Source organism: Solwaraspora sp. WMMA2056 (assembly GCF_030345095.1).
Lineage (GTDB): Bacteria > Actinomycetota > Actinomycetes > Mycobacteriales > Micromonosporaceae > Micromonospora_E.
Genome location: NZ_CP128360.1, coordinates 1,093,064 through 1,148,491, shown reverse-complemented (window position 1 = coordinate 1,148,491; position 55,428 = coordinate 1,093,064). Strand labels below are relative to the sequence as shown.

At 72.4% G+C, this 55,428-nt stretch carries 58 protein-coding genes and 1 pseudogene (2 of these 59 only partly in view); 36 read left to right on the top strand and 23 right to left on the bottom strand.

Features of this window, described 5'->3' with window-relative positions; all coding sequences use genetic code 11:
* Positions 1-524, top strand: the 3' portion of a protein-coding gene (locus O7608_RS05345; protein ID WP_289208910.1) for a DUF5926 family protein. Its footprint begins 358 nt before the window's first position; the window shows 524 of its 882 coding nt (coding positions 359-882); the start codon falls outside the window, past its left edge; it ends in the stop codon at positions 522-524.
* A 72-nt stretch (positions 525-596) separates the two neighbouring features.
* Here O7608_RS05345 and O7608_RS05340 read toward each other — a convergent pair whose 3' ends face one another.
* On the bottom strand, positions 597-1,805 hold the full coding sequence (locus tag O7608_RS05340; RefSeq protein ID WP_289208909.1) for an arginine deiminase: 1,209 nt from the start codon (positions 1,803-1,805) through the stop codon (positions 597-599).
* Positions 1,806-1,972: 167 nt separating this feature from the next.
* Between O7608_RS05340 and O7608_RS05335 the strand changes: the two genes are divergently transcribed.
* The 4 genes from O7608_RS05335 (at position 1,973) to pheA (ending at position 5,093) form a co-directional block, all read left to right on the top strand.
* Positions 1,973-2,725 carry a hypothetical protein gene (locus O7608_RS05335; RefSeq protein ID WP_289208908.1) on the top strand — a complete coding sequence of 251 codons (753 nt, stop codon included), beginning with the start codon at positions 1,973-1,975 and terminating at the stop codon, positions 2,723-2,725.
* Between the two features lie 176 nt (positions 2,726-2,901).
* A complete protein-coding gene (locus tag O7608_RS05330) occupies positions 2,902-3,384 on the top strand; it encodes a hypothetical protein (RefSeq protein ID WP_289208907.1) in 483 nt (160 codons plus the stop codon).
* A gap of 142 nt (positions 3,385-3,526) precedes the next feature.
* Positions 3,527-4,126 carry a hypothetical protein gene (locus O7608_RS05325; protein WP_289208906.1) on the top strand — a complete coding sequence of 200 codons (600 nt, stop codon included), beginning with the start codon at positions 3,527-3,529 and terminating at the stop codon, positions 4,124-4,126.
* Positions 4,127-4,136: 10 nt separating this feature from the next.
* Positions 4,137-5,093: a prephenate dehydratase gene (gene pheA, locus O7608_RS05320; RefSeq protein ID WP_289208905.1), complete on the top strand. Its 957-nt coding sequence runs from the start codon at positions 4,137-4,139 to the stop codon at positions 5,091-5,093.
* A gap of 41 nt (positions 5,094-5,134) precedes the next feature.
* Here pheA and O7608_RS05315 read toward each other — a convergent pair whose 3' ends face one another.
* From O7608_RS05315 to O7608_RS05305, 3 genes are all read right to left on the bottom strand, one after another.
* Complete coding sequence (locus tag O7608_RS05315; RefSeq protein WP_282224483.1) at positions 5,135-5,827, bottom strand: AIM24 family protein; 693 nt, start codon at positions 5,825-5,827, stop codon at positions 5,135-5,137.
* A gap of 128 nt (positions 5,828-5,955) precedes the next feature.
* A complete protein-coding gene (locus tag O7608_RS05310; RefSeq protein WP_282224484.1) occupies positions 5,956-6,309 on the bottom strand; it encodes a metallopeptidase family protein in 354 nt (117 codons plus the stop codon).
* Between the two features lie 78 nt (positions 6,310-6,387).
* Positions 6,388-6,819 (bottom strand): OsmC family protein, encoded by a 432-nt coding sequence (locus O7608_RS05305; RefSeq protein WP_289208904.1) that lies wholly within the window; start codon positions 6,817-6,819, stop codon positions 6,388-6,390.
* A gap of 135 nt (positions 6,820-6,954) precedes the next feature.
* Here O7608_RS05305 and serS point away from each other — a divergent pair, with 135 nt between their 5' ends.
* Both serS and O7608_RS05295 read left to right on the top strand, forming a co-directional pair.
* The gene (gene serS, locus O7608_RS05300) at positions 6,955-8,220 is read left to right on the top strand and encodes a serine--tRNA ligase (protein WP_289208903.1); all 1,266 of its coding nucleotides are present in this window, start codon (positions 6,955-6,957) and stop codon (positions 8,218-8,220) included.
* 38 nt (positions 8,221-8,258) lie between these two features.
* A complete protein-coding gene (locus O7608_RS05295) occupies positions 8,259-9,185 on the top strand; it encodes an alpha/beta hydrolase (protein WP_289210789.1) in 927 nt (308 codons plus the stop codon).
* 96 nt (positions 9,186-9,281) lie between these two features.
* Here the strand turns inward: O7608_RS05295 and O7608_RS05290 are convergent, their stop codons facing one another.
* A complete protein-coding gene (locus tag O7608_RS05290) occupies positions 9,282-9,500 on the bottom strand; it encodes a winged helix-turn-helix domain-containing protein (RefSeq protein WP_289208902.1) in 219 nt (72 codons plus the stop codon).
* A 408-nt stretch (positions 9,501-9,908) separates the two neighbouring features.
* Here O7608_RS05290 and O7608_RS05285 point away from each other — a divergent pair, with 408 nt between their 5' ends.
* The 3 genes and pseudogenes from O7608_RS05285 (at position 9,909) to O7608_RS05275 (ending at position 12,351) form a co-directional block, all read left to right on the top strand.
* On the top strand, positions 9,909-10,271 hold the full coding sequence (locus tag O7608_RS05285) for a DivIVA domain-containing protein (protein WP_289208901.1): 363 nt from the start codon (positions 9,909-9,911) through the stop codon (positions 10,269-10,271).
* A gap of 429 nt (positions 10,272-10,700) precedes the next feature.
* Positions 10,701-11,516: pseudogene (locus O7608_RS05280) on the top strand (HAD family hydrolase); the annotation flags it as partial.
* A 4-nt stretch (positions 11,517-11,520) separates the two neighbouring features.
* Positions 11,521-12,351: an HAD family hydrolase gene (locus O7608_RS05275; RefSeq protein WP_289208900.1), complete on the top strand. Its 831-nt coding sequence runs from the start codon at positions 11,521-11,523 to the stop codon at positions 12,349-12,351.
* A 38-nt stretch (positions 12,352-12,389) separates the two neighbouring features.
* On the opposite strand, the gene O7608_RS05270 is transcribed toward O7608_RS05275, so the two are convergent.
* On the bottom strand, positions 12,390-13,019 hold the full coding sequence (locus tag O7608_RS05270; RefSeq protein WP_289208899.1) for a bacterial proteasome activator family protein: 630 nt from the start codon (positions 13,017-13,019) through the stop codon (positions 12,390-12,392).
* 244 nt (positions 13,020-13,263) lie between these two features.
* On the opposite strand from O7608_RS05270, the gene O7608_RS05265 reads away from it, so the two are divergent.
* Positions 13,264-14,469, top strand: coding sequence for an ABC transporter substrate-binding protein (locus O7608_RS05265; RefSeq protein WP_289208898.1), 1,206 nt, complete (start codon positions 13,264-13,266; stop codon positions 14,467-14,469).
* 70 nt (positions 14,470-14,539) lie between these two features.
* Here the strand turns inward: O7608_RS05265 and ddaH are convergent, their stop codons facing one another.
* Complete coding sequence (gene ddaH / locus O7608_RS05260; protein ID WP_353850499.1) at positions 14,540-15,370, bottom strand: dimethylargininase; 831 nt, start codon at positions 15,368-15,370, stop codon at positions 14,540-14,542.
* 68 nt (positions 15,371-15,438) lie between these two features.
* On the opposite strand from ddaH, the gene O7608_RS05255 reads away from it, so the two are divergent.
* Positions 15,439-15,906: an Lrp/AsnC family transcriptional regulator gene (locus O7608_RS05255; protein WP_289210787.1), complete on the top strand. Its 468-nt coding sequence runs from the start codon at positions 15,439-15,441 to the stop codon at positions 15,904-15,906.
* Between the two features lie 69 nt (positions 15,907-15,975).
* Here O7608_RS05255 and O7608_RS05250 read toward each other — a convergent pair whose 3' ends face one another.
* The gene (locus O7608_RS05250) at positions 15,976-17,094 is read right to left on the bottom strand and encodes a T3SS (YopN, CesT) and YbjN peptide-binding chaperone 1 (RefSeq protein ID WP_421358602.1); all 1,119 of its coding nucleotides are present in this window, start codon (positions 17,092-17,094) and stop codon (positions 15,976-15,978) included.
* A 168-nt stretch (positions 17,095-17,262) separates the two neighbouring features.
* Here O7608_RS05250 and O7608_RS05245 point away from each other — a divergent pair, with 168 nt between their 5' ends.
* Positions 17,263-19,533 carry an FdhF/YdeP family oxidoreductase gene (locus O7608_RS05245; protein WP_289208896.1) on the top strand — a complete coding sequence of 757 codons (2,271 nt, stop codon included), beginning with the start codon at positions 17,263-17,265 and terminating at the stop codon, positions 19,531-19,533.
* On the opposite strand, the gene O7608_RS05240 is transcribed toward O7608_RS05245, so the two are convergent.
* Positions 19,511-19,813, bottom strand: coding sequence for a DUF6457 domain-containing protein (locus tag O7608_RS05240; RefSeq protein ID WP_289208895.1), 303 nt, complete (start codon positions 19,811-19,813; stop codon positions 19,511-19,513). The genes O7608_RS05245 and O7608_RS05240 overlap by 23 nt on opposite strands.
* A gap of 98 nt (positions 19,814-19,911) precedes the next feature.
* On the opposite strand from O7608_RS05240, the gene O7608_RS05235 reads away from it, so the two are divergent.
* Both O7608_RS05235 and O7608_RS05230 read left to right on the top strand, forming a co-directional pair.
* On the top strand, positions 19,912-20,265 hold the full coding sequence (locus O7608_RS05235; protein WP_289208894.1) for a helix-turn-helix transcriptional regulator: 354 nt from the start codon (positions 19,912-19,914) through the stop codon (positions 20,263-20,265).
* Positions 20,266-20,292: 27 nt separating this feature from the next.
* The gene (locus tag O7608_RS05230) at positions 20,293-20,520 is read left to right on the top strand and encodes a winged helix-turn-helix domain-containing protein (protein ID WP_289208893.1); all 228 of its coding nucleotides are present in this window, start codon (positions 20,293-20,295) and stop codon (positions 20,518-20,520) included.
* A gap of 3 nt (positions 20,521-20,523) precedes the next feature.
* Here O7608_RS05230 and mobA read toward each other — a convergent pair whose 3' ends face one another.
* From mobA to O7608_RS05205, 5 genes are all read right to left on the bottom strand, one after another.
* A complete protein-coding gene (mobA, locus tag O7608_RS05225; protein WP_289208892.1) occupies positions 20,524-21,144 on the bottom strand; it encodes a molybdenum cofactor guanylyltransferase in 621 nt (206 codons plus the stop codon).
* A 70-nt stretch (positions 21,145-21,214) separates the two neighbouring features.
* Positions 21,215-22,972, bottom strand: coding sequence for a DUF1996 domain-containing protein (locus O7608_RS05220; protein ID WP_289208891.1), 1,758 nt, complete (start codon positions 22,970-22,972; stop codon positions 21,215-21,217).
* A 127-nt stretch (positions 22,973-23,099) separates the two neighbouring features.
* Positions 23,100-23,765, bottom strand: coding sequence for a class I SAM-dependent methyltransferase (locus tag O7608_RS05215; protein WP_502959174.1), 666 nt, complete (start codon positions 23,763-23,765; stop codon positions 23,100-23,102).
* Positions 23,762-24,463, bottom strand: a complete 702-nt coding sequence (locus O7608_RS05210) for a TIGR04282 family arsenosugar biosynthesis glycosyltransferase (protein WP_289208890.1) — start codon at positions 24,461-24,463, stop codon at positions 23,762-23,764. The genes O7608_RS05215 and O7608_RS05210 overlap by 4 nt, the downstream gene beginning before the upstream one ends.
* Positions 24,460-25,134, bottom strand: a complete 675-nt coding sequence (locus O7608_RS05205; protein WP_289208889.1) for a glycosyltransferase family 2 protein — start codon at positions 25,132-25,134, stop codon at positions 24,460-24,462. Before O7608_RS05205 ends, O7608_RS05210 begins: the two co-directional genes overlap by 4 nt.
* Before the next feature lie 146 nt (positions 25,135-25,280).
* On the opposite strand from O7608_RS05205, the gene O7608_RS05200 reads away from it, so the two are divergent.
* Positions 25,281-26,660 carry a hypothetical protein gene (locus tag O7608_RS05200; protein ID WP_289208888.1) on the top strand — a complete coding sequence of 460 codons (1,380 nt, stop codon included), beginning with the start codon at positions 25,281-25,283 and terminating at the stop codon, positions 26,658-26,660.
* Between the two features lie 15 nt (positions 26,661-26,675).
* On the opposite strand, the gene O7608_RS05195 is transcribed toward O7608_RS05200, so the two are convergent.
* On the bottom strand, positions 26,676-27,740 hold the full coding sequence (locus O7608_RS05195) for an NAD-dependent epimerase/dehydratase family protein (protein WP_289208887.1): 1,065 nt from the start codon (positions 27,738-27,740) through the stop codon (positions 26,676-26,678).
* A 149-nt stretch (positions 27,741-27,889) separates the two neighbouring features.
* On the opposite strand from O7608_RS05195, the gene O7608_RS05190 reads away from it, so the two are divergent.
* From O7608_RS05190 to O7608_RS05170, 5 genes are read left to right on the top strand one after another with little or no spacing between them, the layout of a single operon-like run.
* Entirely contained in the window at positions 27,890-29,194 is a 1,305-nt protein-coding gene (locus O7608_RS05190) for a molybdopterin-dependent oxidoreductase (RefSeq protein ID WP_289208886.1), read from the top strand.
* Positions 29,191-29,664: a hypothetical protein gene (locus O7608_RS05185; protein WP_289208885.1), complete on the top strand. Its 474-nt coding sequence runs from the start codon at positions 29,191-29,193 to the stop codon at positions 29,662-29,664. Before O7608_RS05190 ends, O7608_RS05185 begins: the two co-directional genes overlap by 4 nt.
* Before the next feature lie 51 nt (positions 29,665-29,715).
* Positions 29,716-30,069: a VOC family protein gene (locus tag O7608_RS05180; RefSeq protein WP_289208884.1), complete on the top strand. Its 354-nt coding sequence runs from the start codon at positions 29,716-29,718 to the stop codon at positions 30,067-30,069.
* 39 nt (positions 30,070-30,108) lie between these two features.
* Positions 30,109-30,393 (top strand): hypothetical protein, encoded by a 285-nt coding sequence (locus O7608_RS05175; protein WP_289208883.1) that lies wholly within the window; start codon positions 30,109-30,111, stop codon positions 30,391-30,393.
* Positions 30,393-30,809, top strand: coding sequence for a hypothetical protein (locus O7608_RS05170; RefSeq protein WP_289208882.1), 417 nt, complete (start codon positions 30,393-30,395; stop codon positions 30,807-30,809). The genes O7608_RS05175 and O7608_RS05170 overlap by 1 nt, the downstream gene beginning before the upstream one ends.
* 30 nt (positions 30,810-30,839) lie before the next feature.
* On the opposite strand, the gene O7608_RS05165 is transcribed toward O7608_RS05170, so the two are convergent.
* Together O7608_RS05165 and O7608_RS05160 are read right to left on the bottom strand one after the other, a co-directional pair.
* Positions 30,840-31,091: a hypothetical protein gene (locus O7608_RS05165; protein WP_289208881.1), complete on the bottom strand. Its 252-nt coding sequence runs from the start codon at positions 31,089-31,091 to the stop codon at positions 30,840-30,842.
* A gap of 54 nt (positions 31,092-31,145) precedes the next feature.
* Positions 31,146-31,502 carry a hypothetical protein gene (locus tag O7608_RS05160; protein WP_289208880.1) on the bottom strand — a complete coding sequence of 119 codons (357 nt, stop codon included), beginning with the start codon at positions 31,500-31,502 and terminating at the stop codon, positions 31,146-31,148.
* A 271-nt stretch (positions 31,503-31,773) separates the two neighbouring features.
* Here O7608_RS05160 and fdhD point away from each other — a divergent pair, with 271 nt between their 5' ends.
* Together fdhD and O7608_RS05150 are read left to right on the top strand one after the other, a co-directional pair.
* Positions 31,774-32,655, top strand: coding sequence for a formate dehydrogenase accessory sulfurtransferase FdhD (fdhD, locus tag O7608_RS05155; RefSeq protein WP_289208879.1), 882 nt, complete (start codon positions 31,774-31,776; stop codon positions 32,653-32,655).
* A 106-nt stretch (positions 32,656-32,761) separates the two neighbouring features.
* The gene (locus O7608_RS05150) at positions 32,762-33,280 is read left to right on the top strand and encodes a hypothetical protein (protein WP_289208878.1); all 519 of its coding nucleotides are present in this window, start codon (positions 32,762-32,764) and stop codon (positions 33,278-33,280) included.
* A 136-nt stretch (positions 33,281-33,416) separates the two neighbouring features.
* Here O7608_RS05150 and O7608_RS05145 read toward each other — a convergent pair whose 3' ends face one another.
* A complete protein-coding gene (locus O7608_RS05145) occupies positions 33,417-34,526 on the bottom strand; it encodes a DUF4192 domain-containing protein (protein ID WP_289208877.1) in 1,110 nt (369 codons plus the stop codon).
* A gap of 213 nt (positions 34,527-34,739) precedes the next feature.
* On the opposite strand from O7608_RS05145, the gene O7608_RS05140 reads away from it, so the two are divergent.
* From O7608_RS05140 to O7608_RS05115, 6 genes are all read left to right on the top strand, one after another.
* Positions 34,740-35,633, top strand: a complete 894-nt coding sequence (locus O7608_RS05140) for a fructosamine kinase family protein (protein ID WP_289208876.1) — start codon at positions 34,740-34,742, stop codon at positions 35,631-35,633.
* A gap of 100 nt (positions 35,634-35,733) precedes the next feature.
* Positions 35,734-36,768, top strand: coding sequence for a GTP 3',8-cyclase MoaA (moaA, locus tag O7608_RS05135; RefSeq protein WP_289208875.1), 1,035 nt, complete (start codon positions 35,734-35,736; stop codon positions 36,766-36,768).
* Positions 36,769-36,770: 2 nt separating this feature from the next.
* Complete coding sequence (locus O7608_RS05130) at positions 36,771-37,019, top strand: MoaD/ThiS family protein (RefSeq protein WP_289208874.1); 249 nt, start codon at positions 36,771-36,773, stop codon at positions 37,017-37,019.
* A 15-nt stretch (positions 37,020-37,034) separates the two neighbouring features.
* Positions 37,035-38,327, top strand: a complete 1,293-nt coding sequence (locus O7608_RS05125) for a metallophosphoesterase (RefSeq protein WP_289208873.1) — start codon at positions 37,035-37,037, stop codon at positions 38,325-38,327.
* 69 nt (positions 38,328-38,396) lie between these two features.
* Entirely contained in the window at positions 38,397-41,648 is a 3,252-nt protein-coding gene (locus O7608_RS05120; RefSeq protein ID WP_289208872.1) for a UvrD-helicase domain-containing protein, read from the top strand.
* A 79-nt stretch (positions 41,649-41,727) separates the two neighbouring features.
* Positions 41,728-42,795 (top strand): hypothetical protein, encoded by a 1,068-nt coding sequence (locus tag O7608_RS05115; RefSeq protein WP_289208871.1) that lies wholly within the window; start codon positions 41,728-41,730, stop codon positions 42,793-42,795.
* Here the strand turns inward: O7608_RS05115 and O7608_RS05110 are convergent.
* Positions 42,734-43,735, bottom strand: coding sequence for an EamA family transporter (locus tag O7608_RS05110; RefSeq protein ID WP_289208870.1), 1,002 nt, complete (start codon positions 43,733-43,735; stop codon positions 42,734-42,736). The two genes, O7608_RS05115 and O7608_RS05110, sit on opposite strands and share 62 nt — an antisense overlap.
* A 156-nt stretch (positions 43,736-43,891) precedes the next feature.
* On the opposite strand from O7608_RS05110, the gene O7608_RS05105 reads away from it, so the two are divergent.
* The 5 genes from O7608_RS05105 to O7608_RS05085 all read left to right on the top strand — a co-directional run bounded on the left by O7608_RS05105 (position 43,892) and on the right by O7608_RS05085 (position 49,631).
* Positions 43,892-44,854: an LppU/SCO3897 family protein gene (locus O7608_RS05105; protein ID WP_289208869.1), complete on the top strand. Its 963-nt coding sequence runs from the start codon at positions 43,892-43,894 to the stop codon at positions 44,852-44,854.
* Positions 44,855-44,971: 117 nt separating this feature from the next.
* Positions 44,972-45,808, top strand: a complete 837-nt coding sequence (locus tag O7608_RS05100; RefSeq protein WP_289208868.1) for an LppU/SCO3897 family protein — start codon at positions 44,972-44,974, stop codon at positions 45,806-45,808.
* A gap of 134 nt (positions 45,809-45,942) precedes the next feature.
* On the top strand, positions 45,943-47,247 hold the full coding sequence (locus O7608_RS05095; RefSeq protein WP_289208867.1) for an ATP-binding protein: 1,305 nt from the start codon (positions 45,943-45,945) through the stop codon (positions 47,245-47,247).
* Between the two features lie 78 nt (positions 47,248-47,325).
* Positions 47,326-47,874 carry a DoxX family membrane protein gene (locus O7608_RS05090; RefSeq protein ID WP_289208866.1) on the top strand — a complete coding sequence of 183 codons (549 nt, stop codon included), beginning with the start codon at positions 47,326-47,328 and terminating at the stop codon, positions 47,872-47,874.
* 263 nt (positions 47,875-48,137) lie between these two features.
* Complete coding sequence (locus O7608_RS05085) at positions 48,138-49,631, top strand: glycosyltransferase 87 family protein (protein WP_289208865.1); 1,494 nt, start codon at positions 48,138-48,140, stop codon at positions 49,629-49,631.
* A gap of 45 nt (positions 49,632-49,676) precedes the next feature.
* On the opposite strand, the gene O7608_RS05080 is transcribed toward O7608_RS05085, so the two are convergent.
* From O7608_RS05080 to moaC, 4 genes are read right to left on the bottom strand one after another with little or no spacing between them, the layout of a single operon-like run.
* Positions 49,677-50,108, bottom strand: a complete 432-nt coding sequence (locus O7608_RS05080; RefSeq protein WP_289208864.1) for a molybdenum cofactor biosynthesis protein MoaE — start codon at positions 50,106-50,108, stop codon at positions 49,677-49,679.
* Complete coding sequence (locus O7608_RS05075) at positions 50,105-51,328, bottom strand: molybdopterin molybdotransferase MoeA (protein WP_289210785.1); 1,224 nt, start codon at positions 51,326-51,328, stop codon at positions 50,105-50,107. The genes O7608_RS05080 and O7608_RS05075 overlap by 4 nt, the downstream gene beginning before the upstream one ends.
* A gap of 55 nt (positions 51,329-51,383) precedes the next feature.
* Entirely contained in the window at positions 51,384-51,866 is a 483-nt protein-coding gene (locus O7608_RS05070; protein WP_289208863.1) for a MogA/MoaB family molybdenum cofactor biosynthesis protein, read from the bottom strand.
* The gene (gene moaC / locus O7608_RS05065; protein ID WP_282224523.1) at positions 51,863-52,354 is read right to left on the bottom strand and encodes a cyclic pyranopterin monophosphate synthase MoaC; all 492 of its coding nucleotides are present in this window, start codon (positions 52,352-52,354) and stop codon (positions 51,863-51,865) included. The genes O7608_RS05070 and moaC overlap by 4 nt, the downstream gene beginning before the upstream one ends.
* Before the next feature lie 471 nt (positions 52,355-52,825).
* On the opposite strand from moaC, the gene O7608_RS05060 reads away from it, so the two are divergent.
* Together O7608_RS05060 and O7608_RS05055 are read left to right on the top strand one after the other, a co-directional pair.
* Positions 52,826-55,360 (top strand): putative bifunctional diguanylate cyclase/phosphodiesterase, encoded by a 2,535-nt coding sequence (locus O7608_RS05060; protein WP_289208862.1) that lies wholly within the window; start codon positions 52,826-52,828, stop codon positions 55,358-55,360.
* 21 nt (positions 55,361-55,381) lie between these two features.
* Positions 55,382-55,428 carry the beginning of a glycosyltransferase 87 family protein gene (locus tag O7608_RS05055; protein WP_289208861.1) on the top strand. Its footprint extends 1,375 nt past the window's final position, so the window shows 47 of its 1,422 coding nt (coding positions 1-47); its start codon is at positions 55,382-55,384; the stop codon falls past the right edge of the window.

Sequence of the window (55,428 nt, the reverse complement as noted above, 5' to 3'; positions counted from 1 at the left end):
TGGTGCCGCCGTTGCCCGGGCCGGGCCCTCGACTGCAGGACGTGCTGGCCGACGGGGCGCTGTCGGTGACCGTGCACGACGGTTTCAGCTTCTGGGTGACCCCCGAGGCGGCCGACGATCCGGCGGTGCAGGCGTCGCTGGAGCGCGCCGACGCGTCGGTCTACCCGACCACCCGGATGGCGGCGGCGACCGCCGCGTACTGGTGCCGGGTGGGTGACCGGGCGCACGTGCGCTGGGTGCTGGGCGACGAGGAGGACCGGGCGCTGGACACCCTGGCCCGGCTGAGCGCCGCCGGGGACCTGCCGTTGGGGCCGCAGACCAAGTTCGCCGGCATGTTCCGGGCGCACGGGATGCTGGTGCCGGTCTGGGATCTGCCGGCGGCGCCGTCGGCCGACGAGTGGGAGGGTCCGCTGGCGGAGTTCGCCAAGCGGTACGCCGAGGCGGCCACCGACTCCGGCGCGCTCGACGCGGCCGCCCGGCGGGCCCGACAGGGCCTGCTCGGCCGGCAACTCACGCTGCGCTGACCCGCTCCGCCCCCGCCGAGGGCCGCCGGGGCAGCGGTCCGGCACGGACAGCGGTCCGGCACGGACAGCGGCTCAGCGGGTGAGCGGGTCGCGGACCAACGGGGCCGACATGCACCGGGGGCCGCCCCGCCCGGAGCCGAGTTCGGCACCGGGGATCGTGACCACCTCGATGCCGGCCCGGCGCAGCTGGGCGTTGGTGGCGGTGTTGCGTTCGTAGGCGACGCACACCCCGGGCGACAGGGCCAGGGTGTTGTTGCCGTCGTCCCACTGTTCCCGCTCGGCGGTGACCGGGTCCAGGCCGGTGCCGACCAGACGCAGCCGGTCCAGGTCCATGGCGTCGGCGGCGGCCCGCAGCCACGGTGCCGGGCCGTCTACCTGCAGCTCACCGGCACTGTCGAGGATCACCGTGTACGCGCGGAGGCTGTCGGCCATCGGCGGATACATCAGTACGGCGTCCACGTCGACGAGGGTGCAGACGGTGTCCAGGTGCATGGTGGCCCGCCGTTGGGCGATCGGCACCACCAGGACGGTGTGGGCCAGCCCGGCGCACAGCACCCGGTGGGCCAGTTGCTCCACTCCGGCGGGGGTGGTGCGTTCGCCGACGCCGATCGCGAGGACCCCGGGTGCCAGCAGCAGGACGTCGCCGCCCTCGACGTGGGCGCCGCTGGGGCGGTGCAGCAGTTCGGTGCCGGCGAACCGGGGGTGGTGCCGGTAGATCAGGTCGGTGAGATGGCCCTCCCGTCGTCGGGCCCGCATCGCGAGGCTGGTCACCGCGACCCGGTCGCGGATCCAGACGGATGAATCCCGGGTGAACAACAGGTTCGGCAGCGGCGCGATGACGAAGTCGTGGGGGTCCATCAGGGTGTAGCCCAGACCGGGCGGCTGGTCGGCGCGGATCCGCAGTTCGCCGCGGGCGATGCCGGCGACGAGGACCCGGGCGAGTCCGGCGGGGTCGAGGTAGCCGAGCTGATCGGCGACCCGCTGCCGCAGGCTGACGCCGAGTCGGGCGCCGTCGAGGACGGTCGTCACGGCCTCGGCGCGGGCGTCCGGGTGGGCGACGGTCTCGGCGAGCAACTGTTCCAGGTAGAGCACCTCCACGTCGCGTTCGCGCAGCACCGCCGCGAAGGCGTCGTGTTCGGCCTGGGCGCGGCTGACCCAGGGGATCGCGTCGAAGAGCAGGCTGCCGCTGTTGCGCGGGGTCAGCCGGGCGAGTTCGGCGCCGGGGCGGTGCAGCAGAACGGTCCGAAGGTGGCCGACCTCACTGTCGACGTAGTGCGTCACACTCGCAGCCTAGGGCAGTCGTTTGGCACCATCTGTCGAAAGAGTCGTTGGGTGAATAGGGCATTCATCCCTACTCACTCCGGCTCGGCGTCTTGCTTCAGTACCGGTGTCGCCACGTACGGTAGTGGGTAGTCCATCGTCCAGGGGACCTTTTGCCGGAGGTCGTGATGACTGTGTTCCATGAGCGCCGCGTACTGCCCGCCCAGCGGGCCCTGCCCCGCCAAGCAGAAGCACGGCCCATGGAGGAGTCTCCGCCCGGAACGCTGGAGGCCATCCGGCCCTCGCCGATGGAGTGGGCCCGCCGCCGCCGCGCCGAGCGGGGCGCCCGCCGTATCGAGGCCGCCGGGGCCCGTGCCCTGCACCGCCTCGACCATCTCGGGCCCGCCTGGCACGTGGTCAACTGGCCGCGTACCGACAGCCCGGACCACGTACTCGGTCTGGACACCGTCGGCCGCGGTGAGCGCGCCGGTTTCCTCGCCATCGGCCCGAGCGGGCTGTTCGCGGTCACCGTCGTCGACCATGGACGCAGCCGGGTGCTCGTCGCCGGCGACGTCGTGCAGATCAACGGCAAGCGCCCGCCGTACGTCGCCGAGGCCCGCCGCGACGCCAAGCGGGCCAGCAAGGCGATGTCCGCCGCCATCGGGCACACCATCCCGGTCGCCCCGGTGCTCACCTTCGTCGGCTCGGGCGTGATCAGCGTCTACGGGCTGCCCAAGGAGTGCATGGTCACCACCCACCGGGAGCTGGACCGGCTGCTCATCGCCGGCGGCACCCGGATCAGCGCCGCCACCGCGGAGAAGCTGTCCCAGGTCGCCCGCCATCCGGGCACCTGGGTCAACGCTCCGTACCGCCAGGCCGCCGACTACCGGTGGTACGGGGCCGACCGAACGGCGGCTGACAAGCCTGCCGGCCGGCGGTAGCCTCGGCGCAGGCGCTGACCGCCTCTCTGCGACGTACATCCGCTGAAATCGGACATGTGACGACCGCGCGTGTTTGCCGCTTCCCGTCCCCTTGGTGGCCCTGACCGGCACCAGTCGACGGACGCCGCAGAGACCGGTTAGCGTTGCGGGTGTCCGGCGGAGTCAGGGGAGGCGCGGTGGCGCACGTCGAGCTCTCAATCTCGGAACCGTTGGTGCCGCAGGCCCGCGAGCCGATGGAGCCGATGCGCGCCGACAATTTCCAGCTCTGGGTCGCCACAGCTGCGGTCGCGCTGGAGCCGTGCCTGGTCATCGACCAGGACTACCGGATCGTCGCGGCGTCACGCTCCTGCTGCGAGCTGCTGGGCCTCGGCGATCCCGGCACCGTCGAGGGCAGCCCGTTGCTGGCCGGCCTGCGACTGGTCGACTTCACCGCCGCCCGCAGCGAACTCGACGAGACCGAAATCGACAAGATCCCGCCGTTGCTCGCGCTCACCTCGGGTCGACTCGCCCGGGGGCTGCTGCGCGTCGCCACCGCCATCGTCGACGGCCAGGGCGACGGCACCGTCGACGCCGTCGCCACGCCGGTGTGGAGCGGCAACAAGGTGGCCGGGTCGCTGACCTTCTTCGCCCCCATCTCCACCGCCTTCTCGGCCAGCTGATCCGGCCTGCCCTGATCCGGCCTGCCTCGATCCGGCCGGCCTCGATCCGGCCAGCTGATCCGGCCGGCCCTGATCCGGCCGGCCCTGATCCGGCCGGCTCGCCGGGGCCGACAGGCACCGTCGCAGCACCTACGATGAGCCGGTGACATCCGCGCTCCGGCCACGTCGGGGCAGCGGGCCGCAGCGGTCGCGGCGCAACCTGCCGGCCTGGTTCGGTCTGCTGCTGATCAGCGCCGTCGCCGTCGCCGGCTGCGGCCGGCCACCCGGGCTCGCCGAGCCCGCGCCCGAGATCTCCCTGCCGGCCGGTGTCGGCGACACCGGCACGCCGCCGGACGGGCCGACCCCGACCGCCACACCGACGCGGACGCCGACCCCGACCGCCACCCCGCCACGTGTGCCGACCCCGACCGCCACCGGGTTCCCGGTGGCAATCGCCGTCGACTGTGCCGGCCGGCCCAGCGCCGATCGGGTGATCGCCGTACTGCGCGCCGACGGGCTGCTGCCCGCCGGCGCCCGGACGACCGTACGGGTCGCGCCACGCTGCGCCGGCAGCTGGCAGTACACCGTCGTGCAGATCCCCGCGCGTGAGCCGCTGCAGGTGGTCACCGAAGGATCGCCGGAGTCGATCACGCTGGTCACCGCCGGCACCGACGTCTGTGTCATCCCGGTACGGGTCGGCGCGCCGGCCGGGATCCGTACCCTCGCCTGCGAGTCGGTGCCGATCCCGCCGACCACTCCGTAAGCTGGCCGGCATGTCCGTCGCCACACCGACCCGGTTCGCCTACCTCGGCCCGGAAGGCACCTTCGCCGAACAGGCGCTGCGGAGCATCCCGGCGGCGCAACGCGCGGAGCGGATCCCGGCCCGCAGCGTGCCCGAGGCGCTCGACGCGGTCCGTGCCGGGACCGTCGACGCCGCCCTGGTACCGCTGGAGAACTCGATCGGCGGGGCGGTCGGGGTCACCTTCGACGAGTTGACCGGCGGCGACCCGCTGATGATCACCCAGGAGGTGGTGCTGCCGGTCGAGTTCGTGCTGGCCGCCCGCGACGGGGTGGCGCTGGAGCGGGTCCGCAGCATCGCCGCGCACCCGCAGGCGTCGACCCAGTGCCGTGGTTGGCTGCGCCGGCAGGTGCCGGACGCGACCGTGGTCGACGTACTGTCCAACGGGGCGGCCGCCGCCGGCGTCGCCAACGGCGAGTTCGACGCGGCGATCTGCGCGCCGATCGGTGCCAGCGGGCACGCGCTGACCGTACTGGCCGACAAGATCGCCGACCACGGCGACGCCGTGACCCGCTTCGTGCTGGTCCGCCGGCCCGGCCCGCTGCCGGCGGCCACCGGCGACGACATCACCACGCTGGCCGTCTACATCGCCCACGACCGGGTCGGCGCGCTGCTCGCGGTGCTGATGGAGCTGGCGGTACGCGAGGTCAACCTGACCCGCATCGAGTCCCGCCCCACCGGCGAGGCCCTCGGCCGGTACGCGTTCTTTCTCGACTGCTCCGGGCACGTCGCCGACGACCGGATGGGCGAGGCGCTGCGTGGTCTGCACCGGGTCTGCGCCGACGTCCGGTTCCTCGGGTCCTACCCACGGCACGACTGGCCGCCGGCCGGCAGCGGCCGGGCCGTCGACGGCCCGGCCCTGCGCGGTGACGACGGGTACGCCCGTGCCGCCGAATGGCTGGCCCGGATCCGCTCCGGCCAGCCCGGCTGACGGACGCTGGCTACCGCTACCGGTGCCGGTGCCGGTGCCGGCTACTGCTGCTGGTGGCCGGCGCCGCGCACCGGCGGCTCCTCCGACGGCTGGACGATCACGAAGCCCTGCCCGGCGAAGCTCATCGTGAACGCCTCACCGGTACGGCGGCCCAGCAGCGTACCGATGCCCAACTGCTCGGCCCGGTGGTAGCCGGTCTGCAGACTGGCCGACCAGCAGACCGCCGCCTGCGGGTCGACGTACGTCGGCTGGTCCACGGTCAGCACCACCGGGGTGCCCTTGGTGGTGATGGCGAGCCGGCCCTGACCGGTGAAGACGCAGTTGAACAGCCCGGCGGACGAGGCGAAGCCCATCCCCTGCACCATCCGGATGTCGTACTGCAGGGTCGAGTCGAAGGCCAGCACGCTGGACCCGTTGATCGACAGCGCGTCGCCCGGTTCCAGGTCGATGATGTGCACGTCGCTGGCCTCGTTGGCGAGGAACACGTCACCCTGACCGGTCAACTTCATCAGCGGTACGCCTTCGCCGGTGAGCCGCTGCTTGATGAAGTTGCCGAGCCCGCCCGAACCGAGCGCCTGGAACTGCACGTGGCCCTGGTAGGCGACCATCGACCCGGTCCGGGCCATCGCCTCCCCGTTGAGTTCGATCTTCAGCATCTTGGAGTTCTGCAGCCGCATGCCGGGCTGGGCCGACTCCTTCTCCAGGTGCTCGGCGGAGAACAGGGCACTGCGCATGGGGGGTCCCTCCTGGTCAGGTCGATCGCCCCGAAGGGTAGGTGACCAGCGCAAGGAGGGTCATCGCCGAACCGGCCGGAGGCCGGTTCGAAAGGTCGGAGGCCAGCTCGAAAGGTCGGAGGCGGGGCTCAACCCCAGCCGAGGGCGTGCAGCCGTTCGTCGTCGATGCCGAAGTGGTGGGCGATCTCGTGGACCACCGTGATGGCCACCTCCTCGACCACGTCGGCCTCGGTGTCGCAGATCCGCAGAATCGGATTGCGGTAGATCAGGATCCGGTCCGGCAGCACCCCGGCGTAGTCCCAGCCCCGGCTGGTCAACGCGTGCCCCTCGTAGAGTCCGAGCAGCTCCGGTTCACCGGCCGGGGTGTCGTCCTCGACGAGGATCACCACGTTGCTCATCAACCGGAGCAGCTCCGGAGGCACCTCATCCAGGGCCTCCCCGACGAGCTCCTCGAAGCGTTCGCGGCTCATCTCGACCGGCATCGGTCCATTCTGCCGCACCGCTCGTCGCCGGGGACGACCTTGGACGTGGAATCGGATCGTGCGCTTCGATGTGGTTCGTCAGACGGACAGGCTGGCGTTCAAGGTGATCTCGGCGCCCGGCGACAGCAGCCGGGAGATCGGGCAGTTGGCCTTCGCGGCCTCGGCCAGCTTCTGGAACGTGTCCGGGTCGATGCCCGGGACCTCACCGACCGTCTCCAGGTCGATGCGGGTGACGGTCATCCCGGCGTCGATCTTGTCCAGGTGCACCGACGCGGTGGTCTGCACCGACGTCGGCGTGAAGCCGGCGTCCGCCAGCCCCTTGGAGAACGCCATCGAGAAGCAGCCGGCGTGGGCCGCCCCGATCAGCTCCTCCGGGTTGGTGCCCTCGCCCTCCTCGAAACGGGACTTGAACGAATAGTTCCCCTCGTATCCGCCCTTGCCGGTGCGGATGGTGCCGGAACCCTCGGTCAGATTGCCCTGCCAGCGGGCTGATGCGGTACGGATAGGCATGGCCATGACGCTAGCTCACGGCGATGGCCGCTGCGACGAAGCCCGGTGCAAAGGTGGACCCACCTGGAGTGCGCACACCGGCCTGGCGTAAACCTGCGCGCGAGGTGGCCGGCGCTGCCGGTATCGTTGGCTGCTGTGATCGATCTCCGCCTGCTCCGTGACGACCCGGACCTCTTCCGTGCCAGCCAGCGTGCCCGCGGTGAGTCCGAGTCCCGGGTGGACGATCTGATCGCCACCGACGAGGCCCGACGGACGGCCGTGCAGGCGTTCGAGGCGTTGCGTGCCGAGCAGAAGCAACTCGGCAAGCGCCTGTCCCGGGCCGAACCGGCCGAGAAGCTTGAGCTGCTCGCCCGTACCAAGAAGTTGTCGGCCCAGGTGAAGGCGGCCGAAACGGCCGTGACCGAGGCCGAGCAGGCGCTGCGCCGGGCGCAGTTGGCCTTCCCCAACCTGGTCGAGGACGGGGCGCCGTCCGGCGGCGAGGACGACTACGTCGTGCTGCGCGAGGTCGGTGACCGGCCCGACATCGACAACCCCCGCGATCACCTGGCGATCGGCGAGGCGCTCGGCGCGATCGACGTCGAACGCGGCGCGAAGGTCTCCGGCAGCCGGTTCTACTACCTGACCGGCGTCGGCGCGCTGCTGCAACTTGGCCTGCTGCAGCTGGCCATCGCCCAGGCCGTCGAGTACGGCCTCACCCCGACGATCACCCCGGTGCTGGTCAAGCCGGAGTCGATGGAGGGCACCGGTTTCCTCGGCGAGCACGCCAGCGAGGTCTACCGGCTCGAAGCCGACGACCTGTACCTGGTCGGCACCAGCGAGGTGCCGCTGGCGGCGTACCACTCGAACGAGATCCTGACCCTCGACGGCCCGGTCCGCTACGCCGGCTGGTCGTCGTGCTTCCGGCGCGAAGCCGGGTCGTACGGCCGGGACGTGCGCGGCATCCTGCGGGTGCACCAGTTCGACAAGGTGGAGATGTTCTCCTTCTGCCCGCCGGAGCAGGCCCACGACGAGCATCTGCGGCTGCTCGCCTGGGAGGAGGAGATGCTGGCCAAGGTCGAGATCCCGTACCGGGTGATCGACGTCGCCGCCGGCGACCTGGGCACCAGCGCGGCCCGCAAGTACGACTGCGAGGCGTGGGTGCCGTCGCAGGGCCGCTACCGCGAGGTCACCTCCACGTCGAACTGCACCACCTTCCAGGCCCGCCGGCTGAACATCCGCTACCGCGACGCCGAGGGCCGCACCCAGCCGGTGGCGACCCTCAACGGCACCCTGGCGACGACCCGGTGGCTGATCCCGATCCTGGAGAACCACCAGCAGCCGGACGGTTCGGTACGGGTGCCGAAGGCGCTGCAGCCCTACCTCGGCGGCCGCGACGTCCTGGAACCCCTGGCCACCGCCTGACCGCTACCCGCTCTGCTGGGCGCGACGGAGTGAATCGGCTGCGGGTGGACGTGCCGTACCGGCAGTTGCCGGTCGACCAGTCCGACGTCCGCTACCGGCACGGCCCCGACTCGGTACGCCTACCCGGTGTCCCGGTCGGCCGGACCATCGAGTTCGACTGGGCGGACAGCGCCGTCTACCCGGGTACGGCGCGGAAGTTCTGGGTGCACCTGCCGGCGCAGTACGACCCGTCCCGCCCTGCCGCCCTGTTGGTGTTCCAGGACGGCTGGTGGAACCTGGACCCGGCCGGCGAGGTCCGTGGCGCCGTCGTCCTGGACAACCTGATCCACAACGGCGACCTCCCTCCGATGATCGGTGTGTTCGTCGACCCTGGGTCCATGCCTGACGGCGCTGCCGCTGGTGACGGCCCTGGTGACGGCGGCAGCGGCGCTGGTGACGGTGGCGCTGCTGGCGGCGGCAGGCGTAAGCAGCGCAACGTCGAGTACGACGCTTTCGACGACCGCTGTGCCACCTTCCTGTTGAGCGAGATCATCCCCCAGGTGACAGGGCGTTTTTCGATCACCGATGACCCGGATCAGTGGGGGATCTGCGGGATCAGCAGCGGCGGCAACTGCGCTTTCACTGTCGCCTGGCTGCGCCCGGACAGGTTCCGCCGGGTGCTCTGCTGCCTGTCCAGCTTCGCCCAGATGCCCGGCGGCAACCCTTATCCGGAGCTGATCCGGGACATCCCACGCAAGCCTTTGCGGATCTTCCTGCAGGCCGCGCACCGGGACATCAACTGGAACGAGCCGGAGCGCAACTGGCTCGCCAGCAACCTGCACGTCGCGGCCGCCCTGGCGCAGTCCGGATACGACTTCCGGCTGGTGCTCGGCGACGGTGGGCACAGCCCGAACCACCCCGGCGCGCTGCTGCCGGATGCGCTGCGCTGGCTCTGGCGACCCGCGTTTCAAGATCAGTTGATGTAAAACCAGAGCGGCACCGGCGTGTCGTCCGTATTCACAACAACTGATCTTGGCGGGCCCGGGCGCCAGAAGGCGGCAGGGGTCGCTGACGTAAACGTCCTACTTCGGTTCAGCCACGAACACGCCGACGCCGTGGGCACTCTCGACCAGGCCCTCGGTCCGCAGGGCGTGCATTGCGTAGCGGATCACCGAATCCGAGATCTTGTGTTCAGCCTTGAGCTGGGCAGTTGACGGGAGCTTGTCGCCGGGTCGTAGTTCGCCGCTCTTGATCTGAGCGCGGATGTGATCGGCAAGCTTCTCCCACTTGGTGGCGGGCATGGGCACTCCTTGGTCTCCGCCGACCATGAGAACACGTTCGCAGTACAGGCAGCAAGATGCCGGTACAGCGGACTAGTGCTGGTGACTTAAGCGAACTACTTCGCTTAGGTTCCTGGTGCGAGGTTTCCTCCTTGGTCTCCAACCCGCAGAGGACACCACGCGGCAGGTCGGGGCGGTCGGCGAGTCACGCCGTCGGGCGTCCCGGCCCCGAAGATGTGCCCTGGTCGCCGTACTGCCGAGGAGGGCTGCGGTGATCGGCGGCCGGGGTGGCCCCGCCGGATCGGCAAGCGGCGGGGCCACCCCATCCACCGGCCACCCCATCCACCGGCCACTCCATCCACCGGCCAGGCCGACGAACGCCCGAGACAAGCACGAGCGAGGAAGCCCACCGACAGGAGGTAACACGTGATGCGAGAGCTCTGGCGACGCTGGCGACTAAGGCGGCAACGCCGCACGATGGCCGGCACGCCACCGCGTGACTGGCCGAACGGCAGCGGCGTGTACCGCGTACCGGCCGATCGCAGCCGCAACCAGCGACCGGTTGCGTACCGGCCGATCCGGCCCTGGCAGGTGCGCAGCCACCGCTTCCCGACGGTCCCCCGGCGCGGCGGCGGCCTGGACCCCGGCGAGGTCGCCGCCTTCCTCGAACGGGTCGCCCACGACCTCGGCATCCTGTACGCCGAACTCGACCGCACCTACGAACAGAACGACCGGATCAAGGACGCCCTGCGCCGCTGGCAGTCCAGCCAGGTTGAGGCAGCATCGAGGTGAGGCTCATCCACGTCATCTGTCGAGTTTGACGTGGATGAGCCTCACCTCGACGTCATGCCGAATGGGGACCCAGGCTGGCCCGGCACGGCGACGACGACTACGTGCAGTGGGCCGGGCACGTGGGTTGCGGCATCCGACCGTCCGCGCGGGGGCGTGAGCTGGCCACCTGGGCGCTGAGCCGGATGCTCACGGTGTGGCGGGGTCCTCGAAGGCGTGTGTGATGCCGCGTTCGGGTCGGTCCAGCGGTACTGGATCGTGCTGTGACGGCGGACACCGATGCCTGGTCAGTGTGCACGCGGTCTTCGCGCGGAAGTCATGGTCAGGTCACGGTACGCGAGGTACGGTTGCTGCCCCGCCGACCGAGGAGATCATCGACCAAGGAGAGCGTCGCCTTGGAGATCGTCGACCTTGGGGATCAAGGAGGACAGCATGCCGCGCCCCGGCCTACCCAAGCTGATCGCCACGGACCTTGACGGCACACTGGTCCGCAGCGACGAGACCGTCTCCGCGTACACCCATGAGGTGCTCGACCGGGCCCGGTCGCTCGGCATCCCGGTCGTCGGGGCGACCGGGCGCGGGCCGCGGCTGATCGAGTTGACCCGCAACGACATCCGGGCCGCCGACTACCTGGTGATGGCCGGCGGCGGCCGGGTGGTCGACCAGAGCGACCCGACCGGGGTACGGGTGCTGCGCGACGAACGGCTGCCCGGTGACACCCTGGCCGAGATCGTCACCCACCTGGAGGCGGCGGTCGGCCCGCTCACCGTCATGGTCGAGGCGTCCGACGAGCACGACGCCCCGTTGTGGGGCGACTTCGACCCGCACTGGCGCTACCCGGAGCGGTTCGAGGCCCGCACCCGAGAACAGTGCCTGTCCGGGGAGGTGATCAAGGCGTTCGCGCGGACCCCGTCACATGATGTCGACGCGCTGCTCGCCGCCGCGATCCGGCTGATCCCGCCGACGCTGGCGACGGTCACCCAGGCCGGTCTCGGCTTCATCGAGATCTGCCCACCCGGAGTGGACAAGGCCAGCGGGCTGGCGGTGGTCGCCGAGACCCTCGGCGTCGACCCGGCGGACGTCCTGGTCTTCGGCGACATGCCGAACGACCTGCCGATGTTCGCCTGGGCCGGGTGGGGACGGGTCGCGGTGTCGAACGCCCATCCGACAGTACGCCGAGCCGCCGATGAGATTACACTGCGTAATGACGATGACGGCGTAGCGATTTACCTGGATCGGTTAATGTCCGGTGATGGAAGTGCATCCACGCGTGGTCGCCACCGACCTCGACGGGACACTGCTGCGGCCCGATAAGTCGCTCAGCGCCCGCACCGCGGCTGCGCTCGACGCCTTCCGGGCCAGCGGCGGGCAGATCCTGCTCGTCACCGGCCGTCCGGTGCGCTGGCTGCCCGCCGTGTACGAGCAGCTGCGTGAACCCGTACCGGCGGTCTGCGCAAACGGCGCGGTGGTCTACGACCCGCAGACCGACACGGTGCTGCGCGCCGACCCGCTCGCCCCGGAGATCATGGCCGAGGTCGCCCGCCGGCTGCGGGCCGAGGTGCCCGACGTCGTCTTCGCCGTCGAGGTCGAGGACGGCCGGCTGATGCGCCACGGCGTCGACTGGCCGGAGCACTGGAACAGCGACCATCCGACCGCCCGGGTCGTCACCGACCCGGCGGAACTGCTCGCCGCACCGGCGGTGAAACTGCTGGTCCGCAGCAGTCACGACGACCCGGACCTGTTCGTCCGCATCGTCGCCGGCGCGCTGGCCGGCATCGCCGAGGCCACCCACTCGTCGAAGTCCGGGCTGGTGGAGATCTCGGCGGCCGGCGTGACCAAGGCCGCCGGGCTGGCCTGGCTCTGTGCCCGGCTGGGCGTGCCGGCCGCCGAGGTGGTCGCCTTCGGCGACATGCCCAACGACGTACCGATGCTGACCTGGGCCGGGCGGGCGGTCGCCGTGGCGAACGCCCACCCGACGGTACGGGACCTCGCCGACGCGGTGACCGCGTCCAACGCCGACGACGGCGTCGCCGCCTACCTGGAGGAGCTCATGGCGCAGCGGCAGCAGCGTCGGTCAGCCTGAGGCGCAGCGGCGCAGCGGCAGCAGCAGCGGCGGCCGGCTCAGAGGTACTGGCCGGTGCGGGAACTACCGTCACCGGGCTGCCCGGGCTGCCCCTGCTGACCCGGCATGCCGGGGATCATCCCGCCCGGCCCCATCGGCAGCGCCGGCCGGTTGCCGGTACGCATCTGCTCCAGCTGCAGCCGGGCCGCCATCTGCTGGGCCATCAGCGCCGCCTGGATGCCGTGGAACAGCCCTTCCAACCAGCCGACCAGCTGCGCCTGGGCGACCCGCAGCTCACCCTCGCTCGGCGTCGCGCCGTCCTCGAACGGCAGGGAGATCCGCTCCAGCTCCTCGCGCAGCTCCGGGGCGAGCCCGTCCTCCAGCTCGGTGATCGACCGCTGGTGGATCTCACGCAGCCGTTGCCGACTGGCCTCGTCCAGCGGGGCGGCCCGAACCTCCTCCAACAGCTGCTTGATCATGCTGCCGATCCGCATCACCTTGGCCGGCTGCTCGATCAGCCGCGACGGGTCGTCCGGATCGGCGGCATCGTCGTCCGCACCGCCGGCCGCACCGGTGCCGACCGTGCCGATCGGTCGGCCGTCCGGGCCGACCACCACCACCGCACCGGGCCGGCCACCGGTCGCAGCGGACTCTTCGGTCACTTCCGGGGCCTCTGGTGTATCGGTCATGCCATCCATCTTGACGCAGCATCCGCACCGCCCGCTCGGCGGTCCCCCGATCCCGCCGCCTCGGCTAGCCTTGACCGGTCCGCCCCGGGGAAGCCGGCTAGCCTTGGCCGGGTCCGCCCCGGGCCCCGGCTGTCGGCCGCGCCGCCTGGTCAGTCACATAGCATTGACGCCGCCCGGCCGAGCGGGTAGAACGCCGGATGGGCCGTCGACCAGCCCCGTCGCACCCCTTGCGAGAGGACCCCCCGTGCCCCACATCGACCGCCGGCAAGCTCTGAAGCTGCTGGCCGCGCTCGGCGCCACCGGGCTGGCCAGCGCGTGCAGCATCGGCACGGGCGACGACTCGGCCGACGATGACGGCCTGGTCAGCGACGTTCCGGTACGGATCGGCCTCATCGTCCCGCAGACCGGCGGCTACAAGCCGATCGGCGACGAGATGCTCAACGGCTTCCAGCTGTTCCTGGACAACAACGATCGGCGTTTCGGCGGTCGGCCGGTCGACCTGGTGATCGCCGACGAGGGGGAGACCGCAGAGTCCGGGCTGGCGGCGGTGGAGTCGCTGCTGAGCCAGCAGGTGCTCGCGTTGACCGGGGTGGCCAACTCCGCGGTGATGCTCGCCATCCGGGACCGGGTGGAGGAGGCCCGGGTGCCGCTGATCGGGTCCAACGCCTCCCCACGCAACCTGCAGAGCGTCGTCTACATCTGGCGCACGTCGTACGTGGCCGACGAGGCCGGTCTGGCCCTCGGCGCGTACCTGGCCCGAGAGATCAGCGACGACGGCGAGGTCGCGATCGTCGCTGCCGACCAGCCGGCCGGCCGGGACCTGGTGCAGGGTTTCCGGGAGGGTTTCGGCACCGGTGACGAGCGGATCTCGGCTCCGGTGATCTGGGCGGACTCGACGCCGAACCCGGGCCGGGACACGTTCTCCGAACCGATCGAGGAGGTCGTCGACCGGGATCCGGAGGCGGTGTACTGCTTCTTCACCGGGACCGCCGCTGTCGAGTTCGTCCGGCAGTTGCGCGACGCCGGCTACGACGGGCCGATCTACGGACCGGGCTTCCTGACCGAGGGCAACGTCGTGGATCAGCTCGGCGACGAGGCCAGTGGGATCATCACCGCGCTCAACTACTCCGCCGACCTGGACAACTCGGCCAACCTGCGGTTCGCCAGTGGCTACCGCAAGCGGTACGGGGCGTCGCCGACGACGTACGCGATGGCGTCGTACGACGCGGCGCACGTGCTGGACAAGGCGATCCGTACCGCCGGCGCCGGGGTGACGGCGCAGGAGCTGAACCTGGCGCTCGGGCGGATCGGGCAGATCGACAGCCCGCGCGGACCGTGGCAGTTCAACCAGCCACGTACGCCGCAGCAGAAGTGGTACCTGCGCGAGGTGCTCCGCGACGGCCCGGTGCTGTCGAACGTCCTGATCACCGAGCTGGCCACTCTCGGCTGAGCCGGCCCGGCGACCCGGCCGCAGCGGGGTCGGCGACCCGGCCGCAGCGGGGTCGTGGCAGCGCGACGGCTCAGCCGCGGAGCTCGGCGACGCAGCATTTCACGCTGCCGCCGCCCTTGTGCAGCTCGGTGAACTCCACCGGGACCGGCTGGTAGCCGGCGGCGGCCAGCTTCGCGGTCATCGCGGTCGCCGCGTCGTTGAGCACCACGTGCCGGCCGTCGCTGACCAGGTTCAGCCCGAAGGCGAGCGCGTCGGCACGGCTGGCCAGCAGGGCGTCCGGGAAGAGTTGGCGCAGCACCCGTTGGGAGGCGGGGGAGAAGGCCGCAGGGTAGTAGGCGACGTTCTCGTCGTCGAGGACGGCCAGCGCGGTGTCCAGGTGGTAGAAGAGCGGGTCGACCAGCCGCAGCGACACCACCGGGCGGCCGAGCGTCTCCTGCACCCGTCGGTGCGCGTCGGGGTCGGTGCGGAAGCCGTAGCCGGCGAGGATCGTTCCGCCGTACGCCGTCGGCAGGTAGGCGAAGTCGCCTCCGCCCTCGTTGGTCTCGGTCGGTCGGACGTAGCGCCAGCCGAGGTCCTGGTAGAAGTCGCGGTGTGCGCCCGCTTCGGCGGCCCGCTGGGGATGGGCGAAACGGGCTCCGTACGCGGTGCCGTCGACGGTGAACGCACCGTTGGCGGCGTACACCATGTCGGGCAGGCCGGGTCGCGGCGGCAGTACGTGGACCTCGTGGCCGAGCCCGGTCAACGTCTCCCGCAGACACTGCCACTGCTTGAGGGCAAGCTCGGCGTCGACCGGCTGCTGCGGGTCCATCCAGGGATTGATCACGTACTCGACGCCGAAGTGCTCGGGCGGGCACATCAGGTAGACCCGCGACGGGTCGGTGGCGGCACGCGCGACGGTCACGGGAACCAAGAGTAGGTACGCTGTTACACAATAAGAAGCCACGATCGTTGCGCGTGAAGGGTCGAACGTTGCAGATCGACACCGTGGACCAGCGGATCATTGCGTCGCTGATGGCCGATGCCCGCTCCTCGTACGCCGACATCGGGGCCCGGGTGTCGCTGTCCGCGCCGGCGGTCAAACGCCGCGTGGACCGGCTCCGGGCGGCCGGCGTGATCCGGGGTTTCACCGCCGTGGTCGACCCGGCGGCGGTGGGCTGGACCACCGAGGCGTTCGTCGAGCTGTACTGCACCGGACGGACCACCCCGGCGCAGCTCGCCGCCGCCACCCGCCGCCATCCGGAGGTCGTCGGCGCCTACACGGTCAGCGGCCAGGCCGACGCCCTGGTGCACCTGCGCGCCGCCGACATCGCCCACCTGGAACAGGCCCTCGAACGGCTGCGCGCCGAGCCGTTCGTCACCTCCACGCGCAGCATGATCGTGCTGTCCCGGCTGGTCGACGCCCCGCCGCCGGTGGCCGTCCCCGACCAGCCGGCCTGACCTGTCCGCCAGCGGCGGCAACCGGCCGGCGTCAGAGACACCGGCCGGCGTCAGAGACACACGCCGGCGTCAGAGATACATGCCGGTACGGTGACCGCCGGTGTCGCCGCGCGACGGCTTGTCCCCGTCGCCGAAGAACCGCTTGCCGCCGAACTCGCCATGCAGCCGGTCGTCCAGCTCGTCGGCCAGCCCGGTCATCACCTGGACGGCGAGCATCAGATGGGTCGCCTGGAAGTTGCGGCCGAACACCGGGATCGACGCCCAGACGGTGTCGTTGGTGCAGTACAGCCGCCCGATCGGCATCCGGTTGGTCAACTCGGAGAGCTTCACGTACAGCTGCTCGGTCGGCTCCACCTCGGTCAGTACCGGCGAGAAGACGTCCACCAGCGGCGGATTGTCGCGGATCCGGACGAAGACCATCGCCGAGCCGGCCCGGATGCCGATGTCGCCGTCGGCGTCGACGTGCAGGTGCTCCGGCGTACTGCGCATCATCGTCGCGACGACCGTGCGGACCTGGTCGTCGAGTGGCAGCGCGTCGGCCGGGTCGACGTCGTCGCCGGTGCCGACGAGATCGTCGTCGGTGGGCAGCCCGAAGGTGTCACCGATCGACGACTGCGGCCGGGCGGTACCCAGCGGCTCCACCTCGATCGGCTCGTCGTTGGCGTCGTGCACCGCGTAGACGACGAACGCCGGATGCGGTGCGCCGTACACCTGACGCAGCGTGTGGGTGATCACCGAGGCCAGCCGGCTCACGTCGGCGGTGGTCGTGGTCAGCCCGAAGTTGTCCCCCGACCCGGCCACCACGCCCGGCGGGGACCAGCCCAGCGCGACCAGCTCGGCCACCGCGTCCCGGTTCATCCGGTACTCCGCCGGCAGGGTCGCGTTGCTGACCGCCGAGGCGTTCAGCCGGTCCTGCAGGCCGATCCGTACGCCCACCGAGTAGATCGCGTCCCCGGTGCCGGACGCGGTCGGGTCGAGGGTGAGCTCCACCTGGCCGCCGGCCGGCAGGGTCGGCAGCGTCGCGGCGAGCGCGGCGGCGAAGTCACGCCACGCCTGGGTCACCTTCTCCCGCAGGTCGGCCGTGCTCGGCTCGTCGAGCAGGAGCGGCTCGGGCGCCGCTGGTTGGTCCCCAGTCGTCTGGTCCCCGCTCACCTGGTCTGCTGTCCCCGGCACCTGCTCCCCCACCATGATCAACTCAGTCCCACTGTGCGCACACCCTACCCAGGTGAGCCACCATGCCGGCTAGCCCCAGCGGCGGTCGGATTGCCGCCATCGTCACGACGACCCCGCCGTACCGCCGCTGGCCTGCGCTTTCCGATGTAGCCCGCCGGTCGCCGGCCGTGAGAGGCTGGCAGCATGGCCCGTTCCGCCCCTCGAGACGACGCCGGTGACCGCGACCTGACCGTCGGTGAGCCGGCGACCAGCGCGGCCGGGCTGCCGGGCGTCACCCACGCGCTGCGCGCCGGCGTCGCACAGATGGGGGTACGCCGTACCGCGCTCACCCTGGCCCGGGTCAACCAGCCCGGCGGCTTCGACTGCCCCGGCTGTGCCTGGCCGGAGCCGGCCGCGAAGCACCGCGCCCACGCCGAGTTCTGCGAGAACGGAGCCAAGGCCGTCGCCGAGGAGGCGACCCTGCGCCGGGTCACCCCGGAGTTCTTCGCCGCCCACCCGATCAGCGAACTCGCCACCCGCTCCGACCACTGGCTCGGCCAGCAGGGCCGGCTCACCCACCCGATGGTCCGCCGGCCCGGTGCCGACCACTACACGCCGATCGACTGGGACGAGGCGTTCGGGCTGATCGCCGACCAGCTGCGGGCACTCGACTCTCCGGACCGGGCCGCCTTCTACACCTCCGGCCGCACCTCCAACGAGGCCGCGTTCCTCTACCAGCTGTTCGCCCGGTCACTCGGCACCAACAATCTGCCGGACTGTTCCAACATGTGCCACGAGTCGTCCGGCGTCGCACTGCTGAGCACCATCGGCATCGGCAAAGGCTCGGTGACCCTCGACGACCTGCACCGGGCCAAGCTGATCGTGGTGGTCGGGCAGAACCCCGGCACCAACCACCCCCGGATGCTGTCGGCCCTGGAACGGGCCAAACGCGACGGGGCCACCATCGTCGCGGTCAACCCGCTGCCCGAGGCCGGGCTGATCCGGTTCCGCAACCCGCAACGCCCCGGCGGCCTGGTCGGTGCCGGCACCCCGCTGGCCGACCACTTCCTGCAGATCCGCATCGGCGGCGACCTGGCGCTGTTCCAGGCGATCGGCGCGCTGCTGGTCGCCACCGACGCGGTCGACACCGACTTCGTCGACACCCACACCAGCGGGTATGCCGACTACCGTGCCGCCCGCGCCCAGGTGGACTGGCCGACCGTGACCGCCGCCACCGGGCTGGACCGGGCCCAGATCGTCGAGGTCGCGAAGCTGTTCGCCGACTCCGAGGCGACCATCGTCTGCTGGGCGATGGGGCTGACCCAGCGGCAGGACTCGGTCGACGCGATCCGCGAGATCGTCAACGTGCAGCTGCTGCGCGGCATGATCGGCAAGCCCGGTGCCGGGTTGTGCCCGGTCCGTGGGCACTCGAACGTGCAGGGCGACCGGACCATGGGCATCTGGCACGAGCCGCCGGCCTGGTTGCCGGCGCTGGGCCGGCAACTCGGCGTACCGATGCCGACCGCGACCGGGTTGGACACCGTCGGCGCGATCCGGGCGATGCGCGACGGCGACGTCCGCGTCTTCATGGCCCTCGGCGGCAACTTCGCCGCCGCCAGCCCGGACACCGCCGTGACCGAGGCCGCCCTGGCCTCGTGTGCGCTGACCGTGCACGTGTCGACGAAGCTGAACCGCTCGCACGTGGTGCCCGGTGGGACCTCACTGATCCTGCCCTGCCTGGGCCGCACCGAACGGGACCGGCAGCCCGGTGGCGAGCAGTTCGTCACCGTCGAGGATTCGATGTCGGCGGTGCACGCCTCCCGGGGCCGGCTCGCCCCGGCCAGCGACCACCTGCTCTCCGAGGTGGCGATCGTCGCCCGGCTGGCCCGCGCCACGCTGCCCGACTCGCCGGTGCCGTGGGAGGCGTACCAGGCCGACTACGCGACGATCCGGGCCACCATCGCCGGGGCGGTGCCGGGCTTCGCCGACTTCGAACGCCGGGTCGCCGAGCCGGACGGTTTCGTCCTGCCGCACCCGCCGCGCGACCGGCGCACCTTCGCCACGCCGTCGGGCCGGGCCGCGTTCACGGTGAGCCCGTTGACGGTGATCGAGGTGCCGCCGGGTCGGCTGCTGCTGCAGACGATGCGCAGCCACGACCAGTACAACACCACGATCTACGGGCTCGACGACCGTTACCGGGGCATCCGGGGCGGACGGCGGGTGGTCTTCGTGCACCCGGACGACCTGGCCGCGCTCGGGGTCGCCGACGGTGACGTCGTCGACCTGGTATCGGAGTGGTCCGACCAGGTCGAACGCCGGGCGAAGGCGTTCCGGGCGGTCAGCTACCCGACGGCGCGCGGCTGCGCGGCGGCGTACTTCCCGGAGGCGAACGTGCTGGTGCCGTTGGACTCGACGGCCGCAGGTTCGAACACCCCGACGTCGAAGCAGATCATCATCCGCCTGGAGCGGGCCTGACCTCACCTGGCGCCGGACTGACCTCACCTGGACTCGGCCCGGCCTCGCCGCCGCCGTAGGCGCGGGCCAGCGCGGCCAGCCGGGTGCCGGCTTCGACCGGGTCGGCGCCACGACCAACCGCCAACCCCAGCAGGTACGCGGTGACCGGCGCGCCGGGGCGCAGCACGTTGTGCGCCACGTCGCGGGCCAGGTCCAGCACCACCGGCACCGGCACGTCACCCGGGTCGAGCCCGAGTTCGGCGGTGGCAACCGCCACCCACTCGTCCATCGTGTCACTCATCCCTGACTCCCTGTCACCGGTTCGGCTACGGAGCATCGAGGTGTGGCCCGTCCACGTCATCCGTGCTTCCTCTCGGTGATCATTGCACTCCTCGATCGATGCTCAGACGTCTGGCGTGCGGGCAGTCGGTAGAGCCCACGACGCTGTACGAATATCTCCCGCCGCTCGGCGGCGTTTCCGTCGATGTCGATCGCATAGCCGGTCAGCCAGCACCAGCCCTGATACGTCCACTTCCGGTCTACCGCTACGTTCAGGGCGTGAAGCTCGTCGCCCTGGCAGACATCGCTACGATGCTCGGCGGCGTGTCGCGAACCAGGACGGTGGAGATCGTCCGCCGGCCGGGATTCCCCGAGCCGATCGATGTGGTGGGCAACGGCCGGATGCGCATTTGGAGTCGCGACGAGGTGGCGGCCTGGATCGCTGCCAACCGGCCGAGCCAGCGCGAGGACTGATCCGGCAGGAAACCGACATCCTTACTTGTGCCCGGCCGGCACGAGGGCGCGTGGGAGAAGCTTGCCGACCACATTCGCGCTCAGATCAGGAGCGGCGAGTTGCAGCCAGGCGACAAGCTCCCGTCAACTGCCCAGCTCAAGGCCGAGCACGACATCTCGGACTCGGTGATCCGCTACGCAATGCATGCCCTGCGCACTGAGGGCCTGGTCGAGAGCGCTCACGGCGTCGGCGTGTTCGTCGCCGAACCCAAGTGAGCCCTAGCTAGATCCGGTCCACTCCTGCGCCTGCCGGACGTCGCGGTCGGTGTCGCAATCGAACCACGGTGGCGGGCCGGTGTCGCGCCAGGTCACCTCGGCGACGGCCAGGTCGGCGAACGACGCCCGCATCGACGCCCCAGCAAGTACGCCACCGCGCGCTACGGCGAGCCGGCTGACGGCGTCGCACAGCCGGGCGGTGCGCCACACTCCGCAGAGCAGCTGCCGTCGGCCGGTGTCGTCGACGTACAGCGCCCCGTCGACGTCGCGTTGCCGGACGGCGACGACGAGCAGTTCCACCGCGTGCGGGGTGAGCAGCGGCAGGTCACCGGCGAGCACCGCGACCAGGTCGCCGCTGGTGGTGGCGGTGCTCGGGGCGAGCGCGGCCAGGCCGGCGGCGGTGGCGGCCACCGGACCGGCGCCGGGCGGCTCCTCGCGTACCGCCAGGACACCCGGCGGTGGGTCGGCGAGCGGGCCCACGACGATCCGTGGGTCGGCGGCCGCGACGGCCGCGAGCACCCGGTCCCGCATGGCCACCCCACCCACCGGTACGGCTGGTTTGTCCACGCCGCCCATCCGGCGCGCGGCCCCGCCGGTCAGCACCACCGCCGCGAATCCGGTCATCCCGTCCACCGTAGTCGACCGCCCGCCCCGTCGAGGTTCTGCTGGGCGGGCGGCCGACCGGCGGTACGGGTCACCGACAGCTACGGCCGGTGTTGATGCACTTGGCGATCTTCCGCATCTGCTTCTCGGAGTTCACATTGATGAAGTCGTTGTGGTCCGAGAACGGGTTGTGGTCCTCCTCCGGGAAGGAGTCGAGCCGATACTGGCCGTTGAGCTGGACGTCGCGCGGGATGTCGTACGCGATGGTGATGCGCAGCTGGGGGATCGCCACGAAGCCGCTCGGGCAGGCCCCGGTGGTGGCGTCGGCGAACGACAGGTGCGACCGGTGGTTCTCACTGTCGATGTTCTCGCCGTCCCAGCAGCCCGGGAAGTCGTGCACCCGCAGGACCTGGCTGCCGTCCGGGCAGATCGGGTACTTGCCGGCGAGCCGGTCGGCGAAGCCGGCACAGGTCCAGCTGTTACGGGCGTTCGCCGGGCCCCGGCTGATCGGCTTCGAGTCACCGGTCAGCGCGCGCAGGAACCGGGGCATCGGGGTGACCTTGCTGGTGGGGTTGCCCCGGTACTCGATGCGTACCTCGGCGGGGCGGACGATCTCGCCGGTGTTACCGGGCAGCTCCAGGTTCGGACCGGACGGCACCGGCAGCTCCGCTGGTTCCTCGCCCTGCCCGGGGTTGCCGCCGTTGCTGTTGTTGTTGCCGTTGCCGCCCCCGTTGGGGTTGCCGGCCAGGGTGCAGCCGGCCAGTGGGGTCAGGTTGGTCGGCCGCGCGGCGTTGCGGCCGATCGCGATCTCGATCCGGTCGAGCGTGGCGAACCGCTTGTCCCGCAGCGGCCCCAGGATCGCGTTGTCGATGAAGTTCGGGCCGCCCTGCCCGGCCGTGCTGACCAGACGTGCGTTGGCCTTGGCGATCTGCTGGTCCAGCAGCTGCAGGTTCCGGTCCACCTCGGCGACCGCCTGCGGCGGCACCGCGGGCAGCCGGTCCCGGACCCCGGGGCAGTCCACCGTAGGCGTGGCGAGTGGACTCACCGTCGCCACGCCACCGGAGTATCCGCCGTGCGTCCCGCCGTAGTACACGGCACAGTCGACCATCGACACCATCCCGGTCGGCCGGGCACCGTGCCGGCCGAGTTCGGTGGCGATCCGCTTCAGGGTCTCGGCGCGGCGGACCCGCAGCCAGTCCAGCACCGCGTTGTTGCGGCGCACGTCGATGCCCTCGCTGCCGGCCAGCCGCCGGTTCGCCTCGGCGATCTGCTCGTCGAGCGCGATGAGGCCACGCCGGACCTCGACGACCGCCGGGGACGGCACCGACGGCAGCCGGTCGATGGCCCGTGGGCAGGCGACCGTCGCCGGGCCGGGTTCTGCGGCCTGGTCCCGGACGGACCGGTCGATCCGGACCACCGGCCAGAAGTACGACGACCGGTCGCCGTTGCGGCACGTCGTGTCGGAAGCGGCCAACGCCTCGTCGCTGGTGTCGGCGGTGATCGCCAGGTTGCCGACGAAGTCGTGCAGGTGCTCCGCGCCGTGGCTGATGCCGGGCTGCGCCACCGGGTTGTCGGAGCTGAACTTGCCGTTGGCGTTCACTCCGCAGTCGACGGTGAACACCCCGGTGGACGCGTTGCGGCCGGGCGGGATCGCGACCACGTTCGGTGCGACGTTCTGGATGCGGACGAAGTCGTCCAGGCCGACCTCGGCGGCGGCGGTGTTGCGCCCGCCACCGGAGACGAAGGTGACCGTCGCGACAGCGCCGAGGCTCACCACGGCGATCGACAACGTGACGGCTCGGGCCTTGCCGGTTCCGATCGATCGGAACCGGCCCGGTGATGTTCTCATTCGCGCTTCTCCCTACCTTGCGCCGCATGTCTCCGGCAGCCGCGACGGCTGCCGGTTGCGCTGGTGGGTACGCGGTGGGCAGGTGTGGGGGTCGGTGATCCGGCGGCACGTAAGCACCCGGGAATACCTAGGGCCGCAGCTCCCCGAACCACCGTCCGTCGATGCTGAACAGGTCGCCCACGGTCAGGCCGCTGTCGGCGGCCGTGTCCCGTACCGCCGCGACGTCCAGGCGCGCCCACTGGAAGACCGGCCCCGGCCGGGGCCGGCCCCGCCGGGCCACAGTGGCCACGTACGCCTGCCCACGCCACAACCCCACGCCGGGCGGCTCCAACTCGACCAGCACGGTCCCCTGTGGCTGGATCAGCGCGCGGCAGCGGCGCAGCAGCGCGACCGGGTCGCCACCGATGCCGATGTTGCCGTCGAGCAGGACGGTGTGCGCCCAGCGGCCCTCACCGGGCAGCCGGTCGAACAGGTCCTGACGGACCGCCACGACCCCACGGGACCGGGTAGCGGCGACCGCCTGCGCCGAGACGTCGACCCCGAGGGCGGTCACTCCGGCCCGCGCCAGGGCCGCGGTGACCCGACCCGGACCACAGCCGAGGTCGACCGTCGGCCCGCCGCAGCGGGCCACCACCGCGTCGACCGCCGGCTCGGCCACACCGTGCCACCGCCGTACCGGCAGCCGTGACCGTGTCCCGTCGCCCTGCACCAGCCAGTGCCCACCGGGCACGACGGCGCCGAGCGGGGCCACGAAGCCGCTGTCGCCGGCCCGCTGCCGGACGCCGACGGTCACCGATCGGCCTCGGCGGACATCGCCGGCCGGCACCGCCGCACCGCCGCGACCTGGCGGGCGAACCGGCTGCCGGGGACACCTCGCGCCACCGCCACCGCGTCGGGCCACTCGTCGACGTCGCGCAGCACCGGCAGGCGTACCGGGGCCAGGCCGCGCCCGACCAAGGCGAGCCAGGTGCGTCGTCCGGTCCGGGCAGTGGACATCGGTACGGCCCGCAGCGCGTCAGCGTCGCGTGGATCCCGCAGGCCCAGCGCCCACCAGCCGCCGTCGGCGGCCGGGCCGAGCACCGCACCGGCCTCGGTCAACCGGTCGACGGCCGACGCCAACCGCGCGGGCGTCAGCTGTGGCGTGTCCATCCCGATCTGCAGCACCTGCCGCCCCGGCCAGGCGTCCGCCACGTCGGCGTGCGCGTTCGCCAACCGGTCGGCGAGCCCCGACCCGCGCTGCACCAGCACCCGCCAGCCGGCGGTCGCCGCCGTCAACTCGGCGGCCGTTCCGGCGGTGACGTCGGCGTCGGCGAACCGGCCGGCCAGGGCCAGCACCGGCTCGACCCCGGCGGTGTCCCGTACCGCAGCCATCGTGTCCAGCAGCGCCGCCGCCGCGATCCGGGCCGCTTCGGTCGGCGTCGCCGGTGGGCAGAGCCGGGTCTTCACCAGCCCGGCGACCGGCGACTTCGCCATCACCAGCAGCACGGTCACCGGGAGTTGCCCACCGTACGCAGCACCCCGACGAAGTCGCGGGTCGCGCGGTACGTGCCCCGCACGGAGCCGGAGACCTTCGACCGGGTGCCGGCCGCCCGTGGCGCGTACCGGACATCCAGCTCGACGATCCGCCAGCCGGCACCGGCCGCCCGGACCAGCAGCTCCAACGGGTAGCCGAACGCCCGGTCGGCGACCCCGAGGTCCAGCAGCGCCCGCCGGCGGGCCACCCGGATCGGGCTCAGATCACGCAGCGGTACGCCCCGGTGCCGCAGCAGGGCCGCGACCAGCGCGGTCCCGACGCGGGCATGCCAGGGCCAGGCCGACACCGAGACCGGTCGGCGACGGCCGACGGCCAGCTCCGCCCGGTCGGCCGCCACCGGCTCGACCAGCGCCGGAAGTTGCTGCGGATCGAACGAGCCGTCCGCGTCCAGGACGCAGACGAGCTCGGTCTCGGCGGCCAACAGCCCGGTGTGGACGGCGGCACCGTAACCCCGGCGGGGCTCGTGCACGACCCGGGCCCCGTGCGCCGCCGCCACCTGCGGCGAACCGTCCCGGGAACCGTTGTCGACGACAATCGCCCGGTAGCCGGGCGGCAGGGCGGTGAGCACGCCGGGCAGGGCGGCGGCCTCGTCGAGGCAGGGCAGCACCACGTCGATCGGTGTCGGCATACCGCCGACGCTAGGGCGCGCCACCACCGTACGGTGGCCCGTCAGTGCTTACGGAATCCTTACGCGACGGTCGGTTCTTACGGCTTGCTTACGGCCGCGTCGCCACCCGCCGACGGGCCCACCGCAGGCCGTACGGTGCGCCAATCATGTCCTCGTCTTCCTCGCCGACCGCCGCGCGGCGGCCCGCCCGCGCCGACTGGATCGTGCTCGGTGTCGAACTGGCCCTGATCGCCACCGCCGTGGTCGTCGGGGTGGTCCTCAACCGGCGCGGCGTCGGCCTCTACGCCGAGACCGCCCCGATCTACGCCTTCTGGCGGCCACACGTCGGCTGGGGTACGCCGGTCGCGGTCGCGGTCGCGGCCGTGGTGATCATCTGGGGCGTACGGTGGGCGCGGACCGCCCGCTGGGGTCCGTTGCTCGGGGCCGGCTACCTCGCCGCCGTCGCCTGGACCCTGGCCCTGGCCCTGGTCGACGGCTGGTCCGCCGGAGTCGCCAGGCGGCTCACCAACCAGGCGGAGTACCTGCACGAGGTACACCGGATCACCGACATCCCGGCCATGCTGGCCGGCTTCAGCGGCCGGATCGTCGACTTCCAGCCGGAATCGTGGTCGACGCACACCGCCGGCCATCCCCCCGGCGCGCTGCTGGTCTTCGTCTGGCTGGACCGCATCGGCCTCGGCGGTGGAGCCGCCGCCGGTATGGCCTGCATCCTGATCGGCGCGACCATGGTGGTGTCGATCCCGGCGGCGCTGCGCTGGCTCGGTGCGGCCGACGCCGCCCGCGCCGTACTGCCGTTCCTGGTGCTACTGCCCGGAGCGGTCTGGATCGGTGCCTCCGGCGACGGCGTCTTCACCGGTGTCGTCGCCGCCGGGCTGGCGCTGCTCGCCGCCCGGCATCCGGTCGCGCCGCTCGCCGGTGGCATCCTGCTCGGCTTCGCGCTCTACCTGTCGTACGGGTTCGTCCTGATCGGACTGCTCGCCGTCGCGGTGCTGGTGCTACGGCCGGGCCGGTTCCTGCCGGCGCTGCTCACCGCCGCAGCCGGGGTCGCCGCCGTGGTCGCCGCCTTCACCGCCGCCGGTTTCTGGTGGTGGGACGGCTACCAGCTGGTCGTGGTGCGCTACTACCAGGGGTGGGCCGCCGAACGTCCGTACGCCTACTGGGTGTGGGCGAACCTGGCCGCGATGCTGCTCTCCGCCGGGCTGGTCACCGGCCCGGCGCTGCGCCGCACGATCGTCGCGGCCCGCCACGCCTGGCGCGGCCCGGCCGGCGACGGCACGGTGGCGCGCGGATGGCGGTACGCCGCGACCCGGCCCACGATCCTGCTGCCGCTCACCGCCGCGCTGGCGATCGTCGCGGCCGACCTGTCCGGGCTGAGCAAGGCCGAGGTCGAACGGATCTGGCTGCCGTTCGTCGTCTGGCTGCTGATCGCCACCGCCCACCTGCCGGCACGTACCCACCGCTGGTGGCTGGCCGGGCAGGCGGCGACCGCGCTGGCGGTCAACCACCTGCTGCTCACCTTCTCCTGACCAGCGGGCGGCGGCTCAGCCGACGCCGACCGCCGGTGCCCGCAGCGGATCGGTGGCGAACGCCGCCACCCCGTCGGCGAACCGGACGCTCGCGGTGAAGCCGAGCAGCTCGGTGGCCCGGCGGGGATCAGCCACCACGTGCCGTACGTCGGCCGCCCGCGCGCCGCCGACGACCACCGGTGCGGGTCCGCCCATCGCGGTCGCCAGCGTCCCGGCCAGTTCGCCGACGGTCCGTGGCTCGCCGGAGCAGACGTTCAACGGCACCAGGTCGCCCACCGGCGGCTCGGCGACCAACGCTCGGACGTTGATCCGCGCGACGTCGGCGACGTGGACGAAGTCACGCTGCTGCCGACCGTCCTCCAACACCTGTGGCGGCCGGCCGTCAGCCAGCGCCGACCGGAAGATCGAGGCCACCCCGGCGTACGGGGTGTCGCGCGGCATCCGAGGGCCGTACACGTTGTGGTAGCGCAGCGCCCAGCAGCCGCCGCCGGTCTGACGGGCCCACGCCGCCGCCAGGTGCTCCTGGGCGAGCTTCGTCGCCGCGTACGTGCTGCGCGGCTCCAGCGGGGCGTCCTCCGGGACCGTCGCCCACGACAACGCGTCGCCGCAGTGTGGGCAGCCCGGGTCGTACCGGCCGGCGGCCAGGTCCGCCGGGCGGCGTGGCTGCGGCCGTACGATGCCGTGCCGGGCGCAGGTGTACCGGCCCTCGCCGTACACGACCATCGAACTGGCCAGCACCAGCCGGGTCACCCGGGCCCGGTGCATCGCGGCGAGCAGGACGGCGGTGCCGTAGTCGTTGTGGCCCGCATAGCCCGGCGCGTCCGACGGGTCGAGGCCGTGGCCCACCATCGCCGCCTGGTGGCAGACGGCGTCCACGCCGGTCAGCAGCCGGTCGAGCAGCTCGCCGTCGCGGACGTCGCCCCGCACCAGGTCGTGCCGGCTGGTCCACTCGGGAGGCTCGCCATCGTGGGCCTGCGGCAGCAGCGCGTCCACCGCCAGCACGTCGTGCCCGTCGTCGGCCAGCAGGTCGGCGATGTGCGAGCCGATGAACCCGGCCGCGCCGGTGAGCAGAATCCGCATCCGGTCACCGTATGGCCGGTCGCGGTCGGCGAGCACTGCCAACGGGGCCGCGTAAGGAATCCGTAAGCGCCGGAACGGCCATCGTCGCCGGCTGCGGCGCATAGCCTGCAGGCACCGGTCGGTACCGAGACCGTCCCGAGGAGACCATCGTGCCCGTCGACGAACCCGCACCCGCACCGCCGCCCGTGGGTGCGGCCGGCACCACGGAGGCCACCGGCGGCACGGAGGCCACCGGCGGCACGGAGGCCACCGGCGGCACCGCGCTCGTCCGGTGGCGCAGCCCGCTGCGCGGTGCCTGGCTGACCTCGGTCCTCGGCGCCGTACTGCTGGTCGGTCTGCCGCTGGTCGTCGTCACCGGGCTGCTCGACCACGTCGCCTACGGGCCGCAGGCGATGCCGGCCGACGTGGGCTGGCTGCGGCTGCCGTACGTCGACTGGCCGACCCGACCCTCCTGGCTGTTCCGGGTCAGTCAGGGCCTGCACGTCGCCCTCGGCATCGCACTGATCCCGGTGATCCTGGTCAAACTCTGGTCGGTGATTCCGAAGCTGTTCGCCTGGCCGCCGGTCCGCTCGGCGGCACACGCGCTGGAACGCCTCTCGCTGCTCCTGCTCGTCGGCGGCATCCTGTTCCAGACCGTCACCGGCGTGCTCAACGTGCAGTACGCGTACCTGTTCGGTTTCGACTTCTACACCGCCCACTACTTCGGGGCCTGGGTGTTCACCGCCGCGTTCGTCGTCCACGTCGCACTCAAACTGCCCCGGATGATCGCCGTACTGCGGTCCCGAACCGGCCGGGTCGAGCCCGACGAGCTGGTCGCCCCGCGCCCCGGTCCGGCGACCATCAGCCGGCGCGGGCTGCTCGCCCTGACCGGCGGCGGGTCGCTGCTGCTCGGCGTGACGACGGTCGGGCAGAGCCTCGACGGCCCGTGGCGGCGACTCGCGTTCCTACTGCCCCGGGGGCGGCAACCCGACGACGGACCGAACGGCTTCCCGGTCAACCGGACGGCGGTCGCCGCCGGCATCCGGCCCGCCGACACCGGCCCGGCGTGGCGGCTGGAGCTGCGCGACGCCGCCGGCCGGACGGTACGGCTGGACCGCGACCAGCTGCTCGCCATGCCGCTGCACACCGCCCGGCTGCCGATCGCCTGCGTGGAGGGCTGGTCGACGCTGCAGACCTGGACCGGCGTACGGCTGCGTGACCTCGCCGCCCTCGCCGGGGTGCCGGAGCCGACGGCGGCCCTGGTCCGCTCGATCCAGCGCGGCGGGCTGTTCAACACGGCGATCCTGCAGCGCAACCAGGTCCTCGACGGTGACTCGCTGCTGGCCCTGCGGGTCAACGGGGTCGATCTGTCGGCGGACCACGGCTTCCCGGCCCGGATCATCGTGCCCGCCCTGCCCGGGGTGCGGTGCACCAAGTGGGTGCGCGCCATCGAGTTCCAGGGGTCGCGCCGATGACCCGGCTCGGGTACGGCGCACCGCTCTGGCAGCTGCCGCTGCTGGTCGGCTGCTTCACCGTCACCGGATGGGTCGTCGCGCGCCTGTCCGGTGAGGCCACCGCCGTACGGATGGCGGTCTGGTTCGTGGCCGCGGTCGTCGCCCACGACCTGATCCTCTATCCGCTCGCGGCAGCGGCCGACCGGGTCCTGGTCGCCGTCGCCGGCATCGGCGGCCGGCTCCGACCGGCCGTACGGCGGGCGATAGTGAACCACGTCCGGGTCCCGACGCTCGGCACGGCGCTGCTGTTCCTCGTGTACCTGCCGGGCATCCTGCGGCTCGGCGACGGTGCCTTCACCCGCGCCACGGGCCTGACCCAGGAGCCGTACCTACGCCGCTGGCTGCTGGTCAGCGCGGCGATGTTCGCCGCCAGCGGCCTGCTGGCCGCCGCCCGGCTGACGCTGCACCGGGCTCGGCGGCGGGCCGGGTAGGCCGCGCGTGCTTGCGCAGCGCAGCCCCGGCGGCGGCGGTAGCCTGACCCGATGATCGGACGACTCTCGGCGATCGTGCTCGACTGCCCGGACCCGCAGCGGCTGGCCCGGTTCTACTGTGAGCTGCTCGGGTACGAGATCACCCGGGTCGACGGCAGCTGGATCGACATCTCCGCCGGCGACGGCCCACGGATCAGTTTCCAGCACGCCCCCGACCACCAGCCGCCCCGCTGGCCGGACCCGGCCCGGCCGCAGCAGATCCACCTGGACGTGCGGGTCGACGACATCGACCGTGCGGAGCAGGCCGTGCTCGCGCTCGGTGCCACCAAGCTCTCCGACGTCGAGCCGGGCTTCCGGGTGTACGCCGACCCCGCCGGCCACCCGTTCTGCCTCGAATTCGACTAGCGACCTCGGCAACGCTCCCGACGCGAGTATGATTTGAGTATGACTAAGCGTGTGACGGTGAGCCTGCCCGACGACGTCGCCGCGTACCTGGACCGGGAGGAGAACGTTTCGGCTGCGGTGACTGAAGCGTTGCGTGCACGGATGAATCGGGCCGCCGCGACGGTAGAGATGCTGCGGACGGTGGGTATCGAGGTCACCGACGCCGGCCGTGACCGGGTCCGGGGCGCGTTGCCGCAGCTGACCGCTGAGCAGCGGGCGGAGAATCAGCGCCGCCGGGACATGGTGCGCGCAGGCACCTGGCCGGCCGACGACACCGCCGCCTGATGGCCCACGACGAGGTCGAGATCCGCGCCGTGCTCGACACGTCCGCGATGTTGTCCTACGCCCGAGGGCACGTGCACGTCGGGGAGTTGCTGGTCGAGATCGCCGACGACGGCGCGTACACCGGTTTGCCCGCCGTGGCGTTGCTCGACGCCTACACCCGGGTCACCGACGCGCCCGCCCGCGCCCGGCTCGGGGTGCTGGCCACCCTGCCCAGCGTCGCGGTGCTGCCGCTGGACGCCGGTGAGGCGTCCGACGCGGCCGCGATCGCCCCTCTCGTCAAGGGCGACCTCGCCCGCGCCCACGCGGTGTGGGCCGCGCTCGACCACGGCGCCTACTACCTCACCAGCGAACCGCACCTGACGCCGACGGTGGTTCCCGATGACCAGGTCCACTCCATTCCGGCCGACGACATCTGACCCGGCTGGCCACGGCGATCGGCTCGACGCTCACACCGCCCCGTCGAGCATGCGCCGTCCCTCGGCAAGGGCTTCGACAGAGATGGGTGCCGCCAGGCGGTCGCGCCAGCGGCTCTTGCCCGCACCGGTGACCTCGATGCCGGCGCGGCGCAGCACCTCGTCAAGTTGGGTGCCGGCCATCTGAGCGCGTAGGGCTGCGGTGATGGCGGCGCTGGCGTTGGGTTGTCCGTCGAGCCACTGGGCGACATCGTCGGGGATGTCGATTGAGCGTTTCACCGTCATCGCCCGAGCCCTTCGGTAGGTATACCGCCAGCGCTTCCGGCGGCGTGCTGCCAGCTAACTCGCCGCGACGTACTCGAAGATGTCGGCGTCGGTCTCCTGCTGCCAGCGAGGCAGCGCGTCCCAGTCGGCGACGTACGACGGCTTCGGGTCGTCGAAGTGCTTGTGAATCTGCGCGATCCAGCACAGAGCGACGAACCGGCCCTTCTGCTCCCGACTCAGCTTCGCGGTCGCCCCCGAGCTGACCCGTACGAAGTCACGGATCTGACCGCACACGGCAGCCGCCGCCTGCCGCTCCCACTCCGGGGTGGTGTCCCACGAGGCCACGTACCCGGGCTTCGGTTCCCCCGGGTAGTGCCTGCGGACTCCGGCGATCCACGCTTCCCGGAACAGACGACCCGCTTCGTCACTCATGATCGGCTTGACTCTCCTCAGGGCTGCGACGTCGGCCACCGGATTTGGCCTCGACTCGCTCCAGCGGTCCTGCACCTCGACGCATCCACGGACTGCGATCCAGCGTACGGGAGAGGCACCGAGCGAGGCTCTCTGCCGCACAGATGCACCACAGATGCCTCATCGCACCGCCGGCGGGACACCGCCGGCCACATCCGCCGCCGGTGTCCCGCCAGCCGGGACGCGTCGGACCGGTGGGCTGTCGACCGAGGTCGGCGGCAGGATGGGTGGCATGGGCAGGGCGAGTGAGCGCCGCACGGTGCTGCGGATCGAGGTCGGCGACGGCAGTGGCGCCGCCGGCACGGGCAGATCGACGCGGCAGGTACGCCGGATGGACACCGTCGCCGGGGAGGAGCCGCTGGAGATCCGGGTCGGGCCGGCCGGACCGGCCCGGCGGCGTCCGCTGGCGGTCACCATGCGTACGCCGGGCAACGACATCGACCTGGCGATCGGTTTTCTGCTCACCGAAGGGCTGATCGGGGCGGCCGACGACGTGGTGACCGCTCAACTGTGCGCCGGCACCGACACGCCGAACACGTACAACGTCGTCGACGTGACCCTCGCCGGGCACGTGCCGCCGCCGGAGACGGACCCGGCCCGCAACTTCTACACGACCAGTTCGTGCGGGGTGTGCGGCAAAGCGAGCATCGACGCGGTGCGCACCCGGTCCCGGTTCGACGTCGCCGCCGACCGGTTCGAACTCGACCCGTGGCTGCTCGCCGCGCTGCCGGACCGGCTGCGCGCCGCCCAGCAGGGCTTCGACCGCACCGGCGGGCTGCACGCCGCCGGTCTGTTCACCGCCGACGGGCAGGTACGCGTGGTCCGCGAGGACGTCGGCCGGCACAACGCCGTCGACAAGGTGATCGGCTGGGCCGCCCGGGAAGGGCTGCTGCCGCTGCGGGGTCATCTGCTGCTGGTCTCCGGCCGGGCCAGTTTCGAGCTCACCCAGAAGGCGTGGATGGCCGGCATCCCGGTGCTGGCCGCGATCTCCGCGCCGAGCAGTCTGGCGGTCGCCCTCGCCGAGGAGGCGGGGATGACCCTGGTCGGGTTCCTGCGCGACGCGACGATGAACGTCTACGCCGGCGCGGACCGGCTGGCGCAGCCCCTGGGTTGACCAGACTGCCGGCCACGACGGGCGCGGCAGCCCCCACAAGATCCCGACCGCGTCTAGACTTGCCGGCGCTGAACAGCGCAGACAGCCAAGATCGGAGACGCGGGCCATGCAGGTCGCCGAAGTCCTGGGCGTGCTCGAAGCACTGTTCCAGAGCAGCAAGCACCCGGACATCACCGACGTCCGGCGGTACGGGCAGGACTCCGAGCCCGGTGGCAACTCACCGGCCGGGGTACGGGTCTACTACTCGACCGGATCGACCGGGATGCTGTGGGCTGCCGCAGGCAAGCCCGCGCCCGCATCGGCGGCGTTACCGGCCGAGATGCCGGCACCGCGTGAGCGGGCGCGTCGCACGTTGGCGTTCGCCGTGCAGTTGTTGGACTTCGCGCGCCCTGAGGAGTTCACGTCGTGGGAGCCGTGCGCCTTCCCTGGCGTGCACATGTCTCCGTCCGGCGTGAAGATCACCTGCCGGGACGGCAGCGCCGTCTTCCTCCGGGCGACCTCGACCACCGGACCCGGCGGCATCGCAGGGGAGCCCAACGAGGACCCGTACCCGGACTACCAGATCCCGGAAGGAGTCCGTTCGTGGCGCCAAGAGGTAGATGCTCGGTCTGTGGCCAGCAGGTGACCACCGCACCCGGGCAGCCCGCGCCGGCGCATCAGAGCCCGGGAAGCCGGGCCAGATGCGCCGGATCGGGCCAGCCCACGTCCTGACCTGTGGCCGGGCGGGTGACCGACCGGCGCAGGCCCGGTCGTTGCCTCCGTCAGGGGCGGCGGCGACCGGCGGGGCGGGCGCGGTCGCGCTGCTCGCCGTCGGGGCGGCGGCGTGGGCGGGTGCCGGAGCGGCCCGGCCGGCCCTTGCGGCCCGGCTTGGGCCACGGGCCGAGCGCCGCCGGCGGGATGCCCCGGACCAGGACGTCGTCCATCAGCCGGGCCATCGAGTACTGCGGCTCGACGTCGAGGGCCCGGTCGAGGGCGACCCGGGCGAGGGCACCGTTGCCGATTCGCCAGGCGGCGAACGCGAGCAGGCTGGCCGGCCCGGCGGCCAGGTCCGGCTCGGCGCGGCAGGCGACGTCCTGCCAGAAGGTGACCTGCCAGGGTTCCTCGGTGACCCGTTCCCAGGCGTAGTCGCGGATTTCCAGGTCGGTCAGGGCCAGGCTGAGCCAGGCGACGTCGTCGTCGGTCGGGGCGCTGCCACGTCGCTGCCGGTCCAGCAACAGCCGTACGGTCTTCTCGCCGGCCCGGCGCAGGGTGCGGGCGCCGAGCAGGTCACCGGGCGGGGCTTCGTCGAGCAGTGCGCGGCGTCGGGCGCGGGCCCGTTCGGTGGCGGCCCGCATCGCCGAGCGGGCGGCCCCGGTGACCGGCTCGACCTGGCGGCGCAGGGCGGCCCGGTCGGGCAGGGCGACCTGACCGGCGACGGTGGCGGCCACGGCGAGCGGGCTGAACCGGGTGTCGATGGGGTGGCCCTCGGGTGGGCAGCAGGTCGGGTCGTCGCAGAACGCGGACCAGTAGCGGTCGTCGGTGACCCGCAGCGCGTCGAGCAGCACGATCTCCTGGTCGCGCAGGGCCGCCGTGGTGGCCGCCAGGGCGGGGGCGACGGCCTCGGGTGGGCCATAGCCGAGCAGTACGGCGGCGTCCACCTGCTGTCGGTCGACGATCGTGGTCAGCTGGGCGGTGGCGGCGGCGCGCAGCTCGGCGCTGGCGGTGTCGTCGGGCAGGTCGGCGCGGGCGGCGAAGACGACGGTGGCGTCGCGCATCCCGACCACCACCATGCTGTCGGTGGGGTGGAAGCCGATCAGGTACGGCACGGCGGCGATCAGGTCGGCGGGCTCGCGGACGGTCAGCGCGGCAGGGGCGGGATCGATGGGCGTCATGTGGACAACTGTTCCGGCCGGGACGGCAGCACACCGACCCCCTGTGGACAACGGGGCCGCCGGCCGGCGACACGCCGACTTATCCACAGCTACGCTCCGTATTGGCGCAGGTAGGGCGATTTCCGGATGCCCTCAAGCGGGTGGCGGCGTCGTCGGCGTGGCGTCGGTCGGCCCCGGTGCGGTGTGCCCACGATCCGGCGTTACGGTGCCGGCATGGATCTGGCGTACCTGCGGGCCCACCCGGAGCACCTGCCGACCTTCCTGACCCATCAGCGCATCCGGGAGACCCCGGTGGCCGGTGGCAGCATCTGCGCGGCGAGCCGGCTGACGCTCGACGACGGCAACTCGGTGTTCGCGAAGACCTGGCCGGAGACCGCCGCCGCGCCGGTGCCCGAGGGTTTCTTCGCCGCCGAGGCCGCCGGGCTGCGCTGGTTGGGCGCGGCCGGCGGCGCCCCGGTGCCCGAGGTGATCGTGGCCCTGCCGCAGCTGCTGGCCCTGGAGTGGGTCGAGCCGGGCGAGCCGGACGCCGCCGCCGCCGAACGGTTCGGCCGGGAGCTCGCGATCACCCATCGGGCCGGCGCGGCGTGTTTCGGTGCCGACTGGCCGGGTGTGATCGGCGCGTTGCCGCAGGACAACACCCCGACGACCGGTCAGCCGTGGCCGCAGTGGTTCGCCCAGCGCCGGCTGGTGCCGTACCTGCGGATGTCGGCCGACGGCGGCGCGCTCACCGCCGCCGAGGTCGCTCTGGTCGAGCAGTTGATCGACCGGATCGACGAGTACGGCGGCGACGAGCCGCCGGCCCGGGTGCACGGTGACCTGTGGCCGGGCAACCTGCTGTGGGGGGCGGACGGGCGGGTCCGGCTGGTCGACCCGGCGGCGCACGGCGGTCACCGGGAAACCGACCTGGCGCAGTTGGCCCTCTTCGGTGGTGCCCCGCACCTGGACCGGATCCTGGCCGGCTACCAGCAGCAGTGGCCGCTGGCCGACGGCTGGGCCGCCCGGGTGCCGCTGCACCAACTGCAGCTGCTGCTGGTGCACACCGCGCTGTTCGGGGCGGCGTACCGCTCGGCGGTCGCCGACGCGGCCCGCGCCGCGCTGCGTGGCTGACCGCACCGCGAACCTGCGCTGCGCGGCGGACCTGCCAGCGCACCGTGGCTGAGCATCCCGCCGAAACACGGACGTCGGACCGGCGCGCTACCGTCGGCGCATGGAACCGAGCGCGCGGCCCGTCGACGGCCGGCTCACCGACCGGTACGGACGGGTCGCCACGGACCTGCGGGTGTCCCTGACCGACCGGTGCAACCTGCGCTGCTCGTACTGCATGCCGCCGGAAGGTCTGCCCTGGCTGCCCAGCGCGGACATTCTCACCGACGACGAGGTGATCCGGCTGGTCGCCGTGGCGGTGACCCGGCTCGGGGTGACCGAGGTGCGGTTCACCGGCGGGGAGCCGCTGCTGCGTCCCGGCCTGTCCCGGATCGTCGCGGCGGTGGCGGCGCTGCGGCCCCGACCGGTGCTGTCGCTGACCACCAACGGGATCGGGCTGGATCGGTTGGCGCCGGGGCTGCGCGCGGCCGGGCTGGACCGGGTGAATGTGTCGTTGGACACCCTCGATCCGGAGCGGTTCGCCCGGTTGGCGCACCGGCGTCGGCTGCCGGACGTGCTCGCCGGGCTGGCCGGGGCGGCGGCGGCCGGGCTGACCCCGGTCAAGATCAACGCCGTGCTGCTGCGCGGCGTCAACGACGACGAGGCACCGGCCCTGCTGCGGTACGCCCTGCGGCACGGCTACGAGCTGCGCTTCATCGAGCAGATGCCGTTGGATGCCCAGCAGTCCTGGGACCGGGCGCAGATGGTCACCGCCGCCGAGACCCTAGCGGCGCTGCAGGCCGAGTTCACCCTGCTGCCGGATCCCGCCGAACGTGGTGGCGCACCCGCCGAGACGTGGCTGGTCGACGGAGCCGAGGCCGCCGACGGCCGACCGGCCCGGGTCGGTGTCATCGGTACGGTGACCAGGCCGTTCTGCGGCGACTGCGACCGGACCCGGCTGACCGCCGACGGCCAGGTGCGGGACTGCCTGTTCGCCCGGCACGAGTCCGACCTTCGGGGCGCGTTGCGGGCCGGGGCCGACGATGCCGAGCTGGCCCGGCGCTGGCGGGTGGCGATGGCCGGAAAACGGGCCGGGCACGGCATCGACGACCCGACGTTCCTGCAGCCGGCCCGCCCGATGTCGGCGATTGGCGGCTGAGCATGGAATCGGTGACGGTGCGTTACTTCGCTGGGGCGCGGGCGGCGGCCGGTCGGACCAGCGACGCCGTACCGGCCGGGCTGGACCGCGACGGCTTCGTCACCGAGTTGACCAGCCGGCACGGCGACGGGCTGGGCCGGGTGCTGGCGGTGGCGAGTTTCCTGGTCGACGGCACCGTCTGGCATGATCGTCACACACCGTTGCCGGCCGGTGCCACGGTCGACGTACTGCCACCATTTGCCGGCGGCTGAGGAGAGTCCGACGCTGTGCTCGCCGTACTCGGGTTCGTCGGCACCCTGACGCTGATCACCGGCCTGATCCACCTCTACCTGTGGCGACGCCTGGTGCGCGACACCACCCGGCCGGGCCGGTGGCGGCGGGCCGGCAGCCTGCTGGCCCTCGGGTTGGCGGTGCTGGTGCCGACGACGATGGTCAGCACCCGGTCCGCCGGGATGTCCTGGCTGGCCTGGCCCGGATACGTGTGGCTGGCGGTGATGTTCTACCTGCTGGTCGTCCTGCTGGCGCTGGAGCTGCCGCTGCTGGTGGTCCGGCTGGTCGGGCGGGCGCGCGGCCGGCAGGTCGGCACGCTGGACTCGGTGCCGGTGACCGCCCCGGCGGCCGCGGCGGCCCCGCCGCCGCCGACCGCGCTGCCCGGCGGCCGACCCGCCACCGACATCGTGCCGGACCCGGGCCGGCGGCTGCTGATCGCCCGGGGCGCGGCGATCTTCGCCGGGTTGACCGCCGCCGGCGTCACCGGCTACGGCGTACGGACCGCGCTCGGCCCGCCCCAGCTGGACCGGGTGCAGATCCCGCTCGCCCGCCTGCCCCGGGCCATGGACGGGCTGCGGATCGCCACCGTGTCGGACATCCACATCGGACCGCTGACCGGGGTCGGGCACACCGCCCGGATCGTGGAGCTGATCAACAGCCTGGACGCCGACCTGGTCGCGGTCGTCGGCGACCTGGTCGACGGCACGGTCGACGAGCTCGGCCCGACCGCCGCCCCGCTGGCCGGGCTGCGGGCCCGGTACGGCAGCTTCTTCGTCACCGGCAACCACGAGTACTACTCCGGCGCGCAGGAGTGGGTCACCGAGGTGCAGCGGCTCGGCCTGCAGGTGCTGGTCAACGAACGCCGGGAGATCGTCACCCCGGGCGGGGTGCTCGACCTGGCCGGGGTCAACGACCCGACCGGCGCGACGGCGAGCCCGCCCGCCGGTGCGCAGGCCGGCCCGCCGGACGGTCCACTGGCCGGCCCGGACTACGACCGGGCGCTCGGCGACCGGGACCGCGACCGCCCGGTGGTGCTGCTCGCCCACCAGCCGGTGCAGGCCCACGAGGCCGCCCGGTACGGCGTCGACCTGCAACTGTCCGGGCACACCCACGGCGGTCAGATCGTCCCGTTCAACCTGGCCGTACGGCTGGTCCAGCCGGTCGTCTCCGGCCTGGCGACGGTCGACGGCACCCAGGTGTACGTGACCAACGGCGCCGGATTCTGGGGCCCGCCGGTGCGCGTCGGCGCCCCACCGCAGGTCTCCCTGGTGCAGCTGCGCAGCGAGTGAGAGTCACGTCTCGTGCGTTCGCGCGCGTGGCGACCCTGCGCCCGGCCGGCGTTCGTGACAGGATGCGGCGTGCCCCCGTACCGCGCCGTGCCCTCCCCCGGCTCCGCCACGGGTCCCGGGTCCTTCGTCGCCGACCTGCACATCCACTCCCGGTACTCGCGCGCCTGCAGCCGCGACCTGAACATGTCGAACCTGGCCTGGTGGGCCCGACGCAAGGGCGTCAGCCTGCTCGGCACCGGCGACTTCACCCACCCGGCGTGGTTCGAGCACCTGCGTGAGTCGCTGCGCCCGGCCGAGCCGGGGCTGTACCGGCTCAGCCCGGAGGCGGAGCGCGACGTCGCCCGCCGACTGCCGCCCCGACTGGCCAGCGAGGCCGAAGCGCACCCGGTGCGTTACATGCTCAGCGTCGAGATCTCGACGATCTACAAGCGGGACGACCGCACCCGCAAGGTGCACCACCTGATCTACCTGCCGGATCTGGACGCGGTGGCGCGGTTCAACACCGCGTTGGGCCGCATCGGCAACCTCGGCTCCGACGGCCGCCCGATCCTCGGGCTGGACTCCCGCGACCTGCTGGAGATCACCCTGGCGGCGAGCGAGGACGGCTACCTGGTGCCGGCGCACATCTGGACGCCGTGGTTCTCCGCGCTGGGCTCCAAGTCCGGCTTCGACGCGATCGCCGACTGCTACGCCGACCTGGCCGGGCACATCTTCGCGGTGGAGACCGGCCTGTCGTCGGACCCGGCGATGAACTGGCGGGTGTCCCATCTGGACAAATACCAGCTGGTGTCGAACTCCGACGCCCATTCGCCGCCCGCGCTGGCCCGGGAGGCCACCGTGCTGGACAGCGCGCTCGACTACTACGCCGTACGGGAGGCGCTGCGCACCGGAGACGGGCTGGTCGGCACGATCGAGTTCTTCCCGGAGGAGGGCAAGTACCACGCCGACGGGCACCGCAACTGTGGCGTCAACTGGTCGCCGGAGCAGACCCGGCAGGCCGCCGGCCGCTGCCCGCAGTGCGGCAAGCCGCTGACCGTCGGAGTGCTGAGCCGGGTCGAGGATCTCGCCGACCGGCCGGACGGGCACCGGCCGGCGCACGCGAAGCAGGTCACCCACCTGGTGGCGCTGCCGGAGATCGTCGGCGAGATCCACCGGGTCGGTGCCCGGTCCAAGACCGTCGAGGGCCAGGTGGTCAACCTGGTCGCCGCGCTCGGCCCGGAGCTGGACATCCTGACCACGGTGCCGGTGGACGACATCCGGCGGGTCGGCGGGGAACTGCTCGCCGAGGCGATCGGGCGGCTGCGTCGCGGCGAGGTCCACCGGGTGCCGGGCTACGACGGCGAGTACGGGGTGATCACCCTGTTCGCGCCGGGCGAGTTGGCGACCGGTGGCGGTGCCGGTCAGCCGGAGGCGCTGTTCGACGTACCGGTGCCGGCGCAGCGACCGCCCAGCGAGTCGGCGGCCGCCGACGGACCGACCCCGGCCGGTGCCCGGCGCGCCGGCCGTGCCGCTACCGGCCGCGCGTCCCGTGGCGGCCGGGCCGGTACGGAGCCGGCACCGCCGCCGATCCCGCCGCCACCGACGCCGTCGCCGCACGAGCCGTTCGAGCCGATGCTGGCCGGCATGGAGGAGGTCGGCACCGGGCTGCTGGACCGGCTCGACGCGATGCAGCGGGTCGCCGCGTCCGCGCCGGGCGGGCCGCTGCTGATCGTGGCCGGGCCGGGCACCGGCAAGACCCGGACGCTGACCCACCGGATCGCGTACCTCTGCGCCGAACTCAACGTCTTCCCCGAGCACTGCCTGGCGATCACCTTCACCCGGCGGGCCGCCGAGGAGCTGCGGCACCGGCTCGACGGGCTGCTCGGCCCGGTCGCCGAGGACGTCACGGTGGCCACCTTCCACTCGCTCGGGCTGACCATCCTGCGGGAGAACCCGAAGGCCGCCGGGCTGCCGAAGGGCTTCCGGATCGCCGACGACGCCGAACGCGACCAGGCCCGCGCCGAGGCCGGCGAGGACGACGCGACGTACGCCAAGCTGCTGCGCGCCGCCGGCCTGGTCGACCTGGACGAGCTGGTCACCCTGCCGCTGCGGCTGCTGCGCGAGGACCCGAAGCTGGTGGCGCGCTACCGGGACCGCTGGCGGTGGATCTTCGTCGACGAGTATCAGGACGTCGACGCCGACCAGTACGACCTGCTGCGGCTACTCAGCCCGGCCGACGGCAACCTCTGCGCGATCGGCGACCCGGACCAGGCGATCTACTCGTTCCGCGGTGCCGACGTGCGCTACTTCCTGCGGTTCTCGGAGGACTTCGTCGACGCCCGGCTGGTCCGGCTGGCCCGCAACTACCGGTCGGCGGCGCCGATCCTGGCCGCCGCCGTGCAGGCCATCGCGCCCAGTTCGCTGGTACGCGGCCGCCGGCTGGAGCCGGCCCGGCTGGATCCGCAGGCACCGCTGATCGGGCTGTACCCGGCCGCGACGGCCGCCGACGAGGCGACGTTCGTCGTGCGTACGGTCGACGAGCTGGTCGGCGGGGTGTCGCACCGGTCGCTGGACTCGGGGCGAATCGACGGGCAGTCGTCGACGGTGTCGTTCTCCGACATCGCCGTGCTGTACCGCACCGACGCCCAGTCGGGGCCGATCGTGGAGGCGTTGACCCGGGCGGGCGTACCGGTGCAGAAGCGTTCGCACAACCGGCTGCGGGACCGTCCGGGGGTGCTGGCGATCGCCCGGGAGCTGCGCCACGTCGGTGCCGGCGGGCCGGACGCCGCCCTCACCGCCCGGGTCCGGGCCGCTGGTCAGGTGCTGGCCGACCGGTTGACCGCGCCGACCCTGGACACGCCGACCGGGCCGCAGCTGGTGCCGGCGGACGTCTGGGCGGCGGTGGAGCTGCTGACCCCGTTGGCGCACCGCTGCGGCGAGGACCTGTCGCTGCTGCTGGCGCAGCTGGAGACCGGCGCCGAGGTGGACGCGCTGGACCCTCGGGCCGAGGCGGTCACCCTGCTCACCCTGCACGCCGCGAAGGGCCTGGAGTTCCCGGTGGTCTTCCTGGTCGGCTGCGAGGACGGCCTGCTGCCGTTGCGGTTCGCCGGTAGGGCGCCCAGCGAGGACGAGATCGCCGAGGAACGGCGGCTGTTCTTCGTCGGGCTGACCCGGGCGCAGGACCGGCTGTACGTCTCCCACGCGGGTCGGCGGCTGCGGCACGGCCAGGAGCGGGACATGCGGCCGACACCGTTCCTGGACGCGATCGACGCCGGCCTGTTCGACCGGCTCGGGGCGGAAGGTCCGCGCCGCCCGAAGGATCGCCAACTACGTCTGTTGTGACAATGGGCAACTGTCACCTCACCGATAGACACCCGACACGCATTGACGAGCGTTACGCTCAGCTAGCACCCTGACTACCATGGGTCAGTCACTCCGGACGTTCCCCCGAACCAGTCCGCGCGTCGCTACGGTGCGCGTCGCCACGGTGCGCGTCGCCACGGTGCTCGTCGCCACGCTGGCGATGTCGATCGGCGTGGCCGTCGGTCCGTCGGCGGCGGGTGCCGGTGGCCCGACGGCCGACGGTGCCGCTGCCAGCCGGACGGACCGTCCGTACCGGGCGGTTGATCTCGGCTTCGCCGCGACCGAATGGAGCCTGGCGATCAACGACCGGGGCCAGGTCGTCGGCGGCGGTCACCTGTGGCAGGCCGGGGAACTGACACCGCTCGGCGCACCCGACGGCTTCGACCGGTTCCACGCCGCAGAGATCAACGAGGCGGGGATGGTGGTGGGCAACGCGATCACGGCCACCGGACTCTCCCAGGTGGCGGTCTGGCATCGAGGCGCATTCACCACGATCGAGATTCCCGATGCCGGATCCTCGTACGCGGTCTCCATCAACGATCTCGGCGTGGTCTTCGGCACCGCCGAGGTGACCTCACCGGACCAGAGCTTCCTCTGGCACCGGGGCGAGCTGACCATGCTCTGGCACAACAACGCGTACGCGGCGCAGACCGGCATCAACAACTGGGGCGACATCGTCGGCGAGTACGAACCGACCCCTGGGTACCCGTGCAACTGCCGTGGCTACCGCTGGCACCGGGGCGTCCGGACCGACCTCGGCACCCTGGGTGGCGACGGGCTGTGGCCCAACCAACCGGCCGACGTCAACAACCGGCGGGAGATCGTCGGTGGCTCGACGACGGCGGACCGGCAATGGCACGCCTACCTGTGGCGGGACGGCGCGATCAGGGATCTCGGCACCCTCGGCGGTGCCGACAGTTCCGCCGTCGCGATCAGCGACCGGGGCGTGGTGATCGGCCACGCAGACACCGCGACCGGCGCCAGCCATCCGTTCCGCTGGCAGCACGGCACCATGGTCGACCTGACCACCCTGGGCCTGCGCCCCACCGACCGGGTCGTCGACGTCAACGTCCGGGGACAGATCGTCGGGATCCGCGACGGCCGGGCCACCCTGTTCGTCCGCTGACCCGGCCGCTGACCCGCGGCCGTTCGGTGGTCACCACCAGCGCCACCCCGACGACGATCACCAGGCCGCCGAGCAGGATGCGCGGGGTGACCGGTTCGGCGGCCAGCAGCGCGCCGAGCGCGACCGCGACCACCGGGTTGACGTACGCGTAGGTGGCGACCAGCGAGATCGGCGCGTGCTGCAACAGCCACACGTACGCGGTGAACGCGATCAGCGAGCCGGCCACCAGCAGGTACGCCAGTGCCCACCAGGATCTCGCCGAGATCTGGGTCAGGTCGACGCCGCGCAGTTCGCCCCGCAGCACACCGAACGCCACCAGCGCGGCCGCGCCGGCGGCCATCTGGTAGACGGTGGTGACGAAGGCGTCGGTCGGCATGCTGATCCGGCCGGCGATGAACGAACCGGCCGACCAGGCGGTGGCGGCGGCCACCACGACCAGCGACCCGGTCAGCGGCGCGGCCGCCGCGCCACCGGTCGGGGCGATCAGCACGACCAGTCCACCCAGGCCGACGAGTACGCCGACGACGGTGGTCGGCCGGGGACGGTCCCGCACCGCGAGCCGGTACACCACGACCAGCAACGGCACCATCGCGATGAGCAGCGCGGCGACCCCGGACGGTACGGCGACCCCGGGCGGCCCGGACTCGGCCAGCATCACCAAGCCGTTCCCGCCGGTGAGCAGCAGTACGCCCACCAGTGCCGCACCGGCGAGTTGTCGGGCGGTGACCCGCAGCGCGCCGCGACCCCGGCTGACCCGCAGGATCACCGCGAGCAGCAGTGCCGCCAGGCCGAACCGGGCACCCGCCGCCGCCATCGGTGGCATCGTCTCCACCACCACCCGGATCGCCAGGTAGGTCGAGCCCCAGACGACGTAGACGATCATCAGGGCCGACCAGATCAGCGCTGGTCGGGTTGCCGACACGGCAGTGGTCGCGGTCACCACCGGCCCGGCAAGTCCCCGCGAATCGGGCGGCTCGCCGGGAGTTGGCGTACTTCGGGGAGGTGAGTCCATCGGAGGCTCACGCTACGGTGACGTCATCGCCGTCGGAATCAGTGGGTGGCCAGCGTCGAACGCCGCCGCGCAGGAGGACAGGACATGTCGCACTACGGACCGCCGGGCGGGCCGTACCCGGACCAGCAGCCGGACCGGTGGGCTGACCGGCAGCCGTCGGAGCCGTACCGGGAGCCGTCCGACCCGTGGGGTGGCAACGAACCCTGGGGGGACACCCCGACCGGCCGGGCGGAGCAGCCGTGGCAGGACCGCGGGACCGAGCAGGCCTGGCCGGGCGGCGCAGGCCAGCAGCAACCGTGGCAGGGCGGCTCGGAGCAGACCTGGCAGGGCGGCGCGGGTCAGCCACCGCCGGCGGGCTCCGACTGGCAGGGGTACGGTCAGCAGCCGTCCTCTGCCGACCAGAACTGGCACACCCCGACGGGCACCGGCTGGGCGGGTGCGACGGAGCAGACCTGGCAGCAGTCCCCGTCGGGCCCACCGGCCGGACAGCCGCCGCCGGCCGGACAGCCGCCGGCCTGGGAGCCCACCGCCACACCGGGGCGGGCGGGGCGCAGCGGTGGCGGGTTGAGCGGTGGCCTGCTGGCCGTACTGATCGGTGTCACGCTGCTGCTCTGCGGCGGCGGCGCGGCCGGGGTCTACCTGATGACCCGGCCGGACTCGACCGAGGGCAACCAGGACGAGTTGGCGGTGCCGACCGCCGGGCCGCAGGTCGACCCGTCGGCCGAGCCCCCGGCAGAGCCGACCGCGACGCCCGATCCGGACCAGGCCACCGCGACGCCGACGCCCACGTCGTCGAACGACGCGCGGTTCGTCACCGTCGGCCAGTGTGTCCGCAACGAGGCGGTGGCGGAGGAGGAGACCCCGGTGCTCACCATCACCGACTGTGACGAAGGAGCATACGAAGTGCTCGCCCGCTTCGACGGCGTCACCGACGGCGAGGAGGACGCCAAGACCAAGTGCGCCGATGTTACCGGTTACACCAACTGGTATTTCTTCAACAGCCAGTTGGACGCCCTGGACTTCGTGCTCTGCCTGAAGCAAAGGTGAGACCCACCGCACTGACCGGGAACTGGCAACCGTTGGTTACCGTCTCCGGTAGCACGGTTGGTCCGCGCCACGCTGCCCGACCATCCCACCCACCGCAGCGACAACGCTAGGGAGATCATGTCCAGCTATGGTCCGCCGGGCTACCCCGGTGCGGGACAGCCCGACGACCCGGCCGGCACACCGGGTCACTCCGGATATCCGCCGCAGGGTCCGGCCTACCCGCCGGGTGCCGGCTACCCACCGCCCGGTGCCCAGCCGGTGTCCGGCGGCGGCTACCCCGATCCGACGACCCCCTACTCGTCGTACCCGCCCGGCGGTGGCTACCCGGATCCGGGACAGCCGGCCGGTTACCCGCCGCCGGCCTCGGGTGGCGGGGCATACCCGCCACCGGAATCGGGCGGTGGGGCGTACCCGCCGCCACCGGGATCGGGCGGTTTCCCGCCGCCACCGCCCCCGCCGGGCTGGGGTCCGCCCCCGCCGGGGATGCCCGGCGGTCAGCCGCCGAAGAAGTCCCGGACCGGCCTGATCATCGGGTTGGTGATCGGCGCGGTGGTGCTGCTGGTGCTCTGCGGCTGCGGCGCGCTCGTGGCGATCGGAGCGCTGGCCGACAGCGAGAGCGACTCGAGCGCCAGTGACCCGGCCCCCGCACCGACGGTCGAGGTGGAGCCGGCCCCGGACGACGATCCCGCGTCGTCGGCTCCGCCGGCGACCGGCGACAGCGGCCTGATCGTGGTCGGCGACTGCGTGGTCAACGACGGTACGGACGACGACGCCGAGCTGCGCAAGGTGGCCTGCGAGCCGGGCTCGTACGAGGTGCTCGCCCGGATCCCGCTGACCACCGACACCGCACGCTGCGACGACCCGGTCTTCGGCCACGAGGAGACCGACACCACCTACGTGTTCGACAGCGAACAGACGATCCTCGACTACGTGCTCTGCATGAAGGAGCTCTGAGCGGGCCCGTCCGTAGCAGATCCTAGGGCTCTCTAGCGTTGACGCTAGAGAGCCCTAGGCTTTCTGAGCCGGCACCTCTCGCCACTTCTACCGGGTTCTAGCGATCACGCTAGACGACCCGATACGGTGCGAGAGTGGACCCGATCCGCAACCCGTACGCCCCCGGCGCCGGCCAGCGCCCACCCGAACTCGCCGGCCGGGGCCGCGAGGTCGACGTCTTCGACATCGTGCTGGAGCGCGTCGCCCGGGGCCGGCCCGAACGTAGCCTGATGCTCACCGGACTGCGGGGCGTCGGCAAGACCGTCCTGCTCAACACCCTGCGGTCCCAGGCCATCAACCGGCTCTGGGGCACCGGCAAGATCGAGGCCCGGCCGGACCAGTCGCTGCGCCGCCCGGTCGCCGCCGCCCTGCACATGGCGGTCCGCGAACTCGCCCCCCGGCACCGGGCACCCGAGCGGATCGACGACTTCCTCGGCGTACTCAAGGCATTTGCTCTGCGTGCGAACCCGCCGGCCGCCAGCGGACGCGGCGGGACGACCCGGCTGCGCGACCGGTGGCAGCCCGGCATCGACGTGCCGGCGGCCGTCGGGCGGGCCGACTCCGGCGACATCGAGATCGACCTGGTCGAGCTGTTCACCGACGCCGCCGCCGTCGCCACCGACGTCGGCACCGGGATCGCGCTGTTCATCGACGAGATGCAGGACGTCGGCACCGACGACGTCTCGGCGCTCTGCGCCGCCTGCCACGAGTTGTCCCAGCTCGGCGGCCCACTGATCGTGGTCGGCGCCGGGCTGCCGCACCTGCCGGCGGTGCTGTCCGCTGCCAAGTCCTACTCCGAACGGCTGTTCCGTTACCAACGGATCGACCGGCTGGACCGGGTCGCCGCCGACCAGGCCCTGACCGCACCGGCGCAGCGCGAGCAGGTCGAGTACGAGCCCAAGGCCCTGGACCTGCTGTACGACAAGTCCGGCGGCTACCCGTACTTCGTGCAGGCGTACGGCAAGGCGACCTGGGACCACGCGCCCCGTTCGCCGATCACCGCCGCCGACGTACGGATGGCCGCGCCGGACGCCGAGGCCGAGCTGGCTGTGGGCTTCTTCGGTTCCCGCTTCGAGCGCGCCACTCCTGCCGAGCGCGAGTACATGCGGGCGATGGCGTCGCTGGCCGGCACCGCCGACCCGATCAGCGGACCGCCGTCGTCATCGGGCGGCGGGAGGCAGCCGTCATCGGGCGGGAGGTTGTCGGATGACGACGCCGCCGATCCGGACGCGGCGGTGTCGACCGCCGAGATCGCCCGGGCGCTGGGCCGCAAACCGGCGAGCCTGTCACCGGCCCGGGACGCCTTGATCAAAAAAGGGCTGATCTATTCGGGGGAACGCGGAACGGTCGCTTTCACCGTCCCGCACTTCGGCCGCTATCTGCGGACCCAGCCCGGCTGAACCGGTGCGGGCCGCGCCGGATCGCGGCGGCCGGGCGTTTACCGGGTGACAGACCGGCCAACCGGGTATGACTGAGGCATGAGACCCGTACGCACCATTGCCCGCGCCCTGCTCAGCGGCATCTTCATCGTCAGCGGCGCCCGCGCGGTCGCCGACCCCGGCCCGTACGTCGAGCGGGCCCGGCCGGTCACCGACCGGGTCGCTCCGACGATCCGCCGGGCCGCGCCGCGCCTGCCCGCCGACACCGAGAACCTGGTACGGCTGCACGGTGCCACCCAGCTCGCCGGCGGGCTGTTGCTGGCCACCGGCCACGCCACCCGTCCGGCGGCGGCCGTGCTGGCCGCCTCCCTGGTGCCGACCACGGTCGCCGGGCATCCGTTCTGGTCGGCCACCGATCCGGCCGAGCGGCAGCTCCATCAGGTGCACTTCCTGAAGAATCTGGGCCTTCTCGGCGGATTGTTGCTGGCTGCGGCGGATACTGGAGGTCGTCCCGGGCTGCGGTGGCGTACCGGTCACGCGGTCCGCACCGGCCGGCGGTCGGTACGGCGGGCCGTGCGGTCGGCGCGCCGGGACGCCCGGATCGCGGTCCGCTCGGCGGCCACCGCCCGCCGGCTGCCGGGCCGGTGACGACACGCTGCCGGTCCTGCGCCCGGGCCTGCGGGGATGACACAGCGTCGTCGGTAAATATCGGACTTCAATGTTTAGTTGACCATTGAAGACCACGAACCATACAGAAGGCGCCACACAGCGTTAACGCGGTGGAAATGTCGCGAACTAGTGTGGGATCGGACACGGTAGGGTAACGCGCGCGGTCGGGGACGACACTGCGTTCTAGGCTCGGACGGACAGACGGAATTTCTCTGCGATCGACAACCGGGGGTGGGTGGATCATGGTGACGGACGTCCGTGAGCGGGTCCGTCGTCTCACCCCGTTGCGCCGCCGCCAGCTGGGGCGGGTCCGCGACGCGTGGCGCGGGCTCGACCGCGCCACCCTGCTACGGCTCGGCCTGATCGCGCTGACCTGCTACGCCGCCTGGTACGCGATCGGCATGTTCGGCCGGCCGTACAACTTCTTCGACATGCGGATCTACCACGGAGCGATGCTGTGGTGGACCAACGGCGGCGAGCTGTACGAGTTCATCGCCCCCGAGACCACCCTCGGTTTCACCTATCCACCGTTCGCCGGGCTCACCATGCTGCCGATGGCGCTGGTCCCGATGCTCGCCGCCGGATGGATCAACGTCCTGCTCGGCATCACCGCCCTGGCCCTGGTCCTCGCCGTCCTGCTCGGGCCGATCGCCGACCGCTGCGGGTGGCCGCGCTGGTTCGCCGTCGGTCTGGCGGTCCCCCTGGCGGTGGCCATCGAACCGGCCCGCGAGACCCTCGGCTACGGCCAGGTCAACCTGCTGCTCTTCGGCCTGATCATCGCCGACCTGGTGGCGCTGCGCTGGCGGGCCGCGCCGACGCCGCACCGGCTGGCCACCGGCGGACCGCTGCGCCGGATCTTCTTCAGCGGCATCTGGGCCGGAGCCGGCATCGGGCTGGCCACCTCGATCAAGCTGACCCCTGCGCTGTTCATCGTCTACCTGCTGGTCACCCGGCAGTGGCGCGCCGCCACCACGGCCATCGGCACCGCCGCGCTGGTCACCGTCGGCGCGATGGTCGTCGCGACGAAGGAGTCGGCTGCCTACTTCACCTCGGTGCTCTGGGACACCGGCCGGGTCGGCGTGGCCGACATGACCCCGAACCAGTCGCTCGCCGGCGTCCTGGCCCGGCTCTACGACTCGATGCAGACCCCGGGGCTGCTCTGGTTCTCGTTCGCCGCCCTGCTGCTCGCCCTCGGGCTCAGCCGGGCCGCCCACGCCCACGCCGACGGCGACGAACTGACCGCGTTCACCCTGATCGGCCTCACCGCCAACGTGATCAGCCCGATCAGCTGGTCACACCACCTGGTCTTCGTCATCCCGGCGATCATCGTGCTGGCCGACGCGGCGCTGCGCCGACGCAGCGCCAGTCAGGGGCTGATCTCACGGCGTACCTACCCGCCGACCGGCCCGGGGATCAGCGGCGTCGCGGGGCTGCGTACCCCGATCTGGTTCCCGGCGCTGACCGGGCTGCGGCACGCGGCCGCCGCCGTCGCGCTCTACCTGCTCTTCCTGATCTCCCCGATCTGGCCCTACGAGCACAAGCTGCCGCAGGTGTCGCACTACCACGACGGACTGTGGGGGGTGCTGATGGAGAACTCGCTCGGCCTGGCGCTGATCGCGCTCGTCGCCGCCCTGCCGTGGCGGCCCGGCGCGGAGCCGGCCTTCTACCTGGACCCTCGTCCGCAGATCCGGCGCCGGCTCACCGCGCCCACCGGCCGGGCACGTACCGGCAGCTGACCTACGCCCACCGGCCGGCCTCGCGCCGATCGGCGCGAGGCGGTCCTACGGGCAGTTGACCCACTCCTCGGTGCCGTCGGCGAAGAACTGCCGCTTCCAGATCGGCAACCGGGCCTTCGCCTCGTCGACCAGCCGGGCGCAGGCGGTGAAGGCCGCCGCCCGGTGCGCGGTGCTCACCGCCGCCACCAACGCCACGTCACCGATGGCCAACGGACCGAGCCGGTGCGACACCGCGACCGCGTACACCGCCGGGTCGGCGGCCACCTCCCGGGCCACCTCGTGCAGGATCTCCGCCGCGCTGGGGTGGCCCTCGTACTCCAGCCGGGTCACCGACCGGCCATGGTCGTGGTCGCGGACCACCCCCTGGAAGGAGACCACCGCGCCGGCGCGGTGGTCCGCGACCGCCGCCTCGTGCGCCGCCAGGTCGAGCGGCGTCGCGGTCACCGCCACCAGGACAGGTCGGATCGGTACGGTCACGGCAGTCGCTCCCCGGGCAGCATCGGCAGTGGTACGACGGACACCTCGTCACCGGCCGCGCCGGCACCCCCCGGCGGGATCACCGCGAAGCCGGCGGCGGTGGCCAGCCCCCGCAGCATCGCCGACCCCACGTGCGGCACCGGGTACGCCGTACCGGTCACCGGGTCCAGCCGTACCAGCGCAAGGTGGGTGAAGTCGCCCCGGCCGGGTACGGCGGCACCGAGCCGGTGCCGGGGCAGGGTGGGCAGCGCCCGCCCGTGCATCCCGGCCAGCAGCGGCGCGACCAGGGACACCAGGGCGATGACGGCCGACTGGGGGTTGCCCGGCAGACCGGCGACGAACCGGTCCCGGCCGTCGCCGCCGGACACCCGGGCGAGCAGCATCGGGAACCCGGGACGGACCGCGACCGTGTTGACCACGTACCCGGCACCGAGCTGCGCCAACGCCGGATGCAGATGGTCGACCGGGCCATGCATGGTGCCGCCGGTGGTGCAGACCAGGTCGGCGTCGGCCAACGCCGTACGCAGCCCGTCGACGTGCGCGTCGAGGGTGTCCGCGACCGGGCCGACGACGGCGTCGGCGGGCAGCTCACAGCCGTAGCGGCGCAGCCAGCCCGGCACCGACGGGCCGAGGGCGTCGCGGACCCGGCCGGCCCCGGGTGGCCCGCCGGTCAGCAGTTCGTCGCCGAAGACCAGCAGCGCGGCCCGCACCGGACGGTGCACCGGCAGGGTGTCGTAGCCGCAGGAGGCGGCGAGGCCGATCACGGCGGGGTCGACCGGCGTACCGGCCGGCAGCAGTTCCTCACCGGCGGTGGCCTCCTCGCCCGGCGATCGCCACTCCGGTTGCGGCCGGGGGTCGCCGTGCACCAGCCCTGCCTCGTCGACGGTCGACTCCTCGACCCGCAGCACGCTGGTCGCGTCGGCGGGCACCATCGCACCGGTGGCGATCTGCACCGCCACCCCGTCGTCGCCGAGCGCCGACGGCACCCCACCGGCCAGTATCCGGCCCACCACCCGCCACGGCCCGGCACCACGGACCGCCCAGCCGTCGACGCTGGAGGTCCGGAACGCCGGCAGGTCGGTCAGGGTCACCAGCGGGGCGGCGAGGGTGTGGCCGTCGGCCTGCGGCAACGGCACCTGCACCGGCGGGCGACGGGCGGTCCGGCCCGCCGCGTGGACGAGGGCACGGGCGTGCGCCCAGTCGACGGGGCGGTGGTCCATGGCCGGCTGAGCCACACCGGCGGACGGTTCGGCGGTCACCGGGCGAGCCTATCGGTCAGCCACGGGGGTGGTCGCCGCCGCTCAACTGGTCCAGCGCGTGCCGCAGGATCGGCCCGAGTACGGCGAGTCCGTCGCGGGCACCACCGGTGGAGCCGGGCAGATTGACGATCAACGTCCGGCCGGCCACCCCGGCGACACCGCGCGACAGTGCAGCGGTGGGCACCGCCGTACGGCTGACCGCCCGGATCGCCTCGGCGATCCCCGGGATCTCGTAGTCGAGCACCGAGCGGGTCGCCTCGGGGGTGCGGTCGGTCGGGGTGATCCCCGTACCGCCACTGGTCAGGACCAGTTGGACGCCGTCGGCGACGGCCCGGCGCAACGCCTGCGTGACCGGCTCCCCGTCCGGCACGACCTCCGGGTCGTCGACCCGGCAGCCGAGGTCCCGCAGGCCGGCGACGAGCAGCGGGCCGCTGGTGTCCGCGTACACCCCGGAGGCGGCCCGGTTCGAGGCCACCACGACCCGCGCGTACGGGGTCACGGCCGGTCCGCCGGTCGCTGCCAGTCGCCGGTCTTGCCGCCGGACTTGGTCAGCACCCGGACCGCGTCGAGGGTGGCCGCCGGGTCGACGGCCTTGACCATGTCGATCAACGCCAGGCCGGCGGTCGCGACCGAGGTCAGAGCCTCCATCTCGACGCCGGTCCGGTCGGCGGTCCGGGCGGTCGCGGTGATCTCGACGGAGTCGTCGGTGATCTCCAGGTCGACGGTCACCCCGTGCAGCGCGATGGGGTGGCACAGCGGGATCAGGTCGGGAGTGCGTTTGGCTCCCATGATGCCGGCGATCCGGGCGACCGCCAGGGCGTCGCCCTTCGGCAGCCCGTCGCGGCGGAGCAGATCGGTCACTTCGCGGGTGGTCCGCAGCCGGCCGGCGGCCACCGCACGGCGTACGGACGGTGTCTTGGCGGTCACGTCCACCATCCGCGCGGCACCCGCGTCGTCGACATGGGTCAGGTTCGGCACCTCGGTCACCTGAACGAGCCTAGCGAGCTGACCGGTCGACTCTGGCCCGACGGCCCTGTCCACCGGCAGAGTCGACCTGACACCCTGGTCACGGGTACGGGCGACCAGACCGTCCATGGTGCTCTCGACACGCTTACCGGATCAGTTTCGCGGATACCTAGTTACATGACCAAATGGTGCATCCATAAGGAATGCTTAAGGTTATGAACGAAGGCGTTCGAACGCATTCCGTCGGCAGCCAATAACGATCAGTGACAAACCACCACCATCTTCACTAATCATGCGCATATGGACATTTATTCGTATGCAAGTGGCATATCGCAACTCTATGGTTCTCCCATCACGGAAACGGCAGCACCAACTGCCCGATCGAGTGGAGGAGAACACCATGCGCAGTCACGAATGGCTCTGATACTGTCATCTCCCGATGACAAGCAGTAGTCTCGCGGGGTACGCACGGCAACAAGATCAGGAACGGGCGTGACCCGCACAGTTCGACGCGACATTGAGACCGATCGGCAGCTCCTGCTGCTCGTCGGTCTCGTCGCCGTTTGTGCGGCAACTGTCGGAATCGCCTCTCTTGTTCTCGTCGCCGGATCCCTGGTCACCACCCCGGACCAATTCGCGCTGGTCGCCGCACTCGTCTTCCTCGCCGCAGTCGGCGTGACCGTCCAGTGGCACGTACGGATCCGCTCCACCGCCCACGCCATCGCCTGGAGCGAAGTCGCCATCCTGGTCGGCCTCGCGGTGGCCCCGGCCACCCTGGTTCTGCTCTGCACCGGCCTCGGCGTCGGACTCGTGATGATCGTTCAACGGGTCGCCCGGATAAAAGCGACCTTCGCCGTCGCCAAGAACATGCTGCTCGCCGCAGCCGCCGGCGGCGTCCTGCACGCGCTGAACTGGGACCTGGCCCAACCGATCTCCAGCATCACGTTCTTCGGACCACTCGCCGGCGCCTATGTGGTGGCGGTCGTACTCGACGAGGTCCTGACCCTTCCGGTCATCGCCCGCGCCACCCGGACCCGGCTGCGGGTCATGTTCCGACAAGACCTCGGCCTGCGCATTTCCAGCGCGGTCATCCGATTTCCGCTGATCCTGGCCACCCTGCTGATCCTCAAGGCGGATCAATGGCTGCTGGTGACCATCCCGCCGGTGGTGCTCTGCATCCACCTGGCCTACGCCGGTCAGGCCCGCTCCCGGGCCGACCAGCAGGCCTGGCAACGACTGGCCCGGGCCACCGACGCACTCAACGTCATCGACCTCGACGTGGTGCTGTCCACCGCGGTGGTGCAGGCCGCCGACCTGTTCTCCACCGACCGGGTCGAGGTGGAGCTCAACAGCCCGCACCGGCTCGTCCAGGGCAACAGCGACGGCGTGCAGTACGACGGCCCGGCCGATACCGCGCCCACCCCGCACATGCGTACGGTGATCGCCGTCCCGCTCGCCAGTCCGGACAGCACCGTCAGCGTCGGGACCCTACGGCTGTGCCTGGCCGGCCCGGTCAAGTTCTCCGACCGCGAGCACTACACCCTGCGTACGTTCGCCTCGGCACTGTGTACGGCGGTCCGCAACGCCACCCTCTACCAGCAGCTCAACGAGGAGGCCGAACGGCATGCCCGGCAGGCGGCGCAGGACTCGCTCACCGGACTGGCCAACCGACGTCGGCTGATGGACCACGGCGCGCAACTCCTCGGCGGTCGGCGCACCGGCGGGATCACCGCCCTGCTCCTGATCGACCTCAACCACTTCAAGGAGATCAACGACACGCTCGGGCACGCCGCCGGCGACGAGGTGCTGATCCAGGTGGCGCGCCGGCTCTGCGCCACCGCGCACGCGGGCGACATGGTCGCCCGGCTCGGCGGCGACGAGTTCGCCGTACTGTTGACCGGCCTGCCCGCACCCGCGATCGCCACCCACCGGGCCGATGCCCTGCTCGCCGCGATCTGTGCCCCGATGGACCTCGACGGCATGCGGATCAACGTCGAAGCCAGCGGTGGCATCGCCGTCGCCCCCGGCAACGGCGGCATGCCCGAGCTGCTGCGTCGCGCCGACGTAGCCATGTACCAGGCGAAACGGTCCGGCGGACGGATCGCCTCGTACGCCCGCGGCCGGGACACCGCCGACGTCGGCCGGTTGGCCCTCGGTGGAGACCTGCCCCGCGCCGTCGCCGAGCACGAGTTCAGCGTCGCCTTCCAGCCGATCGTCGACCTCGGCACCGGCGAAGTGATCGCCGCCGAAGCGCTCGCCCGCTGGCAGCACCCGGACCAGGGCCGACTCGACCCGCCACGCTTCCTGGACACCGTCGAACGGTCCGGGCTGCTCCCCGCGTTCGCCGACGCGGTCCTCGACCAGTCCCTGATCGCCGCCGCCACCTGGGCCGAAGCCGGCTTCGCCCTGCCCGTCGCGGTCAACCTGTCCCCGCGCAGCCTGCTCGACCCGCGCTACCCCAGCGCCGTCCTCGCCCGGCTCCGCGCCCACGACATCCCGCCCAGCCGGCTCGTCCTCGAGCTGACCGAGACGCTCACCATCAGTCAACTCGAAGTGGTCGACCAGGTGCTCGGCCAACTCCGCGACGCCGGGATCCGACTCGCCCTCGACGAGTTCGGCACCGGCTACTCGTCACTGTCGATGCTGTCGCGGGTGCCGGTGCACGAACTGAAGATCGCCCGGTCGTTCGTGCGGAGCATGGAGACCTCCGCCGAGGCGGTCGCCGTCATCCGGTCGACCGTCGACCTCGGCCGCAGCCTCGGCCTGGCCGTCGTCGCCGAAGGCGTGGAGAGTGAACCACAGCGCCAGGCGTTGTGGGCACTTGGCTGCACCGCCGGTCAGGGCCACCTCTTCGCCCGCCCGATGCCGGCCCACCGGTTGCTGACCGCACTGCAGTGCGGCTCCGGCGGCCGCCCCGGTAGCCTGGCCGGGCCGCTGCACGACGAGGGTGCCGTCATCCGGCTCGATCAGAACCGCCGGGCACATCAACGGCAGCGGACCGAGAAGGTACCGCACCTACCGGCGTGACCGTTCTGCCAGACTTGCGACGTGACCGTCGCGTCGGCCGGACCCGCAACCCGCCCGCGCCGCCCGGC

Coding starts and splice junctions, on each gene's coding strand:
- O7608_RS05335 (WP_289208908.1), top strand. CDS start 1,973: ATGACTGTGTTCCATGAGCGCCGCGTACTGCCCGCCCAGCGGGCCCTG.
- pheA (WP_289208905.1), top strand. CDS start 4,137: ATGTCCGTCGCCACACCGACCCGGTTCGCCTACCTCGGCCCGGAAGGC.
- O7608_RS05315 (WP_282224483.1), bottom strand. CDS start 5,827: ATGCGCAGTGCCCTGTTCTCCGCCGAGCACCTGGAGAAGGAGTCGGCC.
- O7608_RS05310 (WP_282224484.1), bottom strand. CDS start 6,309: ATGCCGGTCGAGATGAGCCGCGAACGCTTCGAGGAGCTCGTCGGGGAG.
- O7608_RS05305 (WP_289208904.1), bottom strand. CDS start 6,819: ATGCCTATCCGTACCGCATCAGCCCGCTGGCAGGGCAATCTGACCGAG.
- O7608_RS05290 (WP_289208902.1), bottom strand. CDS start 9,500: ATGCCCGCCACCAAGTGGGAGAAGCTTGCCGATCACATCCGCGCTCAG.
- O7608_RS05285 (WP_289208901.1), top strand. CDS start 9,909: ATGCGAGAGCTCTGGCGACGCTGGCGACTAAGGCGGCAACGCCGCACG.
- O7608_RS05275 (WP_289208900.1), top strand. CDS start 11,521: ATGGAAGTGCATCCACGCGTGGTCGCCACCGACCTCGACGGGACACTG.
- O7608_RS05270 (WP_289208899.1), bottom strand. CDS start 13,019: ATGACCGATACACCAGAGGCCCCGGAAGTGACCGAAGAGTCCGCTGCG.
- O7608_RS05250 (WP_421358602.1), bottom strand. CDS start 17,094: ATGGTGGGGGAGCAGGTGCCGGGGACAGCAGACCAGGTGAGCGGGGAC.
- O7608_RS05245 (WP_289208896.1), top strand. CDS start 17,263: ATGGCCCGTTCCGCCCCTCGAGACGACGCCGGTGACCGCGACCTGACC.
- O7608_RS05240 (WP_289208895.1), bottom strand. CDS start 19,813: ATGAGTGACACGATGGACGAGTGGGTGGCGGTTGCCACCGCCGAACTC.
- O7608_RS05235 (WP_289208894.1), top strand. CDS start 19,912: ATGCTCAGACGTCTGGCGTGCGGGCAGTCGGTAGAGCCCACGACGCTG.
- mobA (WP_289208892.1), bottom strand. CDS start 21,144: ATGACCGGATTCGCGGCGGTGGTGCTGACCGGCGGGGCCGCGCGCCGG.
- O7608_RS05220 (WP_289208891.1), bottom strand. CDS start 22,972: ATGAGAACATCACCGGGCCGGTTCCGATCGATCGGAACCGGCAAGGCC.
- O7608_RS05205 (WP_289208889.1), bottom strand. CDS start 25,134: ATGCCGACACCGATCGACGTGGTGCTGCCCTGCCTCGACGAGGCCGCC.
- O7608_RS05200 (WP_289208888.1), top strand. CDS start 25,281: ATGTCCTCGTCTTCCTCGCCGACCGCCGCGCGGCGGCCCGCCCGCGCC.
- O7608_RS05195 (WP_289208887.1), bottom strand. CDS start 27,740: ATGCGGATTCTGCTCACCGGCGCGGCCGGGTTCATCGGCTCGCACATC.
- O7608_RS05185 (WP_289208885.1), top strand. CDS start 29,191: ATGACCCGGCTCGGGTACGGCGCACCGCTCTGGCAGCTGCCGCTGCTG.
- O7608_RS05180 (WP_289208884.1), top strand. CDS start 29,716: ATGATCGGACGACTCTCGGCGATCGTGCTCGACTGCCCGGACCCGCAG.
- O7608_RS05175 (WP_289208883.1), top strand. CDS start 30,109: ATGACTAAGCGTGTGACGGTGAGCCTGCCCGACGACGTCGCCGCGTAC.
- O7608_RS05170 (WP_289208882.1), top strand. CDS start 30,393: ATGGCCCACGACGAGGTCGAGATCCGCGCCGTGCTCGACACGTCCGCG.
- O7608_RS05165 (WP_289208881.1), bottom strand. CDS start 31,091: ATGACGGTGAAACGCTCAATCGACATCCCCGACGATGTCGCCCAGTGG.
- O7608_RS05160 (WP_289208880.1), bottom strand. CDS start 31,502: ATGAGTGACGAAGCGGGTCGTCTGTTCCGGGAAGCGTGGATCGCCGGA.
- fdhD (WP_289208879.1), top strand. CDS start 31,774: ATGGGCAGGGCGAGTGAGCGCCGCACGGTGCTGCGGATCGAGGTCGGC.
- O7608_RS05150 (WP_289208878.1), top strand. CDS start 32,762: ATGCAGGTCGCCGAAGTCCTGGGCGTGCTCGAAGCACTGTTCCAGAGC.
- O7608_RS05145 (WP_289208877.1), bottom strand. CDS start 34,526: ATGACGCCCATCGATCCCGCCCCTGCCGCGCTGACCGTCCGCGAGCCC.
- O7608_RS05140 (WP_289208876.1), top strand. CDS start 34,740: ATGGATCTGGCGTACCTGCGGGCCCACCCGGAGCACCTGCCGACCTTC.
- moaA (WP_289208875.1), top strand. CDS start 35,734: ATGGAACCGAGCGCGCGGCCCGTCGACGGCCGGCTCACCGACCGGTAC.
- O7608_RS05130 (WP_289208874.1), top strand. CDS start 36,771: ATGGAATCGGTGACGGTGCGTTACTTCGCTGGGGCGCGGGCGGCGGCC.
- O7608_RS05115 (WP_289208871.1), top strand. CDS start 41,728: ATGGGTCAGTCACTCCGGACGTTCCCCCGAACCAGTCCGCGCGTCGCT.
- O7608_RS05105 (WP_289208869.1), top strand. CDS start 43,892: ATGTCGCACTACGGACCGCCGGGCGGGCCGTACCCGGACCAGCAGCCG.
- O7608_RS05100 (WP_289208868.1), top strand. CDS start 44,972: ATGTCCAGCTATGGTCCGCCGGGCTACCCCGGTGCGGGACAGCCCGAC.
- O7608_RS05090 (WP_289208866.1), top strand. CDS start 47,326: ATGAGACCCGTACGCACCATTGCCCGCGCCCTGCTCAGCGGCATCTTC.
- O7608_RS05085 (WP_289208865.1), top strand. CDS start 48,138: ATGGTGACGGACGTCCGTGAGCGGGTCCGTCGTCTCACCCCGTTGCGC.
- O7608_RS05075 (WP_289210785.1), bottom strand. CDS start 51,328: ATGGACCACCGCCCCGTCGACTGGGCGCACGCCCGTGCCCTCGTCCAC.